Origin of the sequence: Paenibacillus sp. GCM10027629, from assembly GCF_042676425.1 — a bacterium.
GTDB classification, from domain to species: Bacteria; Bacillota; Bacilli; order Paenibacillales; family Paenibacillaceae; genus Paenibacillus_K; species Paenibacillus_K terrigena.
Genome location: NZ_JBHTGZ010000003.1, coordinates 739,198 through 796,868, shown reverse-complemented (window position 1 = coordinate 796,868; position 57,671 = coordinate 739,198). Strand labels below are relative to the sequence as shown.

60 protein-coding genes and 1 pseudogene (2 of these 61 only partly in view) are annotated in these 57,671 nt (G+C 46.4%); 4 read left to right on the top strand and 57 right to left on the bottom strand.

The window, feature by feature from the left end:
- Positions 1–284, top strand: partial view of an Ig-like domain-containing protein gene (locus tag ACFQZR_RS04220; protein WP_379343143.1) — the end only. Its footprint begins 1,600 nt before the window's first position; the window shows 284 of its 1,884 coding nt (coding positions 1,601–1,884); its start codon lies beyond the left edge, outside the window; its stop codon occupies positions 282–284.
- Between the two features lie 170 nt (positions 285–454).
- Here ACFQZR_RS04220 and trmD read toward each other — a convergent pair whose 3' ends face one another.
- The 19 genes and pseudogenes from trmD to ACFQZR_RS04125 form a co-directional block, all read right to left on the bottom strand.
- On the bottom strand, positions 455–1,192 hold the full coding sequence (gene trmD / locus ACFQZR_RS04215; protein ID WP_379343141.1) for a tRNA (guanosine(37)-N1)-methyltransferase TrmD: 738 nt from the start codon (positions 1,190–1,192) through the stop codon (positions 455–457).
- A gap of 1 nt (position 1,193) precedes the next feature.
- Positions 1,194–1,712, bottom strand: a complete 519-nt coding sequence (rimM, locus tag ACFQZR_RS04210; RefSeq protein ID WP_379343139.1) for a ribosome maturation factor RimM — start codon at positions 1,710–1,712, stop codon at positions 1,194–1,196.
- A 117-nt stretch (positions 1,713–1,829) separates the two neighbouring features.
- Complete coding sequence (locus ACFQZR_RS04205; RefSeq protein WP_018757779.1) at positions 1,830–2,060, bottom strand: KH domain-containing protein; 231 nt, start codon at positions 2,058–2,060, stop codon at positions 1,830–1,832.
- Positions 2,061–2,083: 23 nt separating this feature from the next.
- Positions 2,084–2,356 carry a 30S ribosomal protein S16 gene (rpsP, locus tag ACFQZR_RS04200; RefSeq protein ID WP_018757778.1) on the bottom strand — a complete coding sequence of 91 codons (273 nt, stop codon included), beginning with the start codon at positions 2,354–2,356 and terminating at the stop codon, positions 2,084–2,086.
- A 44-nt stretch (positions 2,357–2,400) separates the two neighbouring features.
- Positions 2,401–3,780 (bottom strand): signal recognition particle protein, encoded by a 1,380-nt coding sequence (gene ffh / locus ACFQZR_RS04195; RefSeq protein ID WP_379343136.1) that lies wholly within the window; start codon positions 3,778–3,780, stop codon positions 2,401–2,403.
- Between the two features lie 26 nt (positions 3,781–3,806).
- Positions 3,807–4,160: a YlxM family DNA-binding protein gene (gene ylxM, locus ACFQZR_RS04190; protein WP_026263997.1), complete on the bottom strand. Its 354-nt coding sequence runs from the start codon at positions 4,158–4,160 to the stop codon at positions 3,807–3,809.
- Positions 4,161–4,273: 113 nt separating this feature from the next.
- Entirely contained in the window at positions 4,274–4,921 is a 648-nt protein-coding gene (trhA, locus tag ACFQZR_RS04185; protein WP_018757775.1) for a PAQR family membrane homeostasis protein TrhA, read from the bottom strand.
- Positions 4,922–4,990: 69 nt separating this feature from the next.
- Positions 4,991–6,004 (bottom strand): signal recognition particle-docking protein FtsY, encoded by a 1,014-nt coding sequence (gene ftsY / locus ACFQZR_RS04180; protein ID WP_018757774.1) that lies wholly within the window; start codon positions 6,002–6,004, stop codon positions 4,991–4,993.
- Between the two features lie 51 nt (positions 6,005–6,055).
- A complete protein-coding gene (smc, locus tag ACFQZR_RS04175) occupies positions 6,056–9,625 on the bottom strand; it encodes a chromosome segregation protein SMC (protein ID WP_379343131.1) in 3,570 nt (1,189 codons plus the stop codon).
- Between the two features lie 131 nt (positions 9,626–9,756).
- Positions 9,757–10,455, bottom strand: coding sequence for a ribonuclease III (rnc, locus tag ACFQZR_RS04170; protein ID WP_379343129.1), 699 nt, complete (start codon positions 10,453–10,455; stop codon positions 9,757–9,759).
- Between the two features lie 12 nt (positions 10,456–10,467).
- Positions 10,468–11,706, bottom strand: a complete 1,239-nt coding sequence (gene fabF, locus ACFQZR_RS04165) for a beta-ketoacyl-ACP synthase II (protein ID WP_379343127.1) — start codon at positions 11,704–11,706, stop codon at positions 10,468–10,470.
- Positions 11,707–11,839: 133 nt separating this feature from the next.
- Positions 11,840–12,073, bottom strand: a complete 234-nt coding sequence (locus tag ACFQZR_RS04160; protein ID WP_018757770.1) for an acyl carrier protein — start codon at positions 12,071–12,073, stop codon at positions 11,840–11,842.
- A gap of 106 nt (positions 12,074–12,179) precedes the next feature.
- Positions 12,180–12,929, bottom strand: coding sequence for a 3-oxoacyl-[acyl-carrier-protein] reductase (fabG, locus tag ACFQZR_RS04155; RefSeq protein ID WP_379343125.1), 750 nt, complete (start codon positions 12,927–12,929; stop codon positions 12,180–12,182).
- 166 nt (positions 12,930–13,095) lie between these two features.
- Positions 13,096–14,025: an ACP S-malonyltransferase gene (fabD, locus tag ACFQZR_RS04150; protein ID WP_379343123.1), complete on the bottom strand. Its 930-nt coding sequence runs from the start codon at positions 14,023–14,025 to the stop codon at positions 13,096–13,098.
- Positions 14,026–14,071: 46 nt separating this feature from the next.
- Positions 14,072–15,058 carry a beta-ketoacyl-ACP synthase III gene (locus tag ACFQZR_RS04145; protein ID WP_379343121.1) on the bottom strand — a complete coding sequence of 329 codons (987 nt, stop codon included), beginning with the start codon at positions 15,056–15,058 and terminating at the stop codon, positions 14,072–14,074.
- 11 nt (positions 15,059–15,069) lie between these two features.
- Entirely contained in the window at positions 15,070–16,056 is a 987-nt protein-coding gene (gene plsX / locus ACFQZR_RS04140) for a phosphate acyltransferase PlsX (protein WP_018757766.1), read from the bottom strand.
- Positions 16,040–16,613 (bottom strand): annotated as a pseudogene (gene fapR, locus ACFQZR_RS04135) (transcription factor FapR). Before fapR ends, plsX begins: the two are co-directional and overlap by 17 nt.
- 183 nt (positions 16,614–16,796) lie before the next feature.
- On the bottom strand, positions 16,797–16,970 hold the full coding sequence (gene rpmF / locus ACFQZR_RS04130) for a 50S ribosomal protein L32 (protein WP_026263995.1): 174 nt from the start codon (positions 16,968–16,970) through the stop codon (positions 16,797–16,799).
- Positions 16,971–17,035: 65 nt separating this feature from the next.
- Positions 17,036–17,548, bottom strand: a complete 513-nt coding sequence (locus ACFQZR_RS04125; RefSeq protein WP_379343118.1) for a YceD family protein — start codon at positions 17,546–17,548, stop codon at positions 17,036–17,038.
- A gap of 179 nt (positions 17,549–17,727) precedes the next feature.
- Between ACFQZR_RS04125 and ACFQZR_RS04120 the strand changes: the two genes are divergently transcribed.
- Positions 17,728–19,023: a nucleotidyltransferase gene (locus ACFQZR_RS04120; RefSeq protein WP_379343116.1), complete on the top strand. Its 1,296-nt coding sequence runs from the start codon at positions 17,728–17,730 to the stop codon at positions 19,021–19,023.
- Between the two features lie 30 nt (positions 19,024–19,053).
- Here ACFQZR_RS04120 and ACFQZR_RS04115 read toward each other — a convergent pair whose 3' ends face one another.
- Complete coding sequence (locus ACFQZR_RS04115) at positions 19,054–20,097, bottom strand: YlbL family protein (RefSeq protein ID WP_379343114.1); 1,044 nt, start codon at positions 20,095–20,097, stop codon at positions 19,054–19,056.
- A gap of 124 nt (positions 20,098–20,221) precedes the next feature.
- Here ACFQZR_RS04115 and ACFQZR_RS04110 point away from each other — a divergent pair, with 124 nt between their 5' ends.
- Entirely contained in the window at positions 20,222–21,526 is a 1,305-nt protein-coding gene (locus ACFQZR_RS04110) for a nucleoside recognition domain-containing protein (protein ID WP_379343112.1), read from the top strand.
- Between the two features lie 15 nt (positions 21,527–21,541).
- On the opposite strand, the gene coaD is transcribed toward ACFQZR_RS04110, so the two are convergent.
- The 30 genes from coaD to ACFQZR_RS03960 all read right to left on the bottom strand — a co-directional run bounded on the left by coaD (position 21,542) and on the right by ACFQZR_RS03960 (position 47,485).
- Positions 21,542–22,048: a pantetheine-phosphate adenylyltransferase gene (gene coaD / locus ACFQZR_RS04105; protein ID WP_379343110.1), complete on the bottom strand. Its 507-nt coding sequence runs from the start codon at positions 22,046–22,048 to the stop codon at positions 21,542–21,544.
- Positions 22,045–22,611, bottom strand: a complete 567-nt coding sequence (rsmD, locus tag ACFQZR_RS04100) for a 16S rRNA (guanine(966)-N(2))-methyltransferase RsmD (RefSeq protein WP_379343108.1) — start codon at positions 22,609–22,611, stop codon at positions 22,045–22,047. The genes coaD and rsmD overlap by 4 nt, the downstream gene beginning before the upstream one ends.
- 369 nt (positions 22,612–22,980) lie before the next feature.
- Positions 22,981–23,214 carry a hypothetical protein gene (locus ACFQZR_RS04095; protein WP_379343106.1) on the bottom strand — a complete coding sequence of 78 codons (234 nt, stop codon included), beginning with the start codon at positions 23,212–23,214 and terminating at the stop codon, positions 22,981–22,983.
- Between the two features lie 95 nt (positions 23,215–23,309).
- On the bottom strand, positions 23,310–24,260 hold the full coding sequence (locus tag ACFQZR_RS04090) for a 3'-5' exoribonuclease YhaM family protein (protein WP_379343104.1): 951 nt from the start codon (positions 24,258–24,260) through the stop codon (positions 23,310–23,312).
- A 179-nt stretch (positions 24,261–24,439) separates the two neighbouring features.
- The gene (locus tag ACFQZR_RS04085) at positions 24,440–24,841 is read right to left on the bottom strand and encodes an MmcQ/YjbR family DNA-binding protein (protein ID WP_379343102.1); all 402 of its coding nucleotides are present in this window, start codon (positions 24,839–24,841) and stop codon (positions 24,440–24,442) included.
- Between the two features lie 73 nt (positions 24,842–24,914).
- Entirely contained in the window at positions 24,915–25,634 is a 720-nt protein-coding gene (locus tag ACFQZR_RS04080; protein ID WP_379343100.1) for a LysM peptidoglycan-binding domain-containing protein, read from the bottom strand.
- A 68-nt stretch (positions 25,635–25,702) separates the two neighbouring features.
- The gene (locus ACFQZR_RS04075; protein ID WP_379343099.1) at positions 25,703–26,545 is read right to left on the bottom strand and encodes an aminoglycoside phosphotransferase family protein; all 843 of its coding nucleotides are present in this window, start codon (positions 26,543–26,545) and stop codon (positions 25,703–25,705) included.
- 432 nt (positions 26,546–26,977) lie between these two features.
- A complete protein-coding gene (locus ACFQZR_RS04070; protein WP_379343097.1) occupies positions 26,978–28,051 on the bottom strand; it encodes an undecaprenyldiphospho-muramoylpentapeptide beta-N-acetylglucosaminyltransferase in 1,074 nt (357 codons plus the stop codon).
- A 22-nt stretch (positions 28,052–28,073) separates the two neighbouring features.
- On the bottom strand, positions 28,074–28,196 hold the full coding sequence (locus ACFQZR_RS04065; RefSeq protein ID WP_379343095.1) for a hypothetical protein: 123 nt from the start codon (positions 28,194–28,196) through the stop codon (positions 28,074–28,076).
- A 51-nt stretch (positions 28,197–28,247) separates the two neighbouring features.
- Positions 28,248–29,222: a S66 family peptidase gene (locus tag ACFQZR_RS04060; protein WP_379343093.1), complete on the bottom strand. Its 975-nt coding sequence runs from the start codon at positions 29,220–29,222 to the stop codon at positions 28,248–28,250.
- Between the two features lie 288 nt (positions 29,223–29,510).
- Complete coding sequence (gene pheA / locus ACFQZR_RS04055; RefSeq protein ID WP_379343091.1) at positions 29,511–30,335, bottom strand: prephenate dehydratase; 825 nt, start codon at positions 30,333–30,335, stop codon at positions 29,511–29,513.
- 27 nt (positions 30,336–30,362) lie between these two features.
- Positions 30,363–30,809: a GNAT family N-acetyltransferase gene (locus ACFQZR_RS04050; RefSeq protein WP_379343089.1), complete on the bottom strand. Its 447-nt coding sequence runs from the start codon at positions 30,807–30,809 to the stop codon at positions 30,363–30,365.
- Positions 30,802–31,386, bottom strand: coding sequence for a GNAT family N-acetyltransferase (locus tag ACFQZR_RS04045; RefSeq protein ID WP_379343087.1), 585 nt, complete (start codon positions 31,384–31,386; stop codon positions 30,802–30,804). The genes ACFQZR_RS04050 and ACFQZR_RS04045 overlap by 8 nt, the downstream gene beginning before the upstream one ends.
- A gap of 145 nt (positions 31,387–31,531) precedes the next feature.
- Positions 31,532–32,059 (bottom strand): GNAT family N-acetyltransferase, encoded by a 528-nt coding sequence (locus ACFQZR_RS04040; RefSeq protein ID WP_379343085.1) that lies wholly within the window; start codon positions 32,057–32,059, stop codon positions 31,532–31,534.
- Positions 32,056–32,937, bottom strand: coding sequence for a methyltransferase domain-containing protein (locus tag ACFQZR_RS04035; protein ID WP_379343083.1), 882 nt, complete (start codon positions 32,935–32,937; stop codon positions 32,056–32,058). The genes ACFQZR_RS04040 and ACFQZR_RS04035 overlap by 4 nt, the downstream gene beginning before the upstream one ends.
- Positions 32,938–32,955: 18 nt before the next feature.
- Positions 32,956–33,684, bottom strand: a complete 729-nt coding sequence (thyX, locus tag ACFQZR_RS04030) for an FAD-dependent thymidylate synthase (RefSeq protein ID WP_483874910.1) — start codon at positions 33,682–33,684, stop codon at positions 32,956–32,958.
- A 77-nt stretch (positions 33,685–33,761) separates the two neighbouring features.
- Positions 33,762–35,840, bottom strand: coding sequence for a class I SAM-dependent methyltransferase (locus tag ACFQZR_RS04025; RefSeq protein WP_379343079.1), 2,079 nt, complete (start codon positions 35,838–35,840; stop codon positions 33,762–33,764).
- Positions 35,841–35,901: 61 nt separating this feature from the next.
- Complete coding sequence (locus ACFQZR_RS04020; RefSeq protein ID WP_379343077.1) at positions 35,902–36,909, bottom strand: serine hydrolase domain-containing protein; 1,008 nt, start codon at positions 36,907–36,909, stop codon at positions 35,902–35,904.
- Positions 36,910–37,297: 388 nt separating this feature from the next.
- Positions 37,298–37,558, bottom strand: coding sequence for a hypothetical protein (locus tag ACFQZR_RS04015; protein ID WP_379343075.1), 261 nt, complete (start codon positions 37,556–37,558; stop codon positions 37,298–37,300).
- 175 nt (positions 37,559–37,733) lie between these two features.
- The gene (locus ACFQZR_RS04010; RefSeq protein WP_379343073.1) at positions 37,734–38,555 is read right to left on the bottom strand and encodes a VanW family protein; all 822 of its coding nucleotides are present in this window, start codon (positions 38,553–38,555) and stop codon (positions 37,734–37,736) included.
- 90 nt (positions 38,556–38,645) lie between these two features.
- Entirely contained in the window at positions 38,646–39,305 is a 660-nt protein-coding gene (gene catA, locus ACFQZR_RS04005; RefSeq protein WP_379343071.1) for a type A chloramphenicol O-acetyltransferase, read from the bottom strand.
- A gap of 323 nt (positions 39,306–39,628) precedes the next feature.
- Entirely contained in the window at positions 39,629–40,513 is an 885-nt protein-coding gene (locus ACFQZR_RS04000) for an SMP-30/gluconolactonase/LRE family protein (RefSeq protein ID WP_379343069.1), read from the bottom strand.
- Positions 40,514–40,655: 142 nt separating this feature from the next.
- Positions 40,656–40,853 (bottom strand): DUF4177 domain-containing protein, encoded by a 198-nt coding sequence (locus tag ACFQZR_RS03995; RefSeq protein WP_040674937.1) that lies wholly within the window; start codon positions 40,851–40,853, stop codon positions 40,656–40,658.
- Positions 40,854–41,035: 182 nt separating this feature from the next.
- Positions 41,036–41,620, bottom strand: coding sequence for a permease (locus ACFQZR_RS03990; RefSeq protein WP_379343067.1), 585 nt, complete (start codon positions 41,618–41,620; stop codon positions 41,036–41,038).
- Positions 41,621–41,738: 118 nt separating this feature from the next.
- Entirely contained in the window at positions 41,739–42,323 is a 585-nt protein-coding gene (locus ACFQZR_RS03985; protein WP_379343065.1) for a TetR/AcrR family transcriptional regulator, read from the bottom strand.
- 383 nt (positions 42,324–42,706) lie between these two features.
- Positions 42,707–43,687, bottom strand: a complete 981-nt coding sequence (locus tag ACFQZR_RS03980; protein WP_379343063.1) for a GNAT family N-acetyltransferase — start codon at positions 43,685–43,687, stop codon at positions 42,707–42,709.
- 36 nt (positions 43,688–43,723) lie between these two features.
- Positions 43,724–44,650: an aminoglycoside phosphotransferase family protein gene (locus tag ACFQZR_RS03975; RefSeq protein ID WP_379343061.1), complete on the bottom strand. Its 927-nt coding sequence runs from the start codon at positions 44,648–44,650 to the stop codon at positions 43,724–43,726.
- Positions 44,651–44,675: 25 nt separating this feature from the next.
- A complete protein-coding gene (locus ACFQZR_RS03970) occupies positions 44,676–45,575 on the bottom strand; it encodes a sugar phosphate isomerase/epimerase (RefSeq protein ID WP_379343059.1) in 900 nt (299 codons plus the stop codon).
- A gap of 21 nt (positions 45,576–45,596) precedes the next feature.
- Complete coding sequence (locus ACFQZR_RS03965; RefSeq protein WP_379343057.1) at positions 45,597–45,923, bottom strand: hypothetical protein; 327 nt, start codon at positions 45,921–45,923, stop codon at positions 45,597–45,599.
- Positions 45,924–46,081: 158 nt separating this feature from the next.
- Positions 46,082–47,485: a glycoside-pentoside-hexuronide (GPH):cation symporter gene (locus ACFQZR_RS03960; protein WP_379343055.1), complete on the bottom strand. Its 1,404-nt coding sequence runs from the start codon at positions 47,483–47,485 to the stop codon at positions 46,082–46,084.
- Between the two features lie 151 nt (positions 47,486–47,636).
- Between ACFQZR_RS03960 and ACFQZR_RS03955 the strand changes: the two genes are divergently transcribed.
- A complete protein-coding gene (locus tag ACFQZR_RS03955; RefSeq protein WP_379343053.1) occupies positions 47,637–48,884 on the top strand; it encodes an AraC family transcriptional regulator in 1,248 nt (415 codons plus the stop codon).
- 35 nt (positions 48,885–48,919) lie between these two features.
- Here ACFQZR_RS03955 and ACFQZR_RS03950 read toward each other — a convergent pair whose 3' ends face one another.
- The 7 genes from ACFQZR_RS03950 to ACFQZR_RS03920 form a co-directional block, all read right to left on the bottom strand.
- Complete coding sequence (locus tag ACFQZR_RS03950; RefSeq protein WP_379343051.1) at positions 48,920–49,879, bottom strand: NAD(P)/FAD-dependent oxidoreductase; 960 nt, start codon at positions 49,877–49,879, stop codon at positions 48,920–48,922.
- 115 nt (positions 49,880–49,994) lie between these two features.
- Entirely contained in the window at positions 49,995–50,396 is a 402-nt protein-coding gene (locus ACFQZR_RS03945; RefSeq protein WP_379343049.1) for a carbohydrate ABC transporter permease, read from the bottom strand.
- A 95-nt stretch (positions 50,397–50,491) separates the two neighbouring features.
- Positions 50,492–51,454, bottom strand: coding sequence for a carbohydrate ABC transporter permease (locus tag ACFQZR_RS03940; RefSeq protein WP_379343047.1), 963 nt, complete (start codon positions 51,452–51,454; stop codon positions 50,492–50,494).
- A 16-nt stretch (positions 51,455–51,470) separates the two neighbouring features.
- Positions 51,471–52,376: a carbohydrate ABC transporter permease gene (locus ACFQZR_RS03935; protein ID WP_379343045.1), complete on the bottom strand. Its 906-nt coding sequence runs from the start codon at positions 52,374–52,376 to the stop codon at positions 51,471–51,473.
- Positions 52,373–54,973, bottom strand: a complete 2,601-nt coding sequence (locus tag ACFQZR_RS03930; RefSeq protein ID WP_379343043.1) for a DUF5696 domain-containing protein — start codon at positions 54,971–54,973, stop codon at positions 52,373–52,375. The genes ACFQZR_RS03935 and ACFQZR_RS03930 overlap by 4 nt, the downstream gene beginning before the upstream one ends.
- Positions 54,974–54,986: 13 nt before the next feature.
- Complete coding sequence (locus ACFQZR_RS03925) at positions 54,987–57,047, bottom strand: YIP1 family protein (RefSeq protein WP_379343041.1); 2,061 nt, start codon at positions 57,045–57,047, stop codon at positions 54,987–54,989.
- 26 nt (positions 57,048–57,073) lie between these two features.
- Positions 57,074–57,671, bottom strand: the 3' portion of a protein-coding gene (locus ACFQZR_RS03920; RefSeq protein ID WP_379343039.1) for a carbohydrate ABC transporter permease. The gene runs 275 nt beyond the window's last position; 598 of the gene's 873 nt are visible here — the last part of the coding sequence; its start codon lies off the right edge, out of view; the stop codon is at positions 57,074–57,076.

Here is a 57,671-nt window from a genome sequence, read left to right as displayed (position 1 = left end):
CTATTGAAGCTACATTAACGATAAGCGATCGTATTTCAGGTATCTCATCTTTCGAGCTGACCTCGATCACGAGCAATGAGGACGATAATAGCTTGGGTGATGGAAATACTAGTAACGATATTCAAGATGCTGCGTACGGAACGCCTGACACTTCTTTTAAGCTGCGCGCTGAACGATCAGGTCGCGGAACTGGCCGTGTATATACAGTAACGTATACGGTATTTGATCATGCGGGACTGAGCTCATCGGTCAGCGCAACGGTAACAGTACCAAAAGGCAACTAAATTCTTGAAGAGCGAATAATGGCAGAAAAATCGTGATATGTACCTACGAATGTCGCAGAATTGACTGATAAATCGTCAATTCTGCGACATTTTTTTTTCGAAGCTGCAAAAAAAACACCTTCCAGACTAGAAGCTGAAAGGTGTTCATCGAATAATATTTGATTTTCGCGTTAAGTCTGTTCATTCAATATGTCTTGTAGCCATTTCTTTTCTTTCTTATTTAACTCCACATGCTCAAGCAGATCAGGCCGCCGCTCTAACGTCCGGCGCAACGATTGCTGCTTACGCCACGCTTCCACATTCGCATGGTGACCTGATAACAAGATGTCCGGAACTTTCATCCCCCGAAAATCGGCTGGTCGCGTATAATGCGGATATTCCAGAAGCCCCGTGCTGAAGGAATCAGTTACCGCTGAAGTCTCATTCCCAAGAACACCTGGCAAGAGCCGTGCAACGCTATCGATAATCGTCATCGCCGGCAGCTCACCGCCGGTTAGAACATAATCTCCGACAGACAGCTCATCGGTCACCAAGAATTCTCGAATCCGCTCGTCATAACCTTCGTAATGTCCGCAAATAAAGATGAGATGCTCTTCCTTGGCAAGCTCTTCAGCCTTCGCCTGTGTATAGCGTTCCCCTTGAGGGCACATCAGAATGACACGCGGTTTCGGGGCATCTTCTTCGATCAAGGACTCCACCGCTGAGAAAATCGGCTCAGCCTTGAGAACCATCCCGCCACCGCCACCGTATGGGTAGTCATCGACCGTATTATGTTTATTGTTGGCGTGTTCACGGAAGTTGTGTGCGCGAAGCTGCACGATTCCTTTCTCCTGGGCTTTTCCTAAAATACTGCTATTGAAAACCCCTTCGAACATCTCCGGAAATAAGGTAAGAACATCCATTCGCATACTATATTAACCCTTCCATCACATGAACCTTAATGATCTTCTCCTGAACATTGATATCCAGAATGACATCGTCAATAACCGGCAGCAGAACATCATCCCCTTTATTCCGCTTCACAACCCACACATCATTCGCGCCAGGACTCAGAATTTCATGAATCACACCAAGTTCTTCACCTTCGTCTGTTATGACCTGACATCCGATGATATCGCTATAATAGTATTCATCTTCATCCAAGGCTCTACGCTCGGAATCTGCAATTTTCAGCAGCCATCCTTTGTACTTCTCGACATCGTTGATATTGCCGAATCCCGCGAATTTCAATACATATACATTCTTCTGCAACCTGGAGCTTTCTACAACGACTGGGATTGCTTGCAGCGTCTCTGGGTGTTGGAAGAACAGCTTGCTTTTCGGTTGAAAACGCTCATCGGGAAAGTCGGTCTGTGGCACGATTTTAAGTTCGCCACGAATCCCATGTGTATTGACAATTTTACCTACAGTATATAATTGTTCCGACATAAGAACCTCCTAGAATATATCTTGATCTATGTAAAAGGCTGCTCTTATCATGTGCAACCTCATCGTTCGATATGAAAAAGAGGCTGGGATATTCATCCCAACCCCTTCTCTGATCACTTAAGATACGATGTCAACGGTTACCCGTTTACTGACTTTCACTGCTGCAGATGTTACAACCGTACGAAGTGCTTTGGCGATCCGTCCTTGTTTACCAATGACCTTCCCAACATCGTCAGGATTAACGGTTAATTCATAGACAATGACATGCTCTTTCTCCACAACTTCAACGTGAACATCCTCCGGATGGTCGACTAAAGCCTTAGCAATAACTTTTACTAAATCTTCCATACGATTCCCTCCGAATCAACAGCTTATTTCGATTGCTTAAGCTCATGGAACTTAGTCATTACGCCCGCCTTGCTAAGCAAGTTGCGAACAGTATCGGAAGCTTGAGCGCCCGTTTGAAGCCATTTTAGTGCTTTTTCTTCATCGATGTTCACAACTGCTGGTTGAGCAACTGGGTTGTAGAAACCGATTTCCTCGATAAAACGACCATCACGAGGAGAACGAGAGTCAGAAACAACAACACGATAAGAAGGAGCTTTATGAGCACCCATGCGTTTTAGACGAATACGAACTGCCACGAAATTCACCTCCCTCAATTAATTAACAAGTCTATATTGAACCATTAACGAAATGGTCTCATACCGCCTTTTCCGGCTTGCTTCTTTAAGTTCTTCATCATTTTGGCGCCTTTACCGCCGCCGCCCATCATATCGGAGAACTGCTTCATCATACGACGCATATCATCGAATTGCTTAATCAATCGGTTGACATCGGTTAATGTCGACCCGCTGCCTGCTGCAATCCGCTTACGACGGCTATGATTGATCAAATCCGGCTCATTCCGCTCTCTCGCGGTCATCGAATGCACAATCGCTTCGATACGGCCCATTTGCTTCTCGTCGACTTTGATGTCTTTCATTTGTTTCACTTTGCCCATACCTGGAATCATATCAAGAATCTGATCCAGAGGACCCATCTTCTTCACTTGCTGCATTTGCTCCAAGAAATCATCGAACGTAAAGGATGCATCACGCATTTTCCGTTCCATTTCTTTCGCTTTCTCTGCATCAATGTTGGATTGAGCTTTCTCGATCAGGGATAACATATCCCCCATGCCGAGGATACGGGAAGCCATACGTTCCGGATGGAATGGCTCGAGTGCATCAATCTTCTCACCTAGTGCTGCAAACTTGATTGGGCAACCTGTTACAGCCTTAACCGAAATCGCCGCACCACCGCGAGTATCACCATCGAGCTTCGTCAGAACGACACCTGTAAGTTCAAGCTGCTTATTAAAGCTATCTGCGACATTAACCGCATCTTGACCTGTCATCGCATCGACGACGAGCAAGACTTCGTCCGGCTTCACTGTGGCATGAATTTGCTTCAACTCTTCCATCAGCTGCTCATCGATATGCAAGCGACCCGCCGTATCGATAATCAGATAATCATGTCCATTGTCCTTCGCATGTTGGAGAGCTTGACGTGCAATTTCAACCGGGCTTGTCTGATCTCCAAGCGTGAAGACAGGAACCTTAATCTGTTCGCCGAGCACCTGCAACTGCTTGATCGCTGCGGGACGATAAATATCGCCTGCCACCAATAGCGGCTTGTGGTTCTGCTTCAGGAGCAACTTCGCCAACTTACCGCTGGTCGTCGTCTTACCGGCCCCTTGCAGACCCGCCATCATAATGACGGTCGGCGGTTTGTTCGACTTCGCGAGCTTTGCATTCGTTCCGCCCATAAGATCCGTTAACTCTTTGTTAACGATGTCGATAATGACCATGCCTGGCGTGAAGCTCTTCTCTACTTCTTGACCTAGGGCACGCTCTTTGACTTTCGCGATAAAGTCCTTCACGACCTTAAAGTTCACGTCCGCTTCCAGAAGTGCGAGTCGAACTTCGCGCATCGCTTCGATTACATCTTCTTCGGTTACTTTCCCTTTGCCGCGCAGCTTACTAAACACGCTGGAAAGTCGATTCGTTAATCCTTCAAATGCCAATCTCCGTCACCTCCGTCCTTGATTTATCATGCGTCCATGTTCTGTAAATTCTCAAGTGTTAGTCTCGCCTGTTCTTGATGTTCCTGAGGTATATATTTAAGTACTTCGCTTAATTGTTCCATATAAGTATGACGCATTTCGTATTTGCGCACAAGTCCAAGCTTCACTTCGTAATTCTCGAGAACTTGTTCCGCCCGTTTGATGTGCTCATATACAGCCTGCCGGCTTATACTAAATTCCGCAGCGATCTCTCCAAGTGAGAAATCATCATGAAAATAACATTTCAGGAATGTCTGCTGTTTCTCCGTTAGCAGCGGCTCATAAAAGGCAAACAGTAGATTCACCCGATTCGTCTTGTCGAGCATATTCTCCTCTTTCACGCCTTCAGCCACTCCCTCCGTCAAGGAAAAGTCCTTTACAGCAATTCAACATGACTTATCTTACCCAAAATAAAAGAAGATGTCAAGGCATAAACCTTAACATCTTCAGAAAATTATCTAATCGGCAAAACATAGAGCAAAATCGCGAAGAAATGCGCCGCAGATCCTGCGAGTACGAACAGATGCCAGATCGCATGATGATACGGAAAGCCGCGCCATACATAGAAGATCGTTCCTAGTGTATATAAGATCCCACCTACGATCAGAAGGACAATCCCTCCGGTAGGCAGTGTCTCGACCAAAGGATTCCAAGCGAGAACAATTAACCAGCCCATCGCGATATAGAACAACGTAGAAAGGAACAGGAACTTCTTCGTAAAGAAGGCCTTAAATACCACACCTGAAATCGCAATGCCCCATATAATCCCGAACAACGTCCAGCCTAAGCTTCCTCGTACTATGACGAACAAAAACGGTGTATAGGTTCCTGCAATGAACAAGTAAATCGAGGCATGATCGAAAATCTCGAACAGATCCTTGACCTTACCCTCCGGAAAACTATGCACGAGTGTCGACGAAGCATAGAGCAGCATCATCGTGATGCCGTAGATCGTAAAGCTCACGACATGCCACGCGGTACCAAAGAGGCTTGAAAAAGCGATTAATAGCGCTAAAGCCGCAATACTTAGAAATGCTCCTATCCCGTGCGTAATGGCATTCGCTACTTCTTCCCGTCTGGAGTACGTGTAAGTATCTGCCATACTGCACTTCCTTTCAAAATTTGTTTGGTTCAATATACGCCGAATGGGCGAGTAGTGACAGTGAGATAATTAACCCTGCTGCTCTTCTTCCGCACCTTCGGCTGCTTCCGCCTCTTGAATTAGACCAGCGAACAGCGCATGAACGAATTGCTCTGAATCGAATTCTTGCAGATCGTCCATCTTCTCTCCGAGACCAATATATTTCACAGGCAGATTCAGTTCTTGACGGATTGCAATCACGATCCCGCCTTTGGCTGTTCCATCGAGCTTCGTCAGAACAAGACCTGTCACGCCGCTCTTCTCACCGAATAGCTTCGCTTGGCTAAGCGCATTCTGACCTGTTGTCGCATCGAGTACCATCAAAACTTCGTGCGGCGCACCTGGAATTTCACGCTGAATAACACGGTAAATTTTATTCAATTCATCCATGAGGTTGGATTTGTTCTGCAGACGACCCGCCGTATCACAGAGCAATACGTCAACATTACGCTGTTTCGCGGCTTGAACCGCATCGAACATGACCGCCGCAGGGTCAGCACCGGATTGCTGCTTGATCACATCCACGCCTACGCGCTGCCCCCATACCTCAAGCTGTTCAATCGCACCGGCACGGAATGTGTCGCCTGCTGCGAGAAGAACTTTCTTGCCTTGCTGCTTGAAGCGATGCGCGAGCTTACCGATTGTCGTCGTTTTCCCTACACCATTAACACCCACGAACAGAATAACAGTAATCCCGTCCGGATTCATCTTGATACTAACATTCTCATCGCTGCGTAGAAGCCCAATCAGTTTCTCCGAGAGAACAGGCTGCAATTCCGCAGCATCTTCAATTTTACGTTGACGCACTTCGCGACGCAGGTCATCAATCAATTTCATAACCGTATTCACGCCTACGTCCGCACCAATAAGAATTTCTTCTAGCTCTTCATAGAATTCCTCGTCGATTTTCTTACGACGTGTAATGAGGTCCTGTACCTTCTCCACAAGCGCTGTACGCGTCTTGCTTAAGCCGTCCTTGAACACGTTGGTAACCGCTTCGGTTTTCTTAGAAATGCTCTCTTTTAACTTTTTAAAAAAGCTCATGGTACCCCTCCATACGAATTAACAAGTTGCTACTTAGGCGGTTAGATTCAACTAAGCGATGACCGCATCGTCATCTTCCAATTTAACCGATACAAGCTTCGATACGCCGCCTTCTTCCATTGTAACACCATATAGTACATCTGCCTCTTCCATCGTTCCTTTTCGATGGGTTACAACAATAAATTGTGTCTGTTCTGAGAACTCACGTAAATATTGTGCAAATCGCGTTACATTCGCTTCGTCGAGTGCCGCTTCAACCTCATCGAGCACGCAGAATGGAACAGGCTTGACCTGCAAGATCGCGAACAATAAGGCCATTGCCGTTAATGCCCGCTCACCACCTGATAGCAGTTGCAAGTTCTGAAGCTTCTTCCCAGGTGGCTGTGCCACGATATCGATCCCTGTGTCCAAGATGCGGTCTGGATCGATCAAGACAAGATCTGCACGACCGCCGCCGAATAACTTCGAGAACACGATAACGAATTCCTTGCGAATCGCATCGAAGGTTGCTCGGAACCGTCTACCCATTTCATCATCCATCTCCCGGATGACCTCGTAGAGTGTAGTCTTCGCTTCGATCAAGTCATCCTTCTGCTCATTCAAGAACGTAAACCGCTCATTCACACGCTCGAATTCCTCGATCGCACCGAGATTGACATCTCCCAACGCCGAGATCTGACGTTTCAGATCGCGAACCTCTTGCTGTGTTCCAAGCACGTCCTCAGGTACCGGATATCGATGCTTCGCCAGCTCAAAGCTAAGTTCATATTCCTCACTTAACTTCTTAAGAATGTTATCGAGCTCCACATCCAGACGATTCACTTGAATCTCCGTATGACGCAGTTGCTCTTCTACGTTTCGAAGGGCTGTACGCTGCTCCTTGGTCTCACTCTCTTCAAGCTCTAGCTTCCGGACCCATTCTGCGCGATCTGCGCGTTTGAAGTCGATCTGCTCAGCAGTTTTTTCCTTCTGGATCTTGTAGTGGTTCAAATCTTCAACTTGCTTCACGCGTTCACGATCATAGACTTCATAATCCTTCTGGATCTGCTCGAGAGATTGCTTCGCCCCTGCCAGATCACGGACATACGTCGCTTTCTCTTCACGAACACGTCTAAGCTGTTCTTGCAAGGAGAATTTCTCCTGATCCCACTTCCCGGCTTGAACCTTTAGATCTGTTAGCTGGGATTGCAATTCTTCCTTCGCCGATTCGTTCATCTTCCGCATCGACTCTGCTGCTTGAATCTCCTGTTGGATGCGAGCTTCATCAACTTGATAAGCTTCAAGCTTACGAACAGCAACCTCGCGCCCGCTCACGAATTCATTCGATTCCTTCGCATAGCCGTCGCCTTCTTGCGTAATCAGCGAAAGCTGCTCATTCACATGACGTGATTCATGCTCAAGCTGCTTCTGCTCGGCTTGAAGACGCTGCTCTTCCATTCTCTTGCTGTCGCGCTGTTCACGCAGTTTCTCCAGGCTCTGCTGCAAAGCATTGCTCTCTTGTTTCATATCCTTGACGCCCGCCTGCAACTTCATAAGCTGTGCTTCGGTCTGCTTAATATCTGCTTCTAATTGTTCAATCTGACGATTTCGACTCAAGAGGCTTGTGTTCTTCTTGTGCACACTACCCCCGGTCATGGAACCGCCGGCATTCACAACATCCCCTTCTAGGGTAACGACGCGGAATCGATATTGGCATTTCGCCGCAATCTTATTCGCCTGTTCGAGGGTCTCTGAGATCACGACGTTCCCAAGAAGACTCCCGATCATATCGCTATATTTGCGGTCGAACTGTACCAGATCGACCCCGATGCCGACGAAGCCCTCGGCATTACTCAGCAGCTTGCGATCACTGTCCGATAATGTGCGCGGCCGAATGACATTGAGCGGCAAGAACGTAGCCCGTCCCAATTGACGGCGCTTCAAGAAGCCAATTGCTTCCCGAGCCAACGCTTCATTCTCCATGACGATGTGCTGCATCGATGCCCCAAGTGCGGTCTCCATGGCAGTCTCCACCTTCTCAGGGACGGTGATCAACTCTGCAATAGCACCATGAACCCCATGCAAAGATCCATTTCGGGAAGCCTTCAGCACTTCTTTGACCCCGATCATGAACCCGTCATAATCGTCCTGAAGCTCCTTCATCGTGTCCCGGCGCGATACAAGGGCATCCAGCTTCTGCTCCCATCGGCGAGCCGTCGACTGTGCCTCATCCAATAAATGCTGTACCTCACGCAGACGATCGCTCTCTGCTATAAATTGATTACGTAGCGATTCAACAAGCTCAGCCGTCTCCACTAGCTTCTGTTCAATGGCGCGCATAGACTCATCGTACTGTGTCTTCTGCTCTTTCAGCTTCGCTTCCTCATCACCCATACGTTCCAAACGACGTCCAAGTGTCTCACTCTGCTGATCGATGTAGCGAATTTCGTTCCGCAGCTGGGCCATCTGATTCATCACATCAAGGAGTTGACCTTTTAAGCTCTCCTCGGTATCAATGCTCGCCCCGCCCGTAACGCCAATGAGGCGCGATTCTTCCTCTGTGAGCCTTGCTTTAAGATCTGCCTGCTGTGCTTCGATTTCATCGAGCTTCACTTTACAGGTACTCTCCTCAATCTCCTTCTCCTGCATCCGACGCTCATGCATTTCCAGTGACTGGGTCAGCTGCCCTTCATTGTGTTTCAAGTTTTTGTGACGCTCTTTCAAGACCTCGCCATAGCCTTCGCATTTCTCGAACTCTTCACTATATGAGAGCAGCGCTTGTTGAAGACCTTCGAGTTCTTCCTCTAGCTTGCGCATTTCAACTCGGTGCTTCTCAAGTCCTGCATCATGCTGACTCACGACCGTCGAGAGCTCTAGCTGTTCCTGCTGCAGCTTCGTCATCTTCGCATTCGCTTCCTGCCAAGATTGATGAATCTGTTCAATTTGATAGACATACATCGAAATTTCTTTGGACTTCAATTGACTTCGAAATTCTTTGTATTGAATCGCCTTCGTCGATTGTTCCCGTAAAGGTTCAATCTGATCCTCAAGCTCGCTCACTAAGTCATGAATACGCAGCAAGTTCTGCTCCGTCTCATCAAGTTTGCGCTGGGCTTCACGTTTACGCGATTTATACTTCACAATTCCTGACGCTTCCTCAAAAATCCCGCGGCGATCCTCTGACCGCGTACTTAATATCTCCTCAATACGTCCTTGTCCAATAATCGAGTAAGCTTCCTTCCCGATCCCTGTATCCATGAACAACTCCGTAATATCTTTCAATCTACATGCTTGCTTGTTGATCAAATATTCGCTCTCGCCGCTGCGATGAACGCGACGGGTAACCGTCACCTCATTGAAATCGAGCGGCAGCGCTTGATCTGTATTGTCGAGCGTCAAAGATACTTCCCCGTAGTTCACGGCCTTCCGCGCATCACTGCCTGCGAAAATAATATCTTCCATCTTCCCACCGCGGAGGCTCTTCGCGCTCTGTTCGCCCAGCACCCACCGGATCCCGTCTGAAATGTTACTCTTACCGCTCCCATTAGGCCCGACGACCGCTGTAATCCCTTGGACGAACTCGAGTTCAGTTTTGTCTGCGAAAGATTTAAACCCTTGCAGTTCAATCCGTTTCAAGAACATCGTTCATCATTCACCTCATTTGAAAAGGTTGTACACTTGTTTGTTCACAAAGAAGAGCAAAAGGAGCGAACGTGGACCCGTAAAAGGCTTACGCCTCGCTGCTCTTTTGCTCTTGCTCCTACCTATGACTCCTACGACTTCGGAATAACAATGCGTTCGAGCGCCTGAGCAGCAGCCTGCTGCTCTGCTTCTTTCTTCGAACGCCCTGTTCCGCGGCCCAAACATTCTTCCCCCATATGCACTTCCGAGACAAACTCTCGTTCATGCGCCGGGCCTCGTTCTTCGACGATCCGATACTCGAGCAGCCCCATATTGTGCTGCTGCGTAAACTCTTGAAGACGCGTCTTAAAATCATTAATCTGCATCTTGCCCTCTTGCGACACTTGGGAGAACACATACTTCGTCAGAAAGGATCGTACGACTTCTAGACCTTGATCGAGATATAACGCGCCAATAAATGACTCGAATACATCTGCGAGCAGTGCTGGACGCATCCGTCCACCTGTTAGCTCTTCCCCTTTGCCTAGCAGAACATATTGCCCGAACTGCAAGGCTTCCGCAAATTTCACGAGTGAAGGCTCACATACGATCGCTGCACGCAACTTCGTAAGCTCCCCTTCGGGTCTGTTCGGATGGGCCTCAAATAAAAACTCCGATACGGTTAATTCCAACACGGCATCCCCGAGAAACTCGAGGCGCTCATTATCCTGATGCTGACCGAAGCGATGTTCATTGACATATGATGCATGTGTAAACGCCTGCTTCAGCAGCTGCCGATTTTTGAAATGGATATTTAAACTTTGTTGTAAATGCCTTAAGTCCGCACTCAAAAGGATGGCTCCTTACGCTTCGTATTTCTTCAGCACAATGGTCGCGTTATGACCGCCAAAGCCGAAGGAATTCGACATCACCACATGTAAATCCGCTTTACGCGGTACATTCGGTACATAATCGAGATCACACTCAGGATCTTGATTGTCCAAATTGATGGTTGGTGCAATAACGCCATGTTCTAAAGATAGACCGCAGATTACCGCTTCAACGCCGCCTGCAGCGCCGAGCAAGTGACCTGTCATTGACTTGGTTGAACTTACGGCAACTTTATAAGCATGATCGCCTAGAGCGAGCTTAATTGCTGTCGTCTCTGATTTATCACCGACCGGAGTCGATGTGCCATGCGCATTAATATAATCAACGACTTCTGGCGTAATGCCAGCATCTTGGATCGCTTTGGTCATACAACGAGCAGCACCCGTCGGATCTGGCTCTGTCATGTGATGCGCATCACCGCTCATACCATAGCCGATTACCTCCGCATAGATATGTGCGCCGCGCTTCTGTGCGTGCTCGAGAGATTCAAGAACAAGAACACCTGCGCCTTCTCCCATAACGAATCCGTCACGATCTGTATCGAATGGACGGCTTGCTTTCTCTGGCTCTTCATTACGTGTTGACATCGCACGCATTGCGCAGAACCCAGCCATACCTGTTGGACGAATTGTCGCTTCTGCACCACCACAGACCATCACATCAGCGTCACCACGTTGAATGGTACGGAATGAATCACCGATTGAATGTGTCCCTGTCGCACAAGCCGTTACTGTCGTGCTATTCGGACCTTTTGCGCCAAGAATCATGGAGACTTGTCCTGACCCCATATTCGCGATCATCATCGGAATGAAGAAGGGGCTAACCCGTTTAGGTCCTTTCTCAAGCAGCTTATTGTGCTCATCTTCCCAAGTTCCTAGGCCACCGATTCCGGAGCCGACCATCACGCCAACACGCTCTGGGTCTGTATCTTCCTGAATATTTAATTTCGCATCGGCAACAGCTTTCAGGCTGGCTGCAACAGCGAATTGTACGAAGCGATCCATACGGCGAGCTTCTTTCTTATCCATGTAATCATCCGGATTGAAGTCTTTAATGGATGCTGCAATTCGTGTCGGGTATTCACTTACATCAAAAGCCTCGATGTTGGATACGCCGGATTTCCCTTCCATCAGGTTATTCCAGAATGTATTCAAATCCGAACCTAAGGATGTAACAACACTCATTCCTGTAATAACAACTCTTTGCTTCAAACACAATCACCTCTATATATAGACTGCAACATTTGCATTTATCATAATGACAATAATTCTGTGGAACCTTTAGTTATGCGTGTAGAATGAATAATGTGGAGAAGTCCCGTTGAACCAACGGGACTCAATCGATTTAGGTATGAGATTGTATGTACTTCACAACTTCACCAACAGTAGTGATTTTCTCTGCATCTTCATCAGAGATTTCCAAATCGAACTCATCTTCCAATTCCATCACTAATTCAACGACATCGAGAGAATCAGCGCCAAGGTCATCTTTAAAAGATGCTTCAAGTGTCACTTCTGCCTCGTCAACGCCTAAACGATCGATAACGATTCGTTTTACGCGATCCAATACTTCGGACATCCGGTTCACCTCCTCATTTGGTATTATACGAGAATCTTAACTAAATTACCATACAATAGACCAGTAAAATTCCCATGTGGTGCAAAATGCCAGCTGTACCATTTAACTACATGTACATGCCGCCGTCAACATGGAGGGTCTGGCCTGTCATATATGCTGCATCATCGGACGCTAAGAAGCGAACCGCCTTCGCGATCTCTTCCGGTTGTCCAAGACGTGTGAGAGGGATCTGCCCCAGCATTTGCGTGCGCAGTTCTTCGGACAGCTTGTCTGTCATATCTGTCTCGATGAAGCCTGGCGCAACACAGTTGACCGTAATGCCACGAGACGCGAGTTCGCGTGCAGAAGCTTTGGTAAGCCCAATGACGCCTGCTTTGGCAGCCACATAGTTCGCTTGACCTGGATTACCCAGCACACCAACAACGGAAGAAATGTTAATAATGCGGCCGGAACGCTGCTTCATCATTGGACGTGTCACAGCCTTCACGCAATTGAATACGCCTTTCAAGTTGGTCTCAATGACCGCGTCGAATTCGTCTTCTTTCATCCGCATAATTAAATTATCTCGCGTAATACCGGCATTATTCACCAATATATCGACATGGCCAAACACCTCAAGCGTTTGTTTCACCAACGCTTCAGCCTCATCGCTCTTCCCGACGTTGGCTTGTACAGCAATCGCTTTGCGACCAAGCGCCGTGATCACTTCAACAACCTCTTCAGCAGCGCCCTGGCTCCCGGCATAGTTCACGACGACGTCAGCCCCGGCTTGCGCCAATTCCATCGCAATTGCACGGCCAATCCCACGGGATGCACCTGTTACAACGGCCACTTTTCCATCTAATGCATTCGTCAACGTACGAACACCTCCTATACATCATTCACAACTCTTGCTTTCCTTAGTCGAAATCGCCTCTTAAAGTCTGTGTTCAAAAGTTAGCTTTTCAGCACAACGCAAGATTCGATGTCGATTTCGCTTCATGAAACACTTCGTGATCAAAAGATGACTTTTGAACTACCATTTAAGCCAGAAGTTCTCCTTCGAGCGCCTCAAGACTATTCACGGACACGATGCGCACACCCTTATCGATCTTCTTGATCAGGCCTGCAAGAACCGAGCCAGAACCAATCTCAATAAATGTGTCCACACCCTGATCGATCAAATAGCGCACGCTATCTTCCCATAGCACAGGAGAATAGACCTGCTCTACAAGCAACTTGCGGATCTCTTCCGCTTGAGTCACAGACTGTGCAGTCACGTTCGCAATTACAGGCACGGCTGCATCCTTCATCGCAACGCTTGCGAGAGTATCGCCTAGCTTCGCAGCTGCTGGCTTCATCAGCGAGGAATGGAACGGACCACTTACCTCGAGCGGAAGTACACGCTTCGCTCCAGCTTCTTTACCGCGAGCAACGATTCCATCTACGCCTTCCTTGCTGCCGGATACGACGATCTGCCCTGGGCAGTTCACATTCGCAAGCTCAACAACACCCGTGTCGGCGGACACCGAAACACAAAGTGCAGCTAACGCATCACGTTCGAGCCCAAGAACAGCAGCCATCGCGCCTTGACCATTCGGCACAGCTTCTTCCATGTATTGTCCGCGTGCACGCACAATGGCTACAGCATCATCAAAAGATAATACGCCCGCAACAACAAGCGCGCTATACTCCCCTAAGCTATGCCCAGCTACGAAATCCGGTGTAATACCCTTCGATTTCAACGCTTCATAATAAGCCACACTCGTTGTGAGCAGTGCCGGCTGTGTATTTACAGTTTTCTTAAGCTCTGTATCGGGTCCTTCGAAAATTAGCTCCGTCAAAGGAAAGCCCAGCACTTCGTCTGCGCGATCATACACGCTGCGTGCTGATTCAACGGAATCATATGCGTCTTTTCCCATACCAACCGCTTGTGCGCCTTGACCTGGAAATACAAATGCAATTTTAGACAAAGTAATGCTCCTTCCATAGATCAATCAAGAAAAAAAGTATGAATGATTACCAAACGATAACAGATGCGCCCCAAGTTAACCCGCCACCAAAACCAACAAGAACGATGCAATCGCCCTCTTTAATCCGGCCTTCTTCATCTGCCTCCGCAAGGGCAAGAGGAATCGATGCTGCAGACGTATTCGCATACTTCGGCAGATTGATCATACATTTCTCTTCCGGCAGATTCAGACGGTTCACGGATGCTTGAATAATACGGATATTGGCTTGATGCGGGATCAATAGATCAATATCCTCTTTGGTAAGTTTCGCTTTCGCGAGCGCTTCTTCCGCTGCATTCCCCATCGTACGAACCGCGAATTTGAACACTTCACTTCCAGCCATGTGGATGTAATGGCTCTTTCCTTCGATCGATTCCATCGATGCTGGCATGCGCGATCCGCCGCCGCTAAGCTTAAGCAGTTCGCCGCCTGAACCATCCGCACCAAGTTCGAACGATTTGAAGCCACGACCTTCTGGAACAACACCAAGTACAACTGCACCTGCCCCGTCTCCGAACAGAATGCATGTATTACGGTCTGTGTAGTCTGTAATCCGAGATAGACATTCCGCACCGATTACAAGCGCCTTCTTGTACATGCCTGTTGCAATGAAATTGTTCGCTGTCGCTAGACCATAAATAAAACCGGAACAAGCTGCCGACAAGTCAAAAGCTGCCGCCTTCTTCGCACCGAGCTTATCTTGAAGAATGCAAGCGGTTGACGGGAACATCGTATCCGGCGTAATCGTCGAGACAATAATGAGATCAATTTCGTCTGCTGTTACACCAGCCTTCTCCATCGCTGCGAGTGCCGCGTGGTAAGCAAGATCCGAGGTTGCTTGATCTTCCGCCGCAATACGGCGTTCTTTCATCCCCGTGCGCGTAACGATCCATTCGTCATTCGTTTCTACCATTTTCTCTAAATCTGCATTCGTGAGAATACGTTCCGGTACATACTTGCCTGTTCCCAAAATCCCAACTGGATGTAAATTCATTTCTACAACACTCACTTCCTGCTGATTTCCATGGAAATCGTCTGAATTAATTGACTCTGAATCGCGATTCTTGCCTGACGAACGGCGTTCTTCACCGCATTCGCATCCGAAGATCCGTGCGCCTTAATCACTAATCCGTTCAGTCCGAGCAGCGGCGCTCCGCCGTGTTCTTTGTAATCCATCGTCTTCTTAAGCCCTTTAAGTCCTGGCATCATAATCGCTGCCGCGAGCTTCGTCCATAGGTTCTTCGTGAATTCCTTCTTCAGTACAGACATAAGTGAACCTGCCGTACCCTCCATTGTCTTGAGCAGAATGTTCCCGACAAATCCGTCGCATACCAACACATCGCAATTGCGTTCCAAAACATCGCGAGACTCAACATTGCCGACGAATTGAATCGGTGCCTCTTCGAGAAGTGGATAAGTCGCCTTGGTAAGCTCATTCCCCTTCATGGCTTCCGTTCCAACGTTCAAGAGACCTACACGCGGCTTCGTCATCCCATGAACCTTCGTCCGATAAATGCTCGCCATCACCGCATATTGTACCAAATGTTCCGGCTTCGCATCCATGTTCGCACCTAAATCCAACGCTAACACGCCGACTTCATCCATCGTTGGCAGCATCGGCGCAAGTGCTGGACGTTCGATTCCATCCATACGCCCAACAACCAGTAATCCGGTCGTCATGAGCGCACCCGTGTTCCCTGCGGAAATCATGGCATCGGCTTGTCCTTCTTTCACAAGACGTCCAGCGACAACCATAGATGAGTCCTTCTTGCGGCGAACCGCCTTTACAGGTTCATCCTCAGGTCCAATTACTTCAGTACAATGATGTATATGTAGATTACTCGGTCTTTCCTTAAGGAGCGGTTCAATAATCGCTGCGTCTCCAACGAGTATGACATCGATATCATTCCACGTCTGAGCTGCTGCCACTGCGCCTTCTACATTCGAAGCAGGAGCATGATCCCCACCCATCGCATCAATGGCGATCTTCATTCCTCGTTCCCTCCTTCGATGTTCGACTCATTCTTGGTTCGATATATGATAAAGTTTCCTTGAAACACCATTTCTTCACCTACGTAGGAGAACACTTCAACCTTAGCTTTGCCCTTCTGACCGGAAATCGAGCGAACATAAGCCTTAGCGATACATTTCTCTTCCAGATGCACCGAGCGGATAAATCGGATATCTGCGGATGCAGTCAACGCGATTTCTTCGTTAATGACGGCTACCGCCAGAGAGTTCGCTTGCGCGAATATATGATGTCCACGTGCAATCTTCGTCCGCGAGAAGACATGTTCTGGGCGAATCTCGAATATCGAGATGCCGCTGCGGTCGAGCTGCAGGTCGACAATATCCCCAATGACTTCATGCAGGGGCAAGGAGCGAACTTGGTCGTAGGAGCGTTCTGCCATCATCTTGAGGCGTTCCCGAAGCTCCGGGATGGCTAGTTCCATCCGATCCAAGCGAATCGTCTGTATGCTAACTTTCAGCTGGCGGGTCAGCTCTTGATCCGTCACGAACGGATTCTCTTCGATGATCTTTACTAGCATCTGCTGCCGCTGTCTTTTCGGTAATCGTTCGATAGGTACCTACCGCCTTTCATACTGATTCCATTCTTATTAGAACCAGGTACTAGGTTATAGTATAGTGAATCGGCGCTGAAAAAGAAAGCTTTTGTACAAAAAAAATAGCACTTCATCGTGAGATGAAGCACTATTACCTCGAAACTTATGTTATTGCTTGATGATTTCTCTTGCTTTGTAAGTTCCGCAAACTTTGCAAACGTGGTGAGCAAGTTTCAACTCTCCGCATTGTTCACATTTTACCATTCCAGGTACCGCCAATTTAAAGTGAGTACGACGTTTGTCACGACGTGTTTTGGACGTTCTTCTTTGAGGTACTGCCATGTGTTCCCACCTCCTTACCAAAATTACACTGCTGTTTCTTCCGATAGCTAATGTGCGCTCTTAGGTTAATCTTGTTTAAAGAAATCTTTGAGCGCAGCGAGCCGCGGATCAATCTTCTCATTCGAACAACCGCAGGGATTCTCATTACGATTAACCCCACAGGTTGGACACAAGCCTTGGCAATCTTCATCACATAACGGAGCATACGGAAGATTCATATACATTTCTTCTTCCACATACGGTGCGAGATCGACCCTCTCCTCAGAGACGAATTCGAAATCTTCATTCTCTTCGGCTTCCTCAGGAGATTCCGCTAGCTTGAACCGCTCATGAAACGGAATGACGTAGCTCTTCGCGAACGGAGTCAGGCAACGTGAACACTGAAGCTTCAGCTCTGCGTTTAACTCCCCTCGCACATCAATCACGCCGCCCATCTCAGGCCTTACCATAAGTTCAACCTTCACCGGGCTGATATATGTAATATCAGGTCGCCCTTCGATGACACGGTTCATATCGATGGATTGATCAAAGGTTATTGTCGTATCTTTTGACATGAGCTCACGAATATTAAAGTTCATATACATCACTCCAAACAGACAAAAATTATTATATCGATTTTACTAGGGATTTGTCAACATGTTATAGTTAGATAAAAGCTTGTCCAAAAGAATCTATCGCCTGCTAGAAGCGTGAATTTCTGCTATCTCATCAGGTTTTTTCATGAAAATATATCACGGATTCGAAAGGATGAAAACAGGTGAAAACTGTCGGCATCATCGTAGAATATAATCCGATGCATAACGGCCATCTCTATCATTTGGAGCAATCCAAATGGAAAGCTGAGGCTGACGCGGTCATCGCCGTCATGAGCGGACATTATTTGCAGCGAGGCGAACCGGCCATTGTCGACAAATGGGCGCGGGCCGAAATGGCCCTCGCCATGGGCGTCGACGTCGTCATCGAGCTGCCGGCGGCGTATGCGGTGCAGCCCGCCGAGTGGTTTGCCTTCGGCGCGGTCGGCCTGCTGGACGCGACGGGCGTCTGCGACGCCCTGTGCTTCGGCAGCGAGCATGGCGAGCTGGCGCTGCTCATGCAGCTCGCGCAGCTGCTGCATCGCGAGCCCGCGGGGCTCGGTGACGCGCTGCGAGCCGAGCTGCGCCAAGGCGCGAGCTACCCGGCCGCGTTCGCGGCAGCGGCCGGGAAAAGCGCCGCAGCTGCGCTCGCGGGCGGCGGCAAGGGCGCCATCGCAGACGACTGCGATGCGGAGGCGCTCGCCGCGATCTTGAAGCAGCCCAACAATTCGTTAGGGCTGCACTATCTCATGGCTCTGCTGCGCCTGCAGAGCCCTATCAAGCCCTTGACGGTCGCCCGCCGCGCAGCGGGCTACCACGAGCCGCGCATCACTGATGCGCATATCGCGAGCGCGACGGCCCTGCGCCGCCTGCTCGCGGAAGGCGGCGGCGACCTCGCGCCGCTCGCGCCCTACGTGCCGCCAAGCACGCTGCAAATTCTGCAGCGCGAGTGGCTTGCCGGGCGCGGCCCGGTCACATGGGAGGCATTCGCCGCTCCCTTGTTCCACACCTTGCTGCAGCAGGACGCTGCAGCACTCGCAGCGCATCACGAGGTGACCGAAGGGCTCGAGCAGCGAATCCTGCAAGCGCTGCCCGCCCTGCCTGCGCTCACCATCGAAGCGCTGCTCGATCAGCTCAAGACCAGACGCTATACGCGAGCGAAGCTGCAGCGGACCCTAACGCACTTGCTATTAAATCATAGCAAGACCCAGCTTGCGCCGGATCAACTGCGTGACGGATTATCCTACATCCGTGTCCTCGGCTTCTCAACGCAAGGGCAAGCCTTACTCAAACGAATGAAGAAGAGCGCCAAGCTGCCCATCATTACGAATGTACCAGATACGGAGAAGATGGAGCACCCCTTCTTGGCATTGGATATTCGAGCGACGAGCATTTATGCCACGGCTTTCCGAGACCAAGTGAACGCTGCGCGTATGCTCTTCCGTGATTATTACGAACCACCCATCCGCTATCCCAGATAAGCGTGGGTGGTTCGATTTTTCCTAACGCATTTATTTCGTTTTATCAGGCAACGCCTTCAAATAATTCAGCGCATCATCAACCGTATCGACTTTGACGAGCTTCATATTCGTCTTGATCGTATCGTATTTTTTCTTGGCCTCATCATAATTTTTAGCAGGTGCGAAGAAAATATCCGCGTGTTCGCGATCAGCAGCAACAATTTTATGCGGAATCCCGCCAATTGGACCTACAGTACCATCGGGACTCATTGTACCTGTCCCCGCTATCCGGTAACCTTTACTCAAATCACCAGGTGTCAATTGGTTCACAAGCTCCAAGGTGAACATCAGCCCGGCAGATGGACCGCCAATATTCTCAACTTTGAATTGAATCTCCTTGTCGCTGCCCCGCGGCACGACTTTCTGTTCAATCCCGAAATTCACACCCATCCCAGGACGAGAATTTCCCTTTGCGTCCTTCAGTTCAATCAATTCAACCGTTACATCCGTTTCTTTGTTGTTCCGAAGTACTTTCCCCTTAAGAACATCGCCAACTTTTTTAGATTGAAGGAGGGTAATGAGCTCATCATACTGCTTGAACTTCTTTCCATCAAGGCTTAATAGCTGGTCTCCTGTCTGGAAATCATTTTTTGTCTCGAGCTGCGGATTATTATAGATAATAACTAATTTATCCATGATGACATCAAACGGTATTTTGGCATGCAGATAAGCTGCCGCCATGGCATTGGTCTGAGAATTGCTCATATTGAATAATTGTTCTGTTGTATATTCTTGCTGCGTTCTGCCGCCCAGATTTTCCTTGGACAGCTGCTCATTCTTATCGAAGACACTCGCCAGCATTAACGCGACATTCGCTTTTTTGCGGAGAACGGTCGTGAGCATGAACGTACCCTTCTCTTCCGGGTCGCCATTCTTCACCGTCACCAGTGGTTTAATCTCATCAGCACTTCCTGGTTCATAAATCACATAAGGTGTCGGCATGAAGACCAGTACATACACCGCTACAATCAGTGCAAAAAAATACGTGACAAACTTTACACTACTGCTTCTCGTTGCTCGTCTATTCGAATCCATTTACTATCGTCCTTTCCATTCCCTTCACTCTTCTTAGCCCTTGGAACGCTTTCTTCTAGTCTAAATGCTCGTCTCTTCGCGTAGACATGTACTATTCTTGTTTATGCGTGGAGAGGTGGAACTTATGTTGTATGGTCAAAATATTCGTACAAGTCCCTGGATGACGCTGCTCTTCAGTTTTGGGGCAATTCTCCTGGTATTCTGCATCGTGCTCTACCCTGATCAAGCTTTCAAAGCATCACTCCAAGGACTCTCCGTGTGGTGGAAGCTCATCTTTCCTGCACTGCTTCCTTTTCTGGTTATATCCGAAATCATGATGGCCTACGGCTTCGCTCATGGACTTGGAGTCCTGCTCGACCCTGTGATGCGAAGAATTTTCGGGATTCCCGGCGTCGGTGGATGGGCACTAGCGCTTGGTTGGACAGCTGGCTTTCCTGCAGGCGCAGAAGCGACAGCCAAGCTGCGCAAGATGCAAGTTCTTCAGAAGCATGAGGCTAATCGGCTCCTAGCCCTATCGCATGTAAGCAATCCAATCCTCATCATCGTCGTCATTGGCGTAGGATTTCTCCAACAGCCTCATGCGGGTATAGCTCTCGCTATATTTCACTGGGCCTCCGCACTCTTAACCGGATTTATTCTCTATGGCATTTCACCAAGAAGCACACATCCGGCTGAAAAATCAGGGACTTCTTCAGAAGTGTCCGATGTATTTACAGCCCCATTTACGACGCGAGAACGTGAGGGTAACTCGAATACTTCCGACTTAGCATCCCCAAATAGCCAAGCGCCTAAGCGGCGTTGGCAGCAGATTCTCGAAGCCATGGAGCAAGCACATCAGGCCGATGGACGTACTTTCGGAAGACTGCTCGGCGATGCGGTGACTTCTGCGGTGCAGACCCTCATGATGGTCGGCGGATACATGATGATTTTCTCCATCGTCGCACAAATCGTACAGCTCCTGTTCCCGATGAACATCGCTCTCTATTGGGTCCAAGGATTTTTGGAGCTGCATCTCGGCGCCTATGGGATAAGTACAGCTGACTTAACCTCCAACTTAATGCAAATGGCCATTCTTAGCGGCATTCTCGCCTGGAGCGGTATCAGCGCACATTTGCAAGTCCGCAGTAAGACGCAATCCACGGATATGAGCTACATCTACTTTATCTTATCGCGATTACTACATTGCATCGTAGCTGTACTTATCACTTTGGCATGTTGGAATCCATTGCAGCTGCTCTTGGGACGAATTGCCCCGAGTTTCCTTCCCGTTTGGAGTGCGCAAGACAAGAGTCATTCGCTTGATTGGTTCAAGCTGATGAATGATTTTAACGCATGGTATGTACTTCCTATTCTATTCGTCAGTATTCTCGGTATCATCATGCTGCTCTCAGGATTGATGACATTCATTCGACATCGAACTTCACCCTAAAAGATCATCGACAGCTTACATATCGCGATACTTCAATCGAAGCGCTTGTTCTACTTCAGGGCTGACCAGATCATTCACTGAACCCTGGAAGCGAGCAATCTCTTTGACAATGCTGGAGCTGAGATACGAATACTTCGGGTTGGTCATCATAAAGATCGTCTCAATCGATGAATCCAGCTTATTGTTCGTAGACGCCATTTGTAGTTCATATTCAAAATCCGTTACGGAACGAATGCCACGAACAATGACATCCGCTTGACGCGATTTCACGAAGTTCACCGTCAAATCCCGGAAACTATCCACTTCAACATTCGGCAAATGTTGTGTCGCTTCACGAATCATATCCATTCGTTCTTGTACCGTAAATAACGGATTTTTGCTTAGATTATTCAGCACACCTACAATTAACGTGTCAAACTGCCTCGCTGCTCGTTCAATAATATCCATATGCCCTTGGGTAATGGGATCGAAGCTGCCTGGATAAACAGCGACTCTCGGTGCTCTTGGGCTTTGTTCATTCATGCTTGTTCCTCCTTCTCATACCGATAGATCGTGACGGTCGTCTCACCGTAATTCGCTACTCGAATCTGCCTAAAATCGCCAATTTGTTCTGGATAAGTATGGCTGGCGTCATGTTCTACCATCACGGTTGCATCCTCCTGCACCAGACCCCGCTGTGCCAAATCAAGCATCATCTCGTCGACGTTCGTCATTTTATAAGGCGGGTCGAGGAAAATCAGATCAAATCCTTTCGCCCGCTTCTCGAGCGCTTTAATTGCCCGCATCGCATCATTGCGATAAACTTCCGCTTGGCTCTCCAGCTTCACGGTCTTCAGATTCTGCTTAATCACCTCGATGCTCTTCGGATCCATATCCACGAAAATGGCACTTTCCGCACCTCGGCTAAGCGCTTCAATGCCAAGTCCACCTGTTCCCGCGAACAGATCGAGAACATACTCGCCATCAAAATACGGACCGATCATACTGAATATCGCTTCTTTTACTTTATCTGTCGTCGGCCTTGTCCCCATACCAGGGACAGCTTTTAATGAACGGCCTCTTGCCGATCCTGAAATCACTCTCATTGTAAGTCTCACCCATTCTAAATTTCCTCCACTGACTTTTTTCATCGTACCACATTTTCCGCTATGTTGAAAAATAAACCTACAGTCGTATCAGATTGCCGCCACGAATTTTCTTTTTTCGAAAAGCGATGTATAAATCTGCTCAGACGGGCAATCCTTAAGTTATCGACATCATCGAATGTCGTAGACAACCGCGGAGAAGACTTACGTTTCCCCATAAGCTCTTCGTCCGGTTTCTCCTCTCCCATGATGGGGCTCTCGAAAGAGGGCCCCAGAAAAAAGCCTTTGTGAAATAATTATTCACGAAGGCTTTTTTCTGTATCAAAATAAAAAAACTCCCCTTTAATAAAGGAGAGCTTTCCAAATGACTCAAATCAGTGCAATCGCAAGTAATGTAAATAAGCTTAGCGTTAGAATCTCATCCCCGAAGCCAAAGCCACCAAAGCCAAAGCCCGATGTCCGGACACCTCTTATCTCATCTCTTCTTAGGTGGACATGGTTTCGATCCACTTTAACAATCGTACCTTCATGCCAGATCCCATCCGATGTTAATAAACGTACACGTCTGTTCACGCACCGAAGACAACCAAAATAAGCCTCCATCCTCAACCACTCCTTTCTATTTCCTATAGTGGCATCATATGAAGATAGGATAGGAGCCGTAACGGCGAGTTGATAGGGTGGATTGGCCTTCTTTTCTACCAATTCATGCGATAAATCGGCTTGTTCTCAATGACCCGAATCGGTTTGGTCCAAGGTTCTGTCTCTGGTGTCGTAGCGAGTACATCTTCTACCGCTTGGAGTTTCGCATCCAGCTGATCGATATAATGAAGGGCAACCGCTTCAGGAAGCTGCGGCTGTACCGGGCTTCCCCATTCTCCTAGATTATGATGCGATAAGACCAAATGTTGGAGTGCGACAACAATCTCATCGGTTAATGGGATGTGCAAGTGAATTGCCGCTTCGGTAATCCACCCGTAGGCAATGGCGAGATGCCCTAGCAATTTCCCAGATACGCTATAATCCGAGACAATCCCGAGCTCAGCGATCATCTCTTCGGGCTTAGCAATATCGTGAAGAATAATTCCCGCTTTGACGAGATCTGGGCGTAAGTAGGGTCTTTGCTTACATATAAATTCGCCTAGCTCCAGCATTCGATTCATATGATAGACAAGTCCCCCGAAATAGGCATGATGATTCGATTTGGCAGCCGGATAGTGTGGAAGCTTATCTTCGGTCTTCGCCACGCAGAATTCAACGATACGGCGGACCGTATCATGCTCAATACTTGCCGTCACGCGCTTGATTGTCTCTACTAGTTGTTCTGCAGGAACTGGTGCTGCCCGAATAAAATCGGTCAACTGGACGCCATCTTCTTCATTCACAAGTCTTATTTTCTCGATCTTAAATTGTAAGCGGTCATTATAGCTCTGTACGATACCCTTCACTTTTACGAGCTGCCTAGAGAAGAACGTTTCTTTATCCGTCTGCGTCGCATCCCAAAATTTCGCTGGAATATCGCCGCTCTGGTCGGAGAGAACCATATCGAAATAATCCTTCGCTGGGGTGGTGCGCGTCTGCTTCACTTCGGCTTCTTTTAATAGAAAATAATTAATAATTTCATCGCCAACGACCATATTTTTAATCATCTCGAAACAAAACTCCTCTTTTTTTATCTTATTTTAAGGTTCATCTCATCTTCTATTCATCTTTCACTTCTATACTAAGAACATAGCAAGAGAGCAACACCATAAGGAACGCCCCCCAACAACATTTATATAGATTGCTACGAGAAAGAAGCTCAGGTTATCCTGGGCTTCTTTCTTGTCTATCGATCCCCTGCAGGATCCTGCACCAGTGCAGCCAACTTCTTCGGTGCCGTCCGCAAATAAGCTTCTCGAATCAAATCTTCGATTTCATCCCAATCCGTGGGAGGCTCTATCTGCTGCGTCACCCATCCATGCTGACCAATATAGGGCGTTTTGAAAAACAAGCTGTCCACTTGACTGAGTAAAATCTCTTGTGTCGATTGACTTGTCCGAATCGAAAGCGAAACACCTTCCCTATCTTCCCCCATGATGATAAAAGGCTTGTCCTTCACACGAAGGGAGGTGTGCCCGAACCCATCGACGTGTTCTTCTACGAGTGGAAAAATGCTGCAAATGTCCCTAACATGCTGCAATGCTTGAATCGCATCCTCTGACGTCAGCTGTTGATGTTCGTATCCCATGGATGGCTCACCTCCGTTAACTTCCTCATTTGCTTTTCGCCTAAGATTCCCTTGTGGGTGAAATTAAAATATTCTAACAGCCGAACTTCGCCGGAAACTGCTGGATCATACCTCGCGTAAAGTGATCTGCCATGTCCAGTATCTGTTGTTCCATTTTATCATACGTGGCAATACTTTGTTCATATTGTTGGTTCAATTGTTGAACTGCTTCATCCTTCACAAAGCCTAAATGGTCGTGCAACATCTTTCTAAACGCTGTTTCATTCCAGTATGGATTGATCGAGCTTAGAAATGTAGCAATCTCATCCGCATTTTTATACCATTTCGCTTCGATTTCCGCTGCTTTTGTCGCTTCTCCTGCTTTGGCCGCCTTCACCAAATCCGCTGCAAGCACGAGATGATCCGTTAACAGTTGCTTAAACTGGTTCGCAGCCTCTTCGCCATAATACGGTTCGAGTATAGCTGCCGTGTCTGCTGGATTACGAAGCAGACGATTCACCGTAGCCGCCTCATCCGGCGTTCCAGCTGCAATGGTCATAATCGTCATACGCGTCCAAGCGCCATGCTGCTCCCAGACCAACCGCCAGAGATTGTTCAGATCAACTCCGGCTCGGGTCCAGCAGTCGGCTGGTTTGGCAGCTTTTTTGTTAGACCAGCGCATGTCTTCAGGAGTACTCATATAGGGATGATAGAACGTCGGTGCAACAGGATATGGATAAGGACATGGATAAGGATAGGAATATAGTTGTGGAACAGGCTGAACATAATAGGGTTGATACGGAACTCGATACATCTGGATTCCTCCTACATATAGACATTTACCCAGCATCTTATGTTGGAGTGAAGTGATTCGCAACTTGTTTATTTGCGTTTTTTCCAATATTCCCATGCTTCAATATACACTTCGAAATCTTGCGGATGATGCAAAATACAGGTCGCGATCCGGAAGTACAGCCCAATGATTACTTCACTCTTCAGATCGCGTCCATGCGTGAACATTGGATCCATCCTTTCAACTGCCAGCTGAATCGTATCCGCATCCAATTGGTCAGGCGATGAACAAAACGCATAGATCAAATCGTATAGAGGTTCACCTATCGTAGGAATGGGATCAATCACACCCGTTAACTGACCCTGCTGGAACAGAAAATTATGTACCCCACAGTCACCGTGCAGTAAATATTGTAATGCTTGATCTTGGGTCGAGTGAATAAGCTGCTGAGCGAGCTTATGGTCAGCACTGGATAAACGTGTATCAATTGTCTCATGTGCCCATTGATATCGAAGCATTAAGAATTCCTTCCATGATGCCGAAGGCTCATCCGCATAACCAAAATCGCTCGAGTCTACCATGGGTATTGATCGATTGATCACCTCACGGACTAATGTCTGAAGAGTTTCAGCTTTCCGATCCCTTGGATATTCCGTCTCACCGGGTTGATAGGTATAGACAAAATATCGATAATCTGCATCAATATAGACCACCCGGGCGAATAGCGGATTGCCTTTGTGGGCTCGAAGATAAGAAGACTCGAACTGGACTGTCTTCGGGTCATTGATTTTGACCACAAGCATGGGTACACCGTCTGAGATTAGCGCATAGACCGTACTCACCGTCCCTCCGCTAAGCGCTTTCCAGGTATTGATATGAGGGGCAATAACCCCTTGTTCTCGTAGTTCGAGCATGATTTCTTCTATTTGCATGTTCTGTAGCCTCTTTTTCAAGAAAATATATTCTCAGGGACGACCCACACCCTTCCTGCAACACTTTCATATACTAGCGTATCATCAGTTTATGAAAGGGGGCACCCATATGACTATGTCGGCTAATTATCAAAAAAGCTTACAATATATGAATAGATACGTTCAAGTCACAACAAGACAAGGGATGACATATCAAGGAAAAATTGTGAAAGTTAGCGGTAATAAAGTCTACCTCCAAATGGATCAACGCGATCGTGACAAAAAGGTACACATCTCCTTCTTCCCTTTCATTATACCTCTCGTACTCTTTGACTTGCTTGCGATAGTACTTATCACTGAGAGACGAAGATTCTTCTGCTAGTAGTAGACCGCTTAACACAAAGTCCTCCTCAATGCGATCATCGAGGAGGACTTGTTATTTGGAAACGGACATTATTTCGAGAATTGCCCGATCAGCTCCAACACGCGATTCACAGCCTCATTTCTCTTGTATGCTCGCATATTTCCTGCAATCTCTTCCCTTCGATCATACAGCGTCATCACTTTGGTCAAGAAAGAATCGTCTGTCAGATCTTCTTCCATAAGCAGCTCACCATAACCCGCACGCTTGAACGACTCTGCATTTAGAATCTGATCACCCCTACTCGAGGCCCGCGGCAGTGGAATGAGCAGCATCGGCTTACCAAGTGCTAGAAATTCGAAGATGGAGTTAGAGCCTGCTCTGGTAATGACAATATCCGTCATGGCAAGCACGTCTGCAAGGTCTTCTTGAATATATTCGAACTGCAAGTATCTCGGATGCTCCGCTGCGGCGTCCACATGACCTTTTCCACAGATATGCACGATTTGAAATGTCTTCGTTAGTTCATGGATATTCTTACGCACGGCTTCATTAATTTTACGTGCACCTAGACTTCCACCCATGATCAGCAAGACAGGCAATTTCTTGTCAAAAAGAACTCGTGTCCGGCCTCGCTCCGCATTTCCCTGTAGAATCTCATCGCGGATGACCGCCCCAACGTGAATTGCTTTGGTACTCTGTATATGATCTAGGGTCTCTGGAAACGTAAGACAAATCTTATTCGCAAATGGAAGCGCAATTTTATTCGCAAGACCCGGTGTCATATCCGACTCATGAATAATGACAGGAACTTTATTGAGCCAAGCGCCGAGTACGACCGGAACGGAGACGAATCCGCCCTTGGAGAAGACGATATCTGGCCTCATATTGCGAATAAGACGGTAAGCCTCATACACCCCCTGAATGACACGGAAAGGATCTTTGAAATTCTCAAGTGCCATATAGCGGCGTAGCTTGCCTGTCGAAATGCCATGGTACTTCACATTCGGAAGGTTATGAATCAGTTGTGATTCAATGCCTTGCTTAGAACCCATATATTGAATATCCCAGCCCTGTGCTTGCAGCTTAGGAATCAAGGCCAAGTTCACGGTCACATGTCCGGCAGATCCGCCGCCTGTGAATAGTATCCGCTTATGTTGTGTCATCTCGCGATCACCCCAGATGTCATTAATATAACCGCTTCGTATAACTCTCTTGCAGCGACTTATCGACTTCATCAGCTGTAATCGAAGTCTGCGCATTCGCCGAGAGATGTGCCGCTAATAACTTCGAAGGAAGGTAGCTGTTCACTAAATCTGTCGGTCATCGTTCACTTAATGATATCGGTACAGAAGAGTCTGCTCACTCTGAAATGATCAACTCTACCTTCCCATGACTCGCATGAATGTGCGCACGCCCGCCAATCGGGAACGTGATCTGCGGCGTGGTATGCCCGAAGTTCACGTCGGCGATAACCGGGAGTTGTGCCAGTGCTTTTTTAGATGTTATGATCTGACGTAATAAATCTTGCGTCATTCTGGAGGCCTGCTGGAATCTTCCGATAACAATGGCCTGCACCCCTTCGAATCCCGGCTGATGAATGAGAGATTGCAGATCCCGATCGAAGGTCTGCGGTGAAGATTCCAGATCGTCTTCAATGAATAGAATTGAATTTGCTAAGCTCGGCATATAGGCTGTGCCTTGCAGTAGATTCAATGTGCATAGATTACCACCGATTATCGTTCCTTCGGCCTCTCCCGCTTGAATCACATATGGACCTTCATTCGGTATAAAATGCCGTTTCTCTTGATCAAGATACCATGCGTCGTCGCTCCAAGTATCTGAATGAAGGATCGAGATCATCTCGTCCTCCAACATCATTTTCCGAAAATAATCTGTCGTGTACTCCAATCCATGCAGCATCCCGAACGTCGAGAAATGTGGTCCGGAATAGGTGATTAATCCTGTCTTCGCATAAATCGTATTGCCTAGCGCCGTAATATCTGAATATCCGCACAGCCGTTTCGGATTTGATTGGATGATCGAGAAATCGATGTCACAAAGCAGCTGGTTAGTGTTATAGCCGCCAATCGTTGTTAGAATACCCGCTACCTTCGGGTCGAGGAAAGCTTGATGCAAATCTTCAATCCTTGCCTTGATAGAAGACGATACAAAGTCATCAACTTCCAGACAATGTTGTCCGAATGTGACGGTAAAACCTAATGCTTCAAGTCTCTGCTTCGCCAGCTCACGTTGATCCTCTGCGATCATCGCCATGCTTCGAGAAGGAGAAATAACCCGAATCTCATCTCCTGGTTGTAGTTTACGTGCTCTCATAGGCTCCTCCTGTCTTGTCGCTTCGTACTGACAATGAATTTATGTTTATGTATGATGAATAACCTTCGCTATTAAGTAAAGGCTACCACAACAAAAGGGACAATACTAATCACAAATACATACCTAACGCCTTCCATTTGTTCGTCCGCTCCGCCATCTATTCTTGTTTGGATCTGATGACTCTTAACTCCTGCCAGATCGCCCGCAAATACGCAATCACGAAGAAAAATCCTACGATTAAAATGATTTCCATCGGCTCACTCCTTTTTAGTACGCTAACGTAGGTTCTCACGATTGCCTCGAATCATATCTCCCTAGCAATCTTATCTCATGACCAAGTGTGGTTAATATCGTGATCGCTTTGTTCAGCGTCTCGAAACTGCAATCGCTATCCGACTCCAATATAAACCGATATGTACCCAACTTCCTTGCTGTAGGCCGTGATTCAATCCAAGATAGATTTATAGAAAGTGCACTTAATATGTTCAAAATAGCCGAAAGGACGCCGGGATACTCTTCGTTTGGTGTAATGACGAACATCGTCTTCTTGCGCTGCTGCCCGGTTATCTTCTCTCTGCTTACAACGATAAACCGTGTCTCGTTATCAGGGTGATCTTCAATATTCGATTCTAAAATTTGGAGACCATGCAAATCAGCCAGCAGCGCTGGTCCAATCGCCGCAACATCCTTCCGACCACTTCGCTTCACCTGCAAAGCCGCTGAGGCAGAGCTATCGTAATTGACGCATTTCGCTCCTAAATTTCGAATATATTGACGACTTTGTGTGAAAATTGGCGGTATGGACCACACTTCTTGAATAGAGGATCGTTCAGTATATTCATTCACGAGAAGATGCAATGAAACAGGTAACAAGTATTCTCCTTCAATATGCACATCCTTGTAAGAGAGCAGGCTATCGATTGTCATGTTGATCGTGCCTTCCATCATATTTTCCAAGGGTGCAATACCTTTATCGACCCGATGTTCTCCAACGGCTTCAATTACTTCTGGGATGGAGTCACATCGAACAAACTGGGCATTCTCTCCGCCAAAATACCGGTTAGCCGCCTCTTCCGAAAAGGTACCTTGCGGTCCGAGATAAGCAACTTTCATCGATTATTCCTTCCTTTTCCTCAATTCTCAACCAGTCAGTTTCTTCTTCAAAAAGAACTGCTTAATCTCATCCGGGTACTCATCGTTCACGCCAAAAACCTCATAGCCCATCTTCTGATAAAAGTCCGGTGCTTGATAGGTGAACGTGCACGTATGTGCAAATACACAGCCAAGCTCTATCCCTCTTCGCTCCGCTTCCTGTATCATCTGCTCCCCATAACCGTGATGCCGATACTTCTCATCAATCCAGAACACATCAAGATACAGTCCATAGGACCACGTCTCACAGAACAATCCACCCACAACAGCTCCGGCACTATCCTTCAAAAATAAATTAATATCCTGCCCCGGTTTCTTCAGTAACCCGTTCGTAGCCCGAACATTGTAGTTATACAACTGATCACAGACGAACTTGTAATCTGCTTCCTTGGACTCTGTTGTCATTTGCACATTCTCTATTTGCTTGTCAGTCATTCGTTTTCTCCCCAATCTGTATTTTGGAAAATATAAGCATATCTCTTAGCTCTTGCCCATCTTGAGAGAGGTTATTATTCCGTAATATCCCCTCGAGCTCGAAACCCGCCCTCTCCGCGACCGCTCGGCTTCTCACATTCAATCGATCACATCGAATTTCGACGCGTCGCGCCTTCAACGTCTCAAATGCGAATGAGGCAATCCCTTGCACCGCTTTGGTCATATAGCCTTTGCCTGCATGACGAGAATCGATCCAGTAACCAATCTCGAACTTGGGTATGTTCCAGTTCGCATTGTGCAATCCAGAAGAACCGATGAATTCCAGTGTTTCTTTATGAAATATAAGCAACCTCAGATCTTCTCGCTGCAAAAATTTCGCTTGCCCTTCGCGTATAATCGCCTCTGATCGGTCTTCCGACTGTTCGTTGTGAGCAAAAGCAAGCCAAGGCTTCAAATCTTCGATAGATGCTGTGATGGCTTCATAGACCACTCGCCCATCACCAGGTAACGGTAGTCGAATCAATAGACGTTCAGTGACAAATTGACTTGGAAAATCAAGCAAAATCGGCGGCTTCATCAGGAGCACCTCCTGCATTTTTATTACACATCTTACCAAATAAGACGATTTTTATCTATCCTGAATTAGGGTAGAAAAAAGCTGCTCCCAGCGACCAAGGCTAGGAACAGCTCTCTATCATAATCAACCACGAGCTGATTCTACGTTATAGTTTCTTCGTCATATGGATATCCAATGGCTCTTTACTAAACAGCTCTGGGTCCACGGTTTCAGTGAGTTGGCCGCCTTGACTACTGTAGAAGGATACCGCTGATTCTGTCTCTGTTGAAGAAATATACAGCACCTTCGCACCTCGTCTTCTCGCTTCTTCACTTAATTCGTTCATAATTCGCGTACCAATCCCTTGTCTTCGATAGTTCCTTGATACATACATCAAATCAATCTGGAGCTGATCCTTCAGGTCCCCTCGGAATTGGTGCGCTAGCACGCCGAACCCGACTATCACGTCCCCATCGAATGCTCCGAATGCCATCCCGCCATGGCGAATCTCGTACACAAACCGTTCTTGAATCTCATCTAGTACATCTGAATCCCAATTCGGACATTCATGACCTGCTGGAATCTCCGTTAATTGCCCTTCTTGCATCTCATAGATCAGATTGATCTCTTCTGAGCGATCGATTTCTTTGAGTTGATGAACGTGATCTTCGTTCAACACCTGATAGTTAATCAATTACAATACCTCGTTCCGAATGTTATTTTCATATTAGGTGCATAAGTTAACCAGGATTGTTCTGAAAATGCCGCGGCGAATCGCATCTCTGCCTCAACCTGTTCTCTCGCTTCTACGTGAGTTAACCCCCGCTGGACCAAATGCTGGATTGTTTCCTCCAAGTCACCTGGGATTTGCCCTAGGCCTTCATCTCGAAGAGAACGATAGAGCGTGTCCTTCTTCACTCCGTCCATATTTTGATCAAGGAAATTCACTCTATCGCTTACCCTGCAATCCACGTCTTTTAGCCCCAACTGACTGAACAAGATAGGCAGCAGCATACCGATATTACCATTTTTCCCGGTTCGCCTCGCATCTAGTTCATACAATTTCTGAAGCTCACCAAGTCGCATCACGTCAGATTGATCGACACCATCTAGAGCATAATTCGATGCGTTCGCAATCCAATGGGGTTCAAAACAGATGACACGACCTTGATCACGTACGCTATCGATCATCTTCTGAAGGATTTTCTTCGAATCCGTCATATGTAATAGAAAAGCATGGCTCAGGGCAATATCATACCTCGACTCCATATGAATCGTCTCGATGTCGCATGGGATAAATTCCGTCGGAAAGGGGAGGCCAGCAAAAATCTCTCTAGCTCGTTGAATCAATTCCGTACCTTTTTCCAATCCCGTGTAACTCGAGCCTTTCGGTAATAAAGGGAGCAGCTTCAGCCCAAGATAACCGAACCCACAACCGAAATCCACCAGATTCACGGGTCTATCGATCTTCCATACATCTCTCACAAGAAAATTCAAATAGTCATCATTGTAATAGAGCCATCGCGTGTTCTGTAAATATTCGATTTGCTGATCCCAATAGTATTCTGACATATACGAGCCTCTACTTTCCTATTCGGATTTCTCAATCAACTCAAGAATGGATACAGGATACAATGGCTTACTTAATTCTAGAATGGCTTTGGCATAATCTTGAATCTCTTTTTGCGCATCATGTTCAAGTCTCTGGTTCAAGAAGTGACATACCGATTGTAGTGAAGCCGTCCAATACCATCTCACATACATGCCATAGGAGGGTAGAAACAATCTAGCTTGTTCCGCACACACACCATTCTCAATGGCCGATTCATATTTTTGAACACCAAATTCGATGTATTCTAGTAATTCTTGAGTTAGCATCGTACCAATCTCACTACTTAATACCTCGCCGCTTCCTTGCTTGGAATTCTCTGGTTTGCTGCGCCATTGATCTGAACCTGGAATATAGAAGGTCGGCTCCTCTGTAATATATCTGCGACTTGATTCATTCCATGCTTCAAGACTATCTCCCGTACCTTCCGCATGCGCCGAACCAATCACATATTTCCACCACTGTCTAGCAACCATTAAGGGCGCATAAATCTCGTATTGCAAAATCACATGCCTGAATGGCGATGTATGACCTTCTCGTGCTAGAAATTTAATAAGTCGAATATCCTTTTCATTTAGTTCAGTGGATTCCTTAGCATACGATACGCGTGCCGCATTCACGACCGATAAATCGGATCCCATATGGTTTACAAGCCTGACATAGCCTTTATCTAACACTTCGATTAATGACAAAATGTCGTCCCCCTTCATTCAGATCCTATCATTTTACTGAATTTCCCAAATAATTGCTATGACAATGTATCAACAAAATCCCAGTTCATTTCCACTTATGCTTGCCTCTCAATCACAATAAAACAAGTACTATCCGGTAAAGGCACTTCTCGTCCCGCTAGATCCATCATCTGAATTTTATGCTGAAGCGCTTCGCTATACCCTGCTTGAAGATAGGCTTGATTTGTGAGGATGTTCGCCTCAGCCCCTAAGGTAGCATGAATGAATTCCATGTAATCAGGCAGCGTGAAATAGCCAAACTGCTCTTGGACCTCGTGAATATAGGCTTCTTCACCCCATGTATAGGTATAGAGGAATTCCATCGCATCATTCACTGCCATCACCACTTCGTCGTCGCTCAGCTTCTCCACTGTAATGGACCTTCCTGCAAAATCTTTGCAATACCGTTCAAGCCACTGTATCCCGTCTGGTTGTAGGAATTTAATCTTACGCTGCTGTTCCACCGGATGTGTCATAATTCCATCTCGAATAATAATGCGACCTCCAGCAGCCAGCACATCGAATGCACTCTTTAGCGCAGCAGCAATGGTATCCAGATTAAACTTTCGCCCTTGATATGGAATATAAGAATACAGCTCATGAAGGATGGATGAGAAAATAACAGTGTCCACGCTGCCTGCCTGAACATAATCCTTCAAGTTCAGTGCATCTCCTTGTATAACTTCCCAACGTCGACCTTCTAATTGCTTCTTGCGGTTCAATGCTTCAACGACGTTCGTCGAAATATCGATCCCTATCGGTGTGATATCAGGTATCCGCTCCTCGATGAGATCCAGCAGTACACCCCCGCCTGGTCCGATATCTAGAACACTTGTACCGACAATATAATCGAGAATAATCTTCTTGTAGTCTGCGGTCTGGTTCATATCTGCAAGGTATTCTTCTTCGTTATGGAACCGATCATAGGCGTCTCTACGTAGGTCGACAAAATTAAATAACATCAATACAGCCTGCTCATACAAGGGAGATTTCTCTGCTTCAACGCAGAAATCAATCAACTTCTCGGCAGCAGGAGAGAACTCGAATTGGAAGAATACCGTATCTGGGATGTGGCTGATCCGTTCTACACGATACGTCAAATGAGGATTAAGCTGTGCCATGGCTCCAGAATCGATCACGTCCCAGGTTAACTCGCTTAAATATTTTTCGATGATCCGTTGTTTGTAGACATTGATTTTCTTCGTGCCTTTATAGTCGTAATACATCGTATTCATAACATGCTCGAAGCTGATGTGCTTCAACGGACCGTTCTTAGACTTTGTCCGCAAAGTGATCGTTATGATCTTCAAAAATTGCTCTAATGAAAAATACTGCAATGCTGCCTCTACATACCACATCGTGACCGAATCCAGCGGCACTAAGCGTTCTCCCAGTGAATACATACGCTCGAGCATATCATAATCCGTATTAAAATCTTCCCCGCGTCGAATCGAAGAAGCGCGCAACCTGCGAATACGCTCCTTGGTCAACTCGTTAGGAAACGTCGTATGGCGTGCAATATATTGGATTCTCTCTTCTACTTCAGATTGAACAGACTGCCATAGTTCAAGAGATACCGCTCCAATTACGCAATAATTCAGTGCAATCAAGAGGCGCTCAAGCTCTACTGAAGTGATCCACTGCTCTGCAACCATGTCCGATAAAATAACGCTTTCCGTTGCAGGGACCTCACCACGAATTTGCTGACCTATAAGACCGTGCGCTTCAATCAACCGATGAATGACTGATGTTCGCGCGCTTAACCGATCTTCCCCATGGTCCAGATACAACTCCGCTGACCCGCTATTATGTACATAACAATTGATCCCTCGTTCTCGCCACTGGATGCGATCACGAAGCGTACCGCCTTTTGCAACCTCTGCCCAGCACAGAACCTCTTCCAATATTTCCTTTATCCAAAAGGAGAGCGACATCGAATCCAGCAACCGTAAGCTTCTCTCTACGTAATCCAATACCGGGTTTGCATGAACAAGCTCTTGTAAGGATTGAATTCGCTCCATATTGACGACGCGCTCCTCGGCTGACACTAAATAATGCAGCCAATGCGAACCGATCAGATGATTTTCTTTATTTCCTTGACGATAATCCATGATCGCCTGAAGTGATTTCAACATCGTGATGTGATCCTCCTAAATGCTTTCCTGTTGTAATTCAACGAATCGTGATAATTCTTTACTACTCGCTGACAATCGCTCGAATAAACTCCCCATTCGTCAGAAATCTCCTAACGTCAGCACTAATCTGACCTACATCGGTTGTCGCCAGATTGTTAAGGAATATCACTGTCAATTTGTCGTCAATAAACCGACTAATTTCACTCTTAAAACCTGCAATGCCTCCACCATGATACACCCTTCTACTAGACTCACTTTCTGTGTCAATAAACCAACCATAACCATAATTGGAGCAATAGGGCGTAAACATGCGAGTTATAACGTTCTGAGGGACGAGTGACTCCTCGTATAGTGCCTGATCCCATTTATATAGGTCTTCAGATGTTGAATAGAGGTTGCCTCCACCTGTAGGAAGCGTCATGTCAATATATTCCGCATTAATGAGTCCATCCCTGTATTCATAACCAGATGCCCGATGAAGGATTATTTCATGATGGCTGTCACACCCTGTGTCTTCCATACCTAACGGTGCAAAAATACTTTCTCTCAAAAACTCACCATAACTGTGCTCCGAAATCTCTTGGATCAAATGGGCCAGCATGATATACCCAGAATTATTATACAAGAACTGACTCCCTGGCATAAAATCTAAAGGTAGATCCTTCAACATTTCTATAATTTTTTCAGGAGGAGCGGGATGCTTCATGAATTCTTGGAAGTTAGAGATTTGGGTGATATTCGGAACCCCTGAAGTGTGAGTTAGCAAGTGATGCAAGGTGATTTGCGATGCATGCGGGAACGATGGTATATATGTTGATAGAGGATCTTCAAGACTTAACTTACCCTGGTGTTCTAGCATGAGGACACACATTGCCGTGAACTGTTTCGTAATGGAGCCAATCCTAAATTTCGTATTCGGTGTATTCGGAACGCCATGTTCTCGATTCGCTGGCCCATACCCTGCATTGATGATGATCCTACCTTTACTAGCAATGAATACCGATCCACTAAATTCTAAGTTCGATGCATTCGAGGAAAAGTAATCATGAAGTTGTGATTCTAAATGCATTCCTATCAACTCCTTCGCTTCATTACACATACCCTTAGTTTAAAGTTATAACTTTATCACCATCTATTGAATTCAGAACTACTTCATTCTCACTAACCCAATTCGGATGATTGATTCTGATTAATTCGAGGGGATGAGCAACTTCATTCGATCGATGAATCAGACTGAAACGTTGACCGTCTAATTTCTTCATCAGAATCCCATAAGGCCCGAGTGTTAGATAAAAGTTATAGAAGTAATGACTCTCCCCAGGTGGAAGGATAAGATACGAAAGCCCCGTATTCTTCATGCATGTAAAATATATATGAAAATAATCTAATCCATGCTAGATCAACACCCACAAGCAGCGCGATGATAATGAATACGGATTTATTGATTTTTAATGATCTCATCTCCTCGAACTTGCTTCCTCTCGAATCCGTTTCTCGATCAGCATCATATCTTCTTTGGCATCCAATACGATGCTTCGTAAGGCTATGCCTGTAATGAGCGTAAAGATAGAGATTAGAAATATCGTGAGTGCTACAAAGATTCCCGCCAAATGATTCGTAAAACCATCCCGCAACAGTTCCATAAGGTTATTTGCATGGAACAAGATCATCGACACGATGAGAAGCAGTATCCCCGCAACGATACATATAACGGACATTCGTCTTGTTCTCTCAAAATAGGGCATGATACGTCACGTCCTTCGTTAGTTCTATTGATCGATCAATTTGGATGAAACCCACCCATGAGCACAATCACCATAACTAGAAATTGAATAACGAAGAATATCCCGATGATTCCGACAGAGAATATACCAAGAGCCTTGAACACTTTCCTCAACATTTCAATGGATCCTCATTCTTCGCCGTTAGGAAAGGTTGATACATCATAAGTGCATGATTTTCCGTAATGTATTCATCTTCCAATAACTCACCCGCCTGATTATATTTTTTCCTATAAATAGAGTTGTATCTTGCATACCCTCCCCAGTACTCCTGGGTAATCCGGTGTTCTCTCTCATATACCTCATAGGAATGCATGGGTGCAGAGGTCGATCGCCACTCACCATATAAATATTCATCGTCCATATGAATACATAACTGGTAGGGCTGATCGGTTGGATTATATATTCGCAGGTCCAAATAGTTATAGGCGCAGATCGCCCCGCTCCCAAATGGCTGCGTTCGATTCGAATCAGGAAAAACATCATAACTGTGCCGATGCCTCTCCGTTATCTCTAACGGTGTATGTAAGGTTATCCAATAGATCAGGTTCGATAGCTGACACAGCCCCCCGCCAACTCCTGGTTTGAAGCTCCCGTAGAATAATACCATGCCTTCAACGTATCCTTTTCTACGCGTGGGGTTGCCAATCGTTTTCCAATACGAAAATGTCTCCCCAGGATAAATCACGATTCGGTTTACTTGTTGGATCGCCAGCTTCAAATTCGTAATCTTGTTATATTGCAGCCACATATCCACATCTTTTAACTGTCGCAATAGCGGCGTCTTATGCTTCATTATTGGATAGTCAAATTCTTGGACAAGAACCTGCTTGGCGAACTTCGTATTGCCGAAATACCATTCCACATATCTTTTGCATTGAAAATACAATCGTCCTAACCTCAATCTAGTCGTAGATCTCACTTTAGGTTTCATAGTAAACCTCCAATCAATGAAGAGATGCTGTTGTTCTATAAATTCATGAAAAACGGGCCGTTGCTGCGACAACCTGCCCGTTCACTTGATTTAACGATGAAGCAACCAATGCTCACACGTATCTGCTCGTAATTGAAGTTCATTGTACAATACACCAGCGTGATAACCATCGCAAACCGCATGGTGGAATTGTCCCGACAAAGGCAACAGTATTTTGCCATCTTGTTCAAAAAATTTGCCTATTGTGAAAATGGGCAGTAAATACGTTGCCTCGTTGTATATGTTCAGATTAAAACCTGTAAAACTGACCCAAGGAATGCTGGAAATCGAAAAGGTATTTGGTGGCTCATTCGGCTTCGTCATGAATCCTTTGACATTTCCATATCTGCTCATATCATCGAGATATCGATTGTAAAACACATCAAAATCCTCGCTATACAACGTCCAAATCGAAGAGAACGTCTGATCATCATCGTGGAAAATCGTAAAACTAGGTGACATACGGTCCCAAAACCCTAATCTGCCATCCAAATCAAAACAAGTACGAAATTCTCGGTGCTGATTTACCACGGTAGTTAACATGTGAATAAGCACGGGGTACATCTTCATCCCTTTACTCTTCACTTCTAACCGCAGCTGGGTAATGTCAATGTTAGCTGTCACACTGTAGGTACATCGAACCTGATTTAAATAATGATCAAAATAAGGTTTTCTAGGCCAATTATCCATATTGATCGGATTGAAAATCATTGTTTATCCCCTCCTAAAATGATGACTTTTTCATTCTAGGAGGTCTAATCGACTGCAATAACCATATCCTCATCACATTCCTCATATTAATATTTCGGTATGAATCACAATTCGTCGAACGAATCGAAATAGGCTTACGAAAAAAAGTAAAATGAATAGGACAAACATAAATAGTACCAGAGCAGAAACCTCCATGATCATACACTCTCTTTCGCTTGCATCTACAATTCTGTCTTGATCATATGTTACCTGTACATCCATATAATTACAAACAAAAAAACAAGTTGAAATCTGTAATCTACAGAAATCAACTTGATCAATTCCTATCCTTCAAATCGATACGGTGCTAAACCTCTGACCGATGTCTTCACCCGGAATAATCCCCCCGATAACGGATATTTTGCCAACGCCTCTTCCCTGAGTCCGCCTCGCGCAGTGGTAATGTACAGCTCGTCCATCGCTTCGCCGCCGAATGCAACGGACGTGACGAGCGGCACAGGAACATGGATCGTATCGAGCAGTTCACCGGTATGCGGGTTCCAACGTGTCACACGATGCCCTTCCCAATGTGCAACCCATATCATCCCTTCAGCATCCAACGTCATTCCGTCGGGATAACCTTCTTCGGCAGGAATGCGAATGACGGGTGCTCCGCCAGCGAGTGCGCCTGTAGCCTCATCATAATCGTAAACCATGACGACACGCGTTGGCGTATCAATGAAATACATCTTAGTCCGATCTAGGCTCCAATCCATCCCATTTGAGATTCGAAGCGGTGTCAATTTCGGTTCTACAAGGAGATCTGGATGTAGACAATACAGGGTACCATTGTCTAAGATTTCATCGACATCCATGGAACCTGCCCAGAAGCGTCCTGCCGGATCGCATTTCCCATCATTAAATCGATTCGTCGGGATGTGCGCCTCGGGATCATGGATCACTTCCAGCGCACCCGTCTCCAGATCTAATGTATAGAACCCATGGTGTGCAGCAACCACTGCCCCACCTGACTTACGAAGCACCATCGCACCAACGTATTGATTGAGCGAAATAGATCGATTGGTATGTTCCTTTGGATCATAAATATGAACAAGCCCTTGCAGGCCATCCACCCAGTACAATAACCCGCGTTCATGATCCCATACAGGACCTTCGCCTAAATCGGATTGCGTATCCAACACCAACTCAACTTCATAGGAATTGCTCACCTGTTATGCCTCCTAACTTGCATGAAGATATATTCGCCCAGTCGTATGTAAACCCTTTCAATATGTATAACGACATGTTCAGAAACCAGCTTAACTGCTGATCCTCTAAATTTCATGTCTCCTATTGTTCATTGATAAAAACCTATTTTCTACGCTTAAATACGACAACGATATCCCGAGAACTACCTGAAGACTGGCTTGTATCGAAGCAAGAGACGAGCTCCCATCCCTCTTCGCCATGCCGATTCAATTCCTCTTGAAACTCTTCTTCATCAATTTTACCGCCCATAAATCCGCCTGTTTTGAACTTCAATGTTCGGTACTCCCATTTTTCGAACACGTTACTCAACCCTTTCAACTCGAAAACAATAGATTCGCTTCCTATTTTTGCCCAGATCAACATTCATTGTACCACCTTTCATTCATCGCGCCCAGCTACAAAAAAGTGCCGTGAATTGAACGATCCATTCCACGGCATCCTTGTATCCTTCGATTATCCGCCTTGAAGTGTTTTCACTTGGTTCAATCTAATGAAAGATTGAGTACGTCTGTACCAATGGCCAAAACGAACAATAAGCCCATGAATAAGGTCGATGTAATAACCCAACGCCGACCTTGACGATTCACGTTTAATCTGGAGAATGATCGATAGTATAGAATAATACCACTAATGAGTAAGATACACTCGAGTGTGATACTAATCACAGGATATTGCCATAACCCGAAGCCAAGCAATGGAAGATTGCCGAAATTCCCAGGGAGTATAGGAAGATCCGAACGATGTACGAGAAGATCGAGAAACCAATGACTAAATACCACCGATCCAATGATAACTCCGCCTCGTCTGCCCCACAGCCGCCATGCACCCCATCCAGCTATCATTGCTATAAACAATGCTCCGATTAGTGAATGCGTATAATCTGCATGAATCATATTTGCGCCATACCCTGTCTCCCCAGATATCGGTTCAATCGTTTCCTTCCCTGTTAGAAGAAATGGTACAAAGACCACGTCTAATAATTGCGTACTTAGCATAAGCGCCCATAACGGTAACCGTGGCGCCTTCGCTTTCACGGCAGCAGCAAGACCAAAATGACCTGCGAACATGTTACTTCCCTCCCTTTTCATGGAACCGCCGTGCACGAGCATCCAAATATCCGCAGCCTGCCACAAAAAGAATCATAAACAAAATAAAGTTCATTCTCCTCGCTCCCTTTATCAACGTTTATTCATTACAATTTGTACCCAATTTACGTATTCCAGCGATAAACGTATTAATAATCACATGCAGACTTTCATTTCGTTCAAGATGCATTCGGAACCCTCCCTTTTGTTCTAGGGAGGAAAATCCGTGCAGTATACTGCGTAACCCGCGTGTCGCGTGAATCACTTCATCTCCTTCCAACCCATAGCTTCTTAAGAAATGAACTGCAAACATCACGATATCTGTACCCGCACGTTCAACCTCAGGGTCACTCGGATCAGGAGCTTGGAACGTAGCTTCATATAGACCCGGATGCCTGCGAGCAAAATCGACATAAGCCTCGCCGATCGCGTGCAGCCCTTGATCCAGCTCTTTAACAGTAGCATTCGCTTCTAATAATGCGGCATACAGCTCATGTAAACCGTAAATCGCCATCTGCTTCCGCAACTCCTGCAAACCATCGATATGGTTATACAAGGAAGGCGGGCGAATGTTTAACTTTTGGGCCACTCGAGTCAATGTGACTTCATAAAACCCATCTTGATCAGCAATTTCAACGGCCGTCTGTACGATTGTGTTCAAATCTGCTCCGATTCTTGGGGACATTGGGTATACTCCGTTCTATGTTTGATGGTTCATATCACTCTGTAAGGCAAAACTAATACCATTAGTTTTATCATAACTAATACTATTAGTTTTTTCAACCATTATTTCCCTTAATCCCAGCTTGTCATGTTACTTCTTCTACAACAGAGTAAACAGCACGAAAACACCCGATCTGTTCATAGACCGGGCGCTTTCACGTGACACAGTATAGACATTTTTTCCATTCACGATACGAACTTACACAGCAGCAAACCGACTATGATATAATCGCGCATAGTAGCCATCCCTCGCCAATAATTCATCACGTGTTCGAGTGCAATGTCGAAGCTGGTACGGTCGAGATCATGTTCTGAAAAGCATTCTGAATGCGAGGGATGCGTGTATTACGAGAATAACTGAATCCAATACTTGCAGGCGTCTTCTGTCATCTCGGCCAGCATCCCTTGATTCGCTTCAATAACCTTGCGGGATGCTATATTCGAAGCGTTGCAAGTCAGCAATACTTCTGGAATGCCTTTCTCACGAGCCGCATCAAGAATCTCTCGCAATAGAATATTCCCGTAACCATTGCCTCTAGCAGACGGTCGAATGACATACCCGATATGTCCCCCGTGCTCGAGTAATCGATCATTGAGATGATGCCTTAACTTCCCATATCCAACAGGCTTACCCTTGACATAGAGCCAATAGATCGTCTGCGGCACGTATCCCTCCTGCAAGTTTAAGCCCTGAGCGCATTCAAAATTTCGACGAAGTTTTGCTTGAAACTCTGCGATCTCATTGGAATACAGACTGTTCACAAATCCATTCTGCCCTTCGCCGATCTCTTGAATCATTTGATAAATCGTATTATCCTCATCTAGTTTAAGCTCTCTAAGCTCGACTTGCTTCGGATATGGCTCTAGCTGATGATCTTCGATCAGCTCAATCGTTCTGCGTTCGGCTGCGAATTGCTTGATATGCGCTTTGATATTTGGGTATATAATGATGCCGTCCAGCTCTGCGAGCGGAATCCATCGGACCCCAGATTGATCTCCGTCAGGGCGGTCTGGAAATCTCGGGCGTGATCCTTCGATCGGAGTACATTCAAACACCAGGTACAGCGTATGGATATCGGAGCCAGAATCTTGCACGTTCAAATGCGGTGCATATTCATAGACGAAAGCAATCGGACCAACCGTCGCTTCGAGCATCGTCTCTTCCATCAGCTCTCGATGCACGCCCGCCGTCACCGATTCCCCAGGCTCCACACCGCCACCAGGCAGGTTATAATGTACGCCTTCTTCATCTCGATACTCGACGAGCAGGATCGAATCTTTCTCTATTACTAGTGCGGTGGCTCGAACACGAATCGGGTAAGACATGTCACAACGCTCCTCTTCGATTTGACTTATACGTTCCTACACATACCAATTGGGTTTAAAAACGTCAAAATCGTGATGGTCATCTAGCACTCGATTTATCAGATCCATCATCATGTCCAGCTCTTCGGGCTTGACCTTCAACACCCATACAATCGAGGAGATTAATGTCATTGCAAGATACAGTGCGTAGAGCTTCCAAAACAGCTCATCCGGCTCCTCACCCTGGTGGTACCCTCGGATTTGTCCGATCGAAAAAGGGACACTCGTCTCACTGCAAAAGATACCAATCTTAACAAATTCATGGATCGGATCTCCCCAATCGAAGGCGTTAAAATCAATGACACCCTGCAGCTGCTGATCTCGAATGATTAGATTCCCCAGATGATAATCATCATGTTGAAACCGATTCGGACGGTCAATCATGAGATGGGTATGCTTATCAATAAATGCAAGCACCTTCTCATCATTTTGCAGCTTATAGCCGCAGTTGCGATATTGCTCCACATATCGTTGATGCTTCCGAAGCTTGCGATCATACCAGCTGGGAATAGAGGCAGGGGCTTGCATTTGGGTTATTTTCAACAATTCTTGTCCCGCTTGAAGCCCGATCTGATACTGTGCTTCTTCTGAGAGTGTCGGAACAACCTCTTCTCCATCTTCACCCTCGATGTAAGATACGATCATATATCCAAGCGCTTGATCCGAGATCTCTCCGATCTCGATCGGTCTGGAGCATCGAACTTCAAGTTCTTCCAATTGTTGCAGCGTTTGGTATTCTTGCAGCTTGGATGCATAGTCCTGCAGCGAGAATATCTTCAACAGCACCAGACTGCCATTCGAACAACGAACCACGAATTTCCCATCACTCGAATATCCTTTGGCAATATAGCGCGCATCAAGATACCCTTGAATCATAGGGATACGCTGCGATATTTGTTCCAATGTATTTTGATGAAACGCCATTAAATCTGCCTCCCATGTTGTTTGTTTACGCCCCGCTCAACATCGCATCCACCCATGCATAACATCTCGACAAATCTTCTTCCGAGATCAAATTGGGCTGATGCTCGAATTGAATTTTTACATGCGGCTGCTCTTCACGAATAATGCGTAAATAATCGGCAATCGGCGCCCATCCTTCTCCTGCTACCTGCTCAGGGAGCACGGGGTAATGATAATGCAGAATTTGTGCGTTCTGATACTGAAGCGTCCACAAATGAATGACATCCGCATACTTCGCATACTTCCGGATCACTTGGCGAGCATCGAAGTTCGGATCAACTTGCTCCTGGAGGAACAGCCGGCCTGTATCGAGGCATACTCGAATTGTCGGATATCGCAGTAATAAGGTCTCTAAGTAATCTGATTCATATAAATAAGGGCAGAGTGCATCGAATTCAAGCACCGGGGTAAAATGATATGCTTCACCCTGCTCCGTCAGCCACTGAAATAGCGCCTCGCTCTTATTAACCAATTCCTCCAACGAAAATTGGCTCTGCATCACGAACTCTGCTGGATCACTGAACCGCCACGTCGACCAATTCACGCGGTCATCCAGAATAACAGGCTTCGGATAATGGAACAAAATATATGTCGGCTTTACTTGCATCGCTGCTTCGAGCTCTTCTTGCACAAGCTTGTATGCATCCGCCCGTAACGTATCATCTTGCGCCAAGAACAATGCATCTCTCAGCCTCGAACGTCCTGCCCGCAGCGGAAAATGGATTCCTACGTTAAATTTTCGCTCCTCTGCTTGTCGAGCCAACTTCTCCAGATCCTGATCATCCTCGAACAGACAGGCCTCCACACCCCAGAACCCCGCTCGGAAATCCCGCTCAAATTTCAGCTCATCATAACTACCATATTGACCAATCATGAACCGGTTCACAGATTTATCCCTCTCATTCCTCTATAGTATCAGCGCAATCGTTATCGGTAATAAGATACATGCGAACCCAAACCCTAGCATCATGCGAGTGACCCGCTTCGGTAGACGCTCTGCTTCCTCGGTATACCAACCCCTGAATTGCAAGTAATTCCGATAAAATACCATAAATAACAACAAGTCTCCGATGAGGAACATAAAATTCCCGCCAAATCGAAAACCATCATATCCCTCACGACCTATGATCATCTTCACTACCGAATTTTCCAACTGCCCGATAATCCCCATAAAGAACAGCAACAACACGGTCATCCTAAGAAACTCTAGCATACCTCTTATTAATGTTCTCATCAGCAACACCTCCGTCTAGATATTCTCTCCTTCCTATCAAGCTATCACTATGAACATTTTACCGATATAACCAATTTAATACAAATAGAACTATAATTGAAAAAAGCGACTGTATCGTGGAGAACATCTCCGTGATACAGTCGCTTCTTATATGCAGATTAGCTGCTTACTGGCGTCCCACTGTGTGGATTCCCCTTACCGTCTCCACGATCTGTAGGATTCACGCCTCTTCTTCGCTCCAAATCCTCCGTCACGATTCCTAGCTTCTTATCCAGCTGATAACAGAGCATCAAGCCAATCCCTACTATTGCGGAGATTAGTGGGGCCCACAAATAATTGATCCGAATTGCATTGAGTGCCGACTCTGCTTGCTGAGCCGCATTTGGAACATAGTTCGCCCAAGACAAGAGCGCTGCCGACAAGGCGCCGCCAACCCCCATCCCGACCTTGGCGCCGAAGCTCGACGCCGCGGACAACAGACCTTGCGCACGTACGCCTGATTTCCATTCCCCATAATCTATGGTATCCGCAATCATCGCGAAGCCCATACTCATGCTGAAACCGATTGCAAGCGCATTGATCACAAGACCCGCGAGCAGCATCGACTCGGATAGACTATAACTACCGATCAGTGCCACGGTAAACCCGATAATCATCAAGCTGGAGCCGAGAATCGACGTATTACGCTTGCCGATCCGCTTCGCCACGAAGGAGGAGAATACGAGCGTAACCAGTGCTAACATATTAATGCCCATAACGAGTGAGACCATTTCCGGTTTCTTCATATTATACGTCCAGAAATAAATCGCGGACTGTGTCTGCATCGCATTAATCCCCATCTGCAGGAACCCGGAGATGAGCAGCAAAACCCACGACCAATTGCCTCGAATCGCACGAGCTGACTCACGTAGAGGCAGCGGTTTATCGTGCCCAGTCGTTACCCTCTCCCTTACATTAAAGAACGTGATCAAGAAGAATATCCCGCCGATAATCCCGAACAGAACCATCGTATAGAAGAATCCCTTCTGCTGATTACCGCCACCAAGCGCATTCACAATGGGAAGTGTACCAATCGATACGATCATCATCCCTACCAGAGCGAGGAACATTCGGACCGATGCCAGCTCCGTGCGTTCTTGCGGATTGCTCGTTAAGCTGGGAAGGATCGAGGTGATCGGAATATTAATTCCGGAGTAGACGAGGCCTAACAGCGTATACGTAATGTATGCATAGACCAATTTTCCCGTATCGCCGAAGTCAGGCGTCAAGAATGTCAGCATCGCAATGACGGCAAACGGAATCCCAAGCCACAAGAAGTAAGGACGACTTTTCCCCCACTTGCTGTTCGTCTTGTCAATAATAATACCCATAACCGGATCGGCGAACGCATCAAGCACCCGCGTAACCAAGAACAAGGTGGCGACCGCCCCCGCACTCAATCCATAGACATCTGTGTAGAAATACATCAAATAAATCGAGATCATCTGAAAAATCAAATTCGATGCCGTATCCGAAATTCCATAGCTGATTCGCTCTCCCCAACCCACTTGCTTAGCCGACATGGATATTCCCCCTTCATTTAATAAAGCGCTTACATTTTGTTGTGAAATCATCATAATGCAATCCAACGCGCATTTATGGTATATTATCAACATTATTTGTATTTCCTTCAAATTTCTTTGTAATTCATGAAGGGTAAGGGGTGCATACAGCATGGAGCCGAGACTACAAATCGAAGATATGGAATACATCTGCAAGCTGATGTTCGAGAATTATAAAATATCCACCGTCTATATCAATGCGTCGGGTCACGTAGAATTCGAATTTTCTTACCCATCTAGTGACGATCCATTTGCCCAGCATAAATTAGAGCTTTACAGCCAACTCGCAGATCCCCAGCATCCTACGCAGTTCCCGATCCTACGAACGACAAGCTTTCTAGGGAACTTCTTTGCTGTCCGAATTGAACTCGAAGAGCAGCAGCTCGGTACGATTATCGTAGGCCCTTCCCTCTACCAGGAGATACACAAGGAAACGTTGGACAAGTTGATGAATGATTATCAGCTTCCCCTCATGCATAAGCAGGCGATCGCACAATATTTCGAGCATGCGCCTGTCTTGAATAAGATGCAACTGCTGCATGTGAGTATGATGTTGTATTACTTGATTTATCGAAAGAAGCTCGATGTCGTCGAGGTGCTCCAACTGAATCATGGACTTGAGCTTGCGTATGATACGATCGACAATATCGATCTGGATGTCTCGAATCGCAGGCAGAACAACCATTACCACCATGATCCCGCAGTGGAACGCAGCGTGTTTAACAGTGTTCGTGACGGCAATCGTGAAGCACTCTTAAATAACATTGCAGCGCTACCTGAAGAACAGCTCGGCGTTCTATCGAAGAAAAGCCATCTACGAAGCAGAAAAAACCTCTCCATCATCGGCATTGCGCTAGCCACACGCGCAGCGATTGACGGGGGGCTTCACTCGGAGGTTGCGTTTACCCTCAGCGACATATACATTCAGCATATTGAAGAATTGACGGATATGAAGCAGCTTAAAAATGTGGAGCTCGATGCTTTCCTAGAATTGACGGACCGCGTAAAGGCCTGCAAAGAACAGAGCTACACCAAGGCGGTTACCATATGCCAACATTATATTTTCAACCATTTGCATGAAGAAATTCCCCTGCAGAGACTCTCTGAATTAACCAACTTGCACCCGAGCTACCTATCCCAGTTATTCAGACGAGAAGTTGGCATATCGTTAAGTGAATATATCCAACGCAAACGCGTCGAAGAAGCCAAAGTGCTGCTGGCTTCCAGTGAATTCTCCTTATCGGATATCTGCGCGCGGCTTAATTTCTACGATCAGAGCTATTTCTCCAAGATCTTCAAGAAATATACAAACTTGACTCCGAAGCAATATCGGAACACGAAGAACCTGCCCTCTACGTAACAGCGTCCTTCAAAAGAAAAACCACCCTGAGTCTCTTATGAGAGACCAGGGTGGCGATTAGCATGTGTACGATGAGCATCCCATTCTTCTTCAATCAAATCTTTATTCATCAATTCTCCGATGTAATATCCTTCTCTAGCGGCACCAATGACACCCGTAAAACAATTCTTCGCATCCCCAATAATGTAGACACCTTCGATCGCGGTATGACCGTAATCGCTTGTTGTCACGTAGCCACCCGTTTCATTCATGGGAATTCCCATTGTCGATGGGATGAGCGTAGCTTGCTTGGCTCCTGTATCGAGAAGAAATCCCCCCTTGCAGGGAATCGACTGACCGTCAATGAACACGATCTCATCCAGCTTTCCTTCATTGGATTTCATTGCAAGGATTTCCGTTTCTATCATTTGAATGTGATGCGCTTCCATCTCTCTTCTTTCTTCCCTTGTGATGGTTGAGGGGCCATTTGTGAGCACAATCAAATCTTTACTCCAGCTATATATCGTCTTCACGAAGTGAAAGAGTCGTTCATCGTTACCTATTACGGCTAAAGGTTCATTTCTGCGTTCCCATCCATCGCAATATGGGCAGGGGAACACGGAAGTGCCGTAGACTTCTGTAAGACCTGGGATAGGTGGGAGATGGTCTTTCATTCCTGTCGCAAAAATGATTTTTTTGGAGCTGAATGTGTGTCCACCTCGAGTTAAGGTACGAAATATACCTTGCTCCTGCTGTACTTGCTCAACAACATCTTGTTCGATGTGTACGTTCGTGTACGCCTTCATTTGCGCGATAGCTATTTCTTTAAAATCAGAAGGTTTCACGCCATCTCTCGTCAGGTATCCATGCGATTCATAGGTCACGCTGTTCCTTGCTTTGCCCTCATCGATGACAACGACTAAGCGACAAGATCGACCTAACAAGAGTGCAGCACTAAGACCAGCAGGTCCCCCACCGACAATAACGACATCCATTAACACATTGGTATCCTTCACGATTGCTTAATCTCCTTGATTTTTTTACGACTTCTAAGACGTATATGCTATCTAGTAATACACTTGTCTCTCTCCGGTTATACGTATTAAGAAGATCCGCCACCTGAGATCGTCGCTAACCGACGATTCCTGTGCGTTCGACGCTCTCGACGAAGTAACGCTGGAGAATCACGTAGAGCACGATAATCGGCGCAATGAACAGCAGTTCTCCTGTATTTTTGATCATATACGCATACAATCCGTCTTCGAACTGTCTCGCCGTCCACATCGTTGGCAGCATCGTGGACAAGACCTTGATCCGGGTCAAAAGTAAGGAGACGTAATAGTTGTCATTCCACATCCAGACGAAGGAGAACAAGGAGACGGTGACAATCGCCGGTATGGCATTCGGCAGCATAACTCGGTAGAACGTCTGAAGAATTCCGCAGCCATCCATATAAGCAGCCTCTTCTAGCTCCTTCGGTATGCCACGGAAAAATTGCCGGAAAATGAAAATGAGCCGTGTAGTACTTTTCAAATAAAAGAAAAGCCTCAGCGGCGCTGAAGGCTTTTCTTCTTGAGAATCATTGCACAAATCAAACAATTTAAACGGTCACGCGAACGGAGACGCTTTTACCCTACGATCCCCGTACGCTCGACACTCTCTACGAAGTAGCGCTGCACAAACAAGTACAGTATGAGCACTGGCGCGATAAACAGCATCTCGCCTGCATTTTTGATCATAAAGGCGTATAGCGGATCATCCATCTGGAATGACGCCCACATCGTCGGTAATTGTGTAGCCAGCACCTTCACCCGTGTCAGGTACAAGGAGACGAAGTAACTATCGTTCCACTGCCATACAAATGAAAACAACAGTACTGTAATCATCGCGGGAACCGCATTGGGCAGCATAATCCGGAAAAAAGTCTGGGGAACACCGCAGCCGTCAATGTAGGCCGACTCTTCTAGTTCTTTGGGAAGGCCCCGGAAAAACTGCCTGAATATAAAGATGAATAATCCGCTCTTGATTCCCATGCCCGTTGCAGATTGCAGAATAAACGGCCAATAGGTATCAAGCAAATTGATGCCGCGCTCTCCTGTGAACAAGCTGATAAGTCCCATCACATCAAAATAACGATAGTTTAAATACGTAGGAATCATGATCGTCTGTGACGGTACAACAATTGTGAATATGACGCAGGCAAACAAAAAACCGCTCCCTTTAAACCTTAGTCGGGCAAATCCGAACGCCGCGAGCGAACATGAAATGACCTGAAACAGTGTAGTGATTAACGAGATCATAATCGTGCTTGCGAATGTTGTCGGATAATTCAATGCCTCAAAGGCCGTTCGAAAAGAATCGAGAGTAAAATTTCTGGGAATCCATAGCACAGTCGTATCATAAATATCGATTCTTGACTTGAATACGATCGATAGCTTGAAAAATAACGGATATAGAATGACATAACATAGCCCGGAAATCAATATGGCCCGAATGAGGACCCAGCTCCATTTTAACGCAAAACGCTCGGGATTAAACCGCCGGAATCGCAGGTTCCAAACGCGTGAGCCCTGTTTTAATTGTTTCTCCATGTCCAGTGACTCCCCCTTAGTCGTGATAAAACACTTTTCGCGAGATTAACCCAACAGCAACAACCAGAATGAGCGAGGTCATTGCGAAATAAACCCATGCCATGGCCGCGCTTTGACTGAAGTTCAACGACTGAAACGCTGTATCCATGATCAGTTTGTTTAATTTGTTGTTCGTAAACGAATCGATAATCGTATATACGATGTTCGTCAATAACATCGGACTGATCATCGGGAACGTAATTTTCCAGAAAGCCTCGTAGCCCGTAGTCCCTTCGATCTTAGCAGCTTCATACAATGACGGGGAAATCGACTGCAAGGCAGCCAGGAAGATCAAGATCTGCACCCCGGATTTACTAATGACTTGATAGATTTGAGTCACAAAATCAACAATAAAACCTATGAGCTGGAGTGGTACTCCCGCATCCATCAGTAGAAACATCAATTCCTTGCCACCCATGGAGAACATTTCTCCAGCATTGCCGTTTGTATCGCCGGTAATTCCGCTTACAACGTCCCCTAAACCGTTACTCATCTCAAGCGACAGAACACTGGCTGAAAGAAGAACAGGGAGGAAAAATATTGCTCTGGCAATTCCCCGTCCTCTAAACTTCTGATTGAGCAGCGTTGCCGCGAATAAGCTGAAAATAACGATCGAAGGAACGTTGAGCAGCATTTCGACAGTCGAATCGACGAGCAATCGATTAAATGTCGGATGGACGGTAAATAATTCCTTGTAATAAGCGAGACCCTTGAAGGTGGTCTCAAAACCTCCTATTGCCAGCTTCAATTCGCTCAAACTGTAAACAAAAGATTCGTAAAGCGGGATCGCGAACAGGAATATAAAACCGAACAACCAGGGGGCGACAAACAGCACGCCATATAGCGATCTTTTAGTTGATAATGTGGGCTGGATGATCTTCATTTCAGCTCACCCCCAATCCTGTAGTTTTGTGCGGCTATGCGGACGCCATCCACAACAACATCCGTTTTATTATAATTGACGATGACGGTCTGGCCTTTTTCATACGTGGTTTCAAATACATTGTCCGCTAGCTTCCGATGTCCTGTAATCGTTTGCCCTCGTACTTGTTTCAAGAATGGGTCGGTTTCTTTATAGAATTGGACCGCTTCATCGAACCAGTTGCGATAGTTAGCGGAGTACAAGTAATCGAATTTCGTCAAGCGCACAGATGACTGATCCCCGTAAAACCATTCATAATAAACATTTGAACCCGTTTCGAGGTTCAATAACAATCGGCTGCGTTCGTCCTGGTTTCGGTCCATATTAATCGGCATTCCGGCAATGTCGAAATACCCGTGAAGCGCAATGGAATAAAAAGGAACCTCTTCGTCGATGATTTGAAACTTGTTGCTGGCAAGCGGGGCGTTGACAATCGTCTTCGCAGAAGGAAGCGAATAGGCGTTTCCTCCGTTTACCATGACGTTGTTCAGCTTGCCTTGGATCAATTTTTCCTGGTCAACAACGATTTGTTGGGTTTTTGGCCGATCAATTGTTTCTTTCTTCGAGACACTTGAATGAAGCCCATCGCCCAGGTCACGCAGTGAAATACCATCGACTCCATACGTCGCATAGCTATCCAAGAAGCTTTGGACGAGATCCGGTAGTTTACGCGGCGACAGCAAGTAGTATAACGGATCCATAAATTGGCCTGTCACAATACTCCTGTCATAAATTAACACATTATCCCGTTGAATAAATTCCGCACTGTCTCTGGAAGGCTTGAACCCATGGCCCTCTTCATAGACCCTTAGCAACGCGACGTCAGGATATAGCCCGATCTGATTGTCCTTCGTGTATTGAACCAGCTTTTGAAAATCTTTCTTTCCTCCAAGGACACTATCCGGATTAACATCATCTGGAAACTGATGATCAACCCCTTTGTTGAACCATCCTGAATATTTCAGTTGAATGTTATCTATATCTTGTTCCTTTAGCATGGAGAGTAGGCTTATCGCTTGATTATAGGTTGTCATCGCTTCTACAGACTGGTACGGGACTCCGAGGAATGACTTGTAAACGGGAATCGAGCCGACCAATTCGAGAATAAAGGGCGAGTTGGCTGTATCCTGCAATCTCTCCAACTGATACTTATTCACAAGATAATTCCGATAATGGGTAGCCATTCCAACATAATTGGCGGAATTTCCAGATAAAAAGGTGTAGCGCAGCGCGATACCGTCTTGATACAATGCAGAATATTGCGGAACTTCTCTCTTCATTGAACCCGATCTGAACGGGAACATCTCCATTAACCGAAATCGGAATTGGGGTCCTACGTTGTTATAGCTGTTTATTTTGCCGCTTGTATCGGCCGTTATTGTCGCAAGCGCATCGCCTTGTTCAATGATGGCAACCGTCGCATGCTCGCCTTGCTTTATTCCGAATACAGGAAGGCGTGACTTCTCACTGAGACGGAAATCAATTTTATCCGGCCACGGCGTTTCGTCCATTCCGTAGATCGGAAGTTCATAGGAACGAACCAATTTCTTGGGGCTGTTCAAATGAATGAGCGCGCCTGTACCGTCCGGGACAAACATATATCCATCCTCACTCGTGCCCGCCGCACCGAAGAACGGTAATACATTCACGTTATGCAACGGAAATTCAACCGTATCGACTACCTCGCCTGCAGGAATTCGAACGATCAGATCCTCCCCATCCAGCTCATATACTAATGGGATAACAAATCTTGGCGTTGCAGCTTCCTTCTTGGCTTCCGACGCGTGCTTTTCATTGTCCGCTTTAGCATCCTCCACCGTATAACCGACGGATTGCAAAGTAGCGACGACGTCTTTTACAATGTAGTCCGGCATTTTCTTTCGTTCGTAAACTTGCTTCTCCTCGTTGTAGAAGAACCTTGTCCGAAGGGTCGACCGCGCTCTCTCATCTTCGATTTTATTCAAAATGAGTTCTTCAAATCGGTCTTTGTCAATGACCGCAGGAATCGCTTCAAGCCCGCTCTGGGAAGTCCCGATTTCATATACAATTTTGACGCCTTTGTCCGTTGTTTGGATTTCAAACTGCTTGCGTTGGATGCTCTCCGCAAAATTGTTCATGAAAGATTCATGACCCTTATCATTGTAGTACGATACAAGCAATTGTGATGCAAGGTTCGTCTTATTCACCGCCGCGGCAATTTTATCGTCATCGCGGTCCTTAGGATTGGAATACCAAACGTATCCATTCGCTTTTTCCTTTATGGCGACTTCCGTCGTCTGATCGTTAATATACAGCTGCAAATGTTCATTCTCAGCGATCAGGCGCAAGTCACCAAGAAATTGCTCCTCGCTTCCGACCGCCGCCACTCTTACTTCCTTCGATTTCGCTTTTGCTTTGCTAATTCCCGAGGAGGCTCCATCCTCTTCGCTTGTTCTTTTGCTGTTCTGGTCAGCTGTAGCGATTCCATTCGAATCCTCAATACGACCAAAAATGAACGCGCTCCCTATTGCTGCAGAACATAAGCCAACCATCAACAGCTTTTTAATTTTACTGTTCATGTGAGCCTCCCCCCTAAAACCTGACTAAGATTTCTCTATACAAGGACTCGATGAATAAATACATCTGCGAAAGCAAGTTGAAGAATAACAGTGCAATAAAGATGATGACCATCATGGCAACAGCGGTCAGGAATAAAGTCAGGATCGTTTTGCCAGCCGAATATTGATGCACTGTCATTATTCCGACAAACAAGAGGTATAAAAACCACAAGTATGCGATCGAGTCAAGCAAGTAATAAAATGCTTTTTCTTCGGAAGTTATCACATTGCTGAACAAAATCTGCGGTAAAAAGATAATGACTAGCGGCAGAAGGGCATATCCCGTTGCCATAATAATTTCTTTGAACTTTCCTTCCCCGTCCATTAGTGTCGTAAGCGACCAGTTGGCGACACAGAACAACAGGAACGGCAATATGATGGTCTTCAGCTCGTCAATACTGTTAAACGCGAGAGGATAGTTTTCATTTACGATAAATCCGGCGTATTTCTTCTTTAATATCATCGTAATAAAGAGCATCAGCAGGATGAACAGGGCAATTTTCATACGGCCTTTGTTCTCGTATTTCAATTCCCAGAAACCTTTGAATGGATGGAGAAGCGTATGGAATGGCGCTTTATATATACCTACTTCCGTATAATGAACAGCTTGTTTGCGTTTCTTCCAAATGATGTTCCCCGTTACAACAACGGCGATCGACAAGATCAGAACAATCATGATCGTGCCGAAATGGTTCCATAAATAGTATGAACGATATTCTTTGAACGCTTGGGAGTAGTACTTCCTGTTGTTCCCCTCTTTGAAATAATCAAGCGCCTGCTCGTAATTGCCCTCTTTCATCATGGCTTTACCCATGCCGACATAGGCGATTTCGAAGTTGCCGTTGAGCTTGAGCGCTTCTTTCCAGGCTGCGGTCGCTTCATCCGACCTACCGTTGGACATCGCTACAGCAGCCTCCTTGATCGCTGCCCCGTATCGTGTTGGTTCGAATAGGATCAGACGATTGATCCCGCCGTCCAGCACAAGCATGCGATCGCCGAGCATGGCGATGGCTGTCGGCTTCTGAAATTCATCAGCCTGTTTGCCGGTGCCGCCGAATTGGTACAGCAGATTCCCATCACGGTCGTATGTGAATATCCGCTTGTGCGATGAATCAAGTCCACTGTATATACCGTTTCCTTCGGAAACCACGTCAACGAAAGCCCAAGAGTCATCGAAGTTGACGACATGCAGGTCGCCCGCGGGTTTGAAATTTCCTACGCGGCGCAGGATATCCGCTCCACCCGGATTGATTCGCTTGATCGGCTCCTCGGAGAAAAATTCCTTATTAACGGCATAGATGAATCCGTTCTCGTCCAGATCGATATTGCTGAATTCAATCGGAAGATACAACTCCATCTGTGAAGCTTGCGCTTTGGTGGAAAACAACCGTTTCCATAACAAATCGACTGGGTTGGGATAGATCTTGTTTGTACCGACATATCCTTTGAAGCTACCTTGCTCATCCAAATCCATAATTCCCTCGTAAGCGCCCTGCGCCACTACATAAATGCGGCCGGTCTTGTCAACAGCAACTTTAAGAGGGAGATATTTGAAATCTTCGGGAATAATAGTTGACTTAGGAAGGCCGAGTATACTAACAAGCGTACCCTCTTGAGTCAGTCTCACAATTCGGTTGTTCTGCGTGTCGGCCACGAACAAATCGCCTGAATCGCTTACATGAATACCATAAGGCTTGTTGAATGTCTCCTGTTTGCCGCCGTTATCGAACGAATCAAATACCCGAACCTGCTCTCCGTGTTCGTCGAACCTGACGATCCTGTTATTGCCCGTATCCGCGATATAAATGAAATTTTGTTTATCTACAAATACGTCCTGGGGATCGTTAAATTCACCAATTCCAAGGTCCGAGCCATAAAACTGTTTTACTTCCAATTTTGCAATCGGCGCCGGCTCCGCATCCATCCAGAATGAGTAGTTATAACTGTAATTGGGCATTGCAAAGGCCGGAACCGCAACGCCAATCGAAAGCAACGCGAATAAGAGGAACCATACGGCGACTTTTTTGATAGCCAAGCTCTCTCCCCCCTTCCTTGGATTCTTTAATCTTTCATTCCCGATGTCGACATCGTCTCAATAACATTGCTCTGGCTGAAAATAAATACCCCGATCGGCACGATCATCATAATAAGCGCTGCGACGGACATTGCTCCGGTACGAGCTATTCCGCCGGCTAGAATTGTAGCGAATGCTGCGCCCATTGGCTTGAGCTGTTCACTGTAAATAAAGGTTCCAGACATTCCGCCGCCCCATAATCCATTAAACGAGAAAATAATGAGTGTGAGCCATGCCGGCTTGACGGTTGGCATAACAATATTCCAAAAAATCCGATAATCGCTGGCTCCGTCGATTTTCGCAGATTCGATAATCGCATCCGGAATTTGCTCCATAAATTGCTTCATCAGGAACAGTCCGAGCGATGAAGCGAAAGCTGGAATGATGACGCTCCAGTACGTGTTGAGCATTCCTAGCCAAGTAATCGTCAAGTAGTTCGGAATCGACGTCACAATCGGCGAAAACATCAGCGATAAAACAACCATCGTAAATAATACTTTCTTTCCCTTAATGTCTAATTTAGCTAGCGGATAGGCTGCCATCGAAGCAAGAATGACGTGACCGCCAGTACCAAGAAAAGCAATA

Coding starts and splice junctions, on each gene's coding strand:
- trmD (WP_379343141.1), bottom strand. CDS start 1,192: ATGCGAATGGATGTTCTTACCTTATTTCCGGAGATGTTCGAAGGGGTT.
- rimM (WP_379343139.1), bottom strand. CDS start 1,712: ATGTCGGAACAATTATATACTGTAGGTAAAATTGTCAATACACATGGG.
- ACFQZR_RS04205 (WP_018757779.1), bottom strand. CDS start 2,060: ATGGAAGATTTAGTAAAAGTTATTGCTAAGGCTTTAGTCGACCATCCG.
- trhA (WP_018757775.1), bottom strand. CDS start 4,921: ATGGCAGATACTTACACGTACTCCAGACGGGAAGAAGTAGCGAATGCC.
- ftsY (WP_018757774.1), bottom strand. CDS start 6,004: ATGAGCTTTTTTAAAAAGTTAAAAGAGAGCATTTCTAAGAAAACCGAA.
- smc (WP_379343131.1), bottom strand. CDS start 9,625: ATGTTCTTGAAACGGATTGAACTGCAAGGGTTTAAATCTTTCGCAGAC.
- ACFQZR_RS04160 (WP_018757770.1), bottom strand. CDS start 12,073: ATGTCCGAAGTATTGGATCGCGTAAAACGAATCGTTATCGATCGTTTA.
- ACFQZR_RS04145 (WP_379343121.1), bottom strand. CDS start 15,058: ATGAATTTACATCCAGTTGGGATTTTGGGAACAGGCAAGTATGTACCG.
- plsX (WP_018757766.1), bottom strand. CDS start 16,056: ATGAAGATCGCCATTGATGCGATGGGTGGGGATCATGCTCCTGCTTCG.
- rpmF (WP_026263995.1), bottom strand. CDS start 16,970: ATGGCAGTACCTCAAAGAAGAACGTCCAAAACACGTCGTGACAAACGT.
- ACFQZR_RS04125 (WP_379343118.1), bottom strand. CDS start 17,548: ATGAACTTTAATATTCGTGAGCTCATGTCAAAAGATACGACAATAACC.
- ACFQZR_RS04115 (WP_379343114.1), bottom strand. CDS start 20,097: ATGGATTCGAATAGACGAGCAACGAGAAGCAGTAGTGTAAAGTTTGTC.
- ACFQZR_RS04110 (WP_379343112.1), top strand. CDS start 20,222: ATGTTGTATGGTCAAAATATTCGTACAAGTCCCTGGATGACGCTGCTC.
- coaD (WP_379343110.1), bottom strand. CDS start 22,048: ATGAATGAACAAAGCCCAAGAGCACCGAGAGTCGCTGTTTATCCAGGC.
- rsmD (WP_379343108.1), bottom strand. CDS start 22,611: ATGAGAGTGATTTCAGGATCGGCAAGAGGCCGTTCATTAAAAGCTGTC.
- ACFQZR_RS04095 (WP_379343106.1), bottom strand. CDS start 23,214: ATGGAGGCTTATTTTGGTTGTCTTCGGTGCGTGAACAGACGTGTACGT.
- ACFQZR_RS04090 (WP_379343104.1), bottom strand. CDS start 24,260: ATGATTAAAAATATGGTCGTTGGCGATGAAATTATTAATTATTTTCTA.
- ACFQZR_RS04085 (WP_379343102.1), bottom strand. CDS start 24,841: ATGGGATACGAACATCAACAGCTGACGTCAGAGGATGCGATTCAAGCA.
- ACFQZR_RS04080 (WP_379343100.1), bottom strand. CDS start 25,634: ATGTATCGAGTTCCGTATCAACCCTATTATGTTCAGCCTGTTCCACAA.
- ACFQZR_RS04075 (WP_379343099.1), bottom strand. CDS start 26,545: ATGCAAATAGAAGAAATCATGCTCGAACTACGAGAACAAGGGGTTATT.
- ACFQZR_RS04070 (WP_379343097.1), bottom strand. CDS start 28,051: ATGACACAACATAAGCGGATACTATTCACAGGCGGCGGATCTGCCGGA.
- ACFQZR_RS04060 (WP_379343093.1), bottom strand. CDS start 29,222: ATGAGAGCACGTAAACTACAACCAGGAGATGAGATTCGGGTTATTTCT.
- pheA (WP_379343091.1), bottom strand. CDS start 30,335: ATGAAAGTTGCTTATCTCGGACCGCAAGGTACCTTTTCGGAAGAGGCG.
- ACFQZR_RS04050 (WP_379343089.1), bottom strand. CDS start 30,809: ATGACTGACAAGCAAATAGAGAATGTGCAAATGACAACAGAGTCCAAG.
- ACFQZR_RS04045 (WP_379343087.1), bottom strand. CDS start 31,386: ATGAAGCCGCCGATTTTGCTTGATTTTCCAAGTCAATTTGTCACTGAA.
- ACFQZR_RS04035 (WP_379343083.1), bottom strand. CDS start 32,937: ATGTCAGAATACTATTGGGATCAGCAAATCGAATATTTACAGAACACG.
- thyX (WP_483874910.1), bottom strand. CDS start 33,684: ATGAAGGGGGACGACATTTTGTCATTAATCGAAGTGTTAGATAAAGGC.
- ACFQZR_RS04025 (WP_379343079.1), bottom strand. CDS start 35,840: ATGTTGAAATCACTTCAGGCGATCATGGATTATCGTCAAGGAAATAAA.
- ACFQZR_RS04020 (WP_379343077.1), bottom strand. CDS start 36,909: ATGCATTTAGAATCACAACTTCATGATTACTTTTCCTCGAATGCATCG.
- ACFQZR_RS04015 (WP_379343075.1), bottom strand. CDS start 37,558: ATGTCCGTTATATGTATCGTTGCGGGGATACTGCTTCTCATCGTGTCG.
- ACFQZR_RS04010 (WP_379343073.1), bottom strand. CDS start 38,555: ATGAAACCTAAAGTGAGATCTACGACTAGATTGAGGTTAGGACGATTG.
- catA (WP_379343071.1), bottom strand. CDS start 39,305: ATGATTTTCAATCCGATCAATATGGATAATTGGCCTAGAAAACCTTAT.
- ACFQZR_RS03990 (WP_379343067.1), bottom strand. CDS start 41,620: ATGTTCGCAGGTCATTTTGGTCTTGCTGCTGCCGTGAAAGCGAAGGCG.
- ACFQZR_RS03985 (WP_379343065.1), bottom strand. CDS start 42,323: ATGTCCCCAAGAATCGGAGCAGATTTGAACACAATCGTACAGACGGCC.
- ACFQZR_RS03980 (WP_379343063.1), bottom strand. CDS start 43,687: ATGTCTTACCCGATTCGTGTTCGAGCCACCGCACTAGTAATAGAGAAA.
- ACFQZR_RS03975 (WP_379343061.1), bottom strand. CDS start 44,650: ATGGCGTTTCATCAAAATACATTGGAACAAATATCGCAGCGTATCCCT.
- ACFQZR_RS03965 (WP_379343057.1), bottom strand. CDS start 45,923: ATGAGAACATTAATAAGAGGTATGCTAGAGTTTCTTAGGATGACCGTG.
- ACFQZR_RS03960 (WP_379343055.1), bottom strand. CDS start 47,485: ATGTCGGCTAAGCAAGTGGGTTGGGGAGAGCGAATCAGCTATGGAATT.
- ACFQZR_RS03955 (WP_379343053.1), top strand. CDS start 47,637: ATGGAGCCGAGACTACAAATCGAAGATATGGAATACATCTGCAAGCTG.
- ACFQZR_RS03940 (WP_379343047.1), bottom strand. CDS start 51,454: ATGGAGAAACAATTAAAACAGGGCTCACGCGTTTGGAACCTGCGATTC.
- ACFQZR_RS03935 (WP_379343045.1), bottom strand. CDS start 52,376: ATGAAGATCATCCAGCCCACATTATCAACTAAAAGATCGCTATATGGC.
- ACFQZR_RS03930 (WP_379343043.1), bottom strand. CDS start 54,973: ATGAACAGTAAAATTAAAAAGCTGTTGATGGTTGGCTTATGTTCTGCA.